Consider the following 57,671-nt stretch of genomic DNA (forward strand, 5'->3'; position numbering starts at 1 on the left):
CCGGTTTAGCCGCGACGGGGCAGGGACGCCCCGTCGCGGCGGCCCGCGGAGCAATGCCGGAGTGAGGGAACACCGAGCCTAGGCGAGGTGCCGACAGGCGGGGCAGAGCGTTTTGGTTACTTTTGCGCTTTTCAAAAGTGACCCGCTGTAAGAGCGGAACCATAGGCCGCCGTTACCTAAATAACGGACATGTACACCAATCACCCCTTGGAAGCCTCACTGATAATCTGCCGAATCGCCCCGACAAACGCCTCAGCCGGCTGCCCGCCACTCACCGCATATTGATCATTAAACACAATGGTCGGCACAGAACTCACCCCGCGAGACACCCACAACTGCTCCTGCTCACGAACCTCAGCCGCATATTCATCCGAAGCCAGAATCTCCTCAGCCCGCTGACGATCCAGCCCAACCCCTTCGGCAATCGTCGCTAAAGTCGCGTGATCAGACGGATTCTGCTGGTCAGTAAAGTACGCCTTGAACAGCGACTCCTTGAGGTTGTACTGCAACCCCTCAAGCCCGGCCCAATGCAACAGGCGATGCGCATCAAACGTGTTGTAGATCCGGCTCTGCCCATCGGTACGAAACGCAAACCCCAACTCCGCCCCCATATCACGAATCCGCGCCCGGTTAGCCTGGGATTGCTCCGCAGTGGAGCCGTATTTCTCAGTGATGTGCTCAGTAATGTTCTGACCTTCAGGCCCCATATTCGGGTTCAACTCAAAAGGCTGGAAATGAATCTCGGCCTGCACCTCCGGCCCCAACTGATCCAGAGCCTCGGTCAAGCCGCGCAGGCCGATGATGCACCAGGGGCAGGACACGTCGCTGACGAAATCGATTTTCAGGGGAGTACTCATGACTAGGCAACCTCGCTGGCTTTAAACGCCGGAAAGGCACCACGATACACCCCGCCAAGCCCTTACAAAACCTTGGAAGGCGCCACTGGGTCGATCTGCGCCCAATGCGCCGCATCCTCGCGATGGGCTTGCAGGTACGGCAACACCGCCGCCAGCAACGGCGCCTTGAACGCCTCCTGGAAACGATGGGCCAGGCCCGGAATCAGCCGCAACTGGCTGCCCTGGATATGCGCCGCCAGGTGCACGCCGTGCATCACCGGCAACAGCGGGTCGGCAGTGCCATGCACCACCAGCGTTGGCACACGCAGTTGATTGAGCAACGGCACCCGGCTCGGCTCGGCAAGGATCGCCATGATCTGGCGCTTTACCCCATCCGGGTTGAACGCCCGGTCGTAAGACTGCGCCGCCTGTTGCAGCAGCACCTTGCGATCATCCTTCACGTAGGGGCTGCCCAGCGCCGCCAGCAGGTCGGCCTGTTGCTCCAGGGCCACTTCACGATTGGGCGCGCTGCGCCGTGACAACAGTTGCACCAGCGCTGCACTCGGTGCCGGCAGGCCTTCGGCGCCGGAGCTGGTCATGATCAGGGTCAGGCTTTCCACCCGTTGCGGCGCCATGGCCGCCAGGTGCTGGGCGATCATCCCGCCCATGCTCGCGCCCAGCACGTGGAATTGCTGGATGTGCAAACCATCCATCAGCCCCAGAGCGTCGTCGGCCATGTCCGTCAGGGTGTAGGGCGCCGCCACCGGCAGACCGAGTTTGTAGCGCAGCACCTCGAAGGTCAGGTTGGCGCTGGCAGGCGCCTGGCGCCAGGTCGACAGGCCGACATCGCGGTTGTCATAACGAATCACCCGAAAGCCTTGCTGGCACAGGGCGACGACCACTTCGTCGGGCCAGTGAATCAACTGCCCGCCCAGGCCCATCACCAGCAGCAAGGCCGGATCGGACTCACGACCGATACTCTGGTAGGCGATGCTCACCTGGGCCAGGTCGACCGTTTGAGTCGGGACATTGACATCACATCGAGAAGCCGCAAAAGACGGCAGGCCGAATAATAAAGCGGCCATTAAAAACAAAACGCGCATGAAAAACACCGAAACGCAGAACCCCAGTAGAGCGCGAGTCTGATGAAGTTTGTTCAAGCGCGCTGCCACAGTTCAGTGACAGTTTGATGAATGTCGCCAGGCGGTCGCGGTATCCATCTAGCCCACGCCGCTCTGCCGTATCTCATTCAATAGCCCGATTCCCGAGCCGTATCGGGGCCTTGAGAGAGACAGACATGAGCGATACCCCCGACAACCTGCCGGATGTGAAGATCACCCCGTTTGATATCACGGCGCGAACGCTGGCCCGCCCGGTGGACGAAACCCTGCTGTGGGACGCCACTCGCCGGGGCCAGCAAAGCCAGCAGTTACTGCACACCCTCATCGCCCTGGCGCCTCGTGCGGCCACCGCCATCCGCGAGCTGTTGCGGCACGCCTGGAATCTGGACGGTGATCAGGTCGGCGTCATTTTCCCCCCCACCCAACAGCGCAGCACTCGCCAGTGCAGCCTGAGCCAGGCCTGCGGGTTTGTCCTGCAAAACCCGCAACTGTCCCCGGCGCAATTTCCAGCCTGCCGGATCAGCCGAATGCCTGCGCAACACCGGTTCGCATCGCTGTCGGCCATCGAGCTGTTTGAACGCTGCAAGGCGCTGGCACTCAAGCCCTTTATGCAACAACGCTGGGATGCCTATTGGCAGGCTCGCGCGCCCGGCAGCGGGGTCTCGCGCCATGAGCGCGCGGCCCAGTTGTATGGCCAGCACCTAGAAGCGGCGACCCATCACATCGAGGCTGTCGACGGCCTGGCGCCGCCGCTGCTCAACGCTGTGCAAACCCTCATGGACCCTACAGCCCCCGTCGGCACGTTGATCGACGGGCGCCGGATCCACACCGAACAGGTGGCCCTCAAACACCCCGGCCAGGTGCCGATAGCATTACCGGGCGCCTGGATCATTACCCTCGACGGCGAGGACCCGGTTCCCCAGTTACTCTACCTGCCGGCCTGGCAGCCAGCGGTCCAACTGTTCCATCGACGCACTCACCTGGAGCGTTGGCTGATCGATAACCAGCAAGCCGTGTTCCAGGTCGACAGGGCCTTGCCACGCGCGATGATCGACTACATCGCCACCCGCCAACCATTGCAAACGGGCATCGCCCAACGCCTGTCCGACCTCGCCAACCACCAGTTCTTAAGCGTGCTGAGCCACCTCTCCCACCACCACGACATCAGCGAACACGCGATCCACACCCTGGACAATGCACTCGCGTTCGATGAGCAGCTCAGCCGCGTCCCATTGTTGGCCGCGCCTCCCGAGGTGAGCGAACAACCGCCTGATATGGACGCCCTCAAGACCACCGCGCAATTTGGCTGGCTGTACGCCGACATTCCTCCCGCCACGCGCCAGGCCATGATCGACCACCAGCACCAAGCCATCGAAACGCTGCTGGGTGAGGATTACCAGGGTGACCACCGCCACCCACCGCTGGTGCAATTGACGCAGCACCTGAAACAGCTCCACAACGCCCAATCCGCGGCCAGCGATGCTGCCGTGGCGCTGCTTGCGCGCCGGGTCTACGACACCGCCAGCCTGGACACCCACTACACGGCACTCTACCGCGCACGAAACGCCGGGCTGCGGGCCGAAGCCTTGCTCCAGCGCAGCCTTGGGCAACTCGGCGACGACGAACTGAACGGCCTCCTGGCCCTGCTGGAGGACCCGGAACTGGAGGACCGCACGGCAGATGTGGGCGCAGCCCGGCTGACGCTGGCGGTCAGGCGACACAATGGCAGCAGCACCCTGATTACCGAAAAGGTCCTCAAGGGCCCCGTGCTGATCGCCCGCCGCGCAGCCCTGCGGGGGGCGGGCACCGATGCCGACAGCCTGTTGCTCTACTGGCCCGGACGGGGCGGTGCCCTGCAGCGTTTCGACTCGCGCCGGGCCCTGGAGCAGTACCTGTTCGGCATCCAGGCTGGCGACCCTCACCTGGCGCTGCGCCTGGACGAGGTGACCTCGGACCCGTTCGAGTACAGCCTGCAAAGCCAACAGACCGACTTCGAAGAACAGGCCGCGCGAATCCGCGCCGAACAGGCCGATGCACAATCACGGGACGGCGCGTTGCAAAGGCTGCGCCTGGAGGTCGCCGGCCAATTGTGCGTGCCCGAGCATCAAGCCCGCGATGCAGCGTTCGAGCAGATCATCGAGCAAAACAACAGCAGCCATCTGGCCGAGCATTTACCCCAGTGGCTACAGACCCTGAACGACCCACAGCGCACACTGTTCAAATACTTGGTGCAGGCCTACCTGCCCGCGGCGCAGCGCGCCCAGGCACTGCTCGAGCGCTCGCTGCCCCAGCGCGAGGCCTTCGCCCGACAGCAAATAGAAGCCCGCCTGCGCCGGGATTTCTCACTCAAAAAGAACTTCACGGTCGTGCTCGACCTGCCTGACTCAGTCAGGGCCATTCGCGACGTCATTCCCGGGGCCGCACCGGGAACGCCCGTCAGGATGCTCAACGTCCCCAGCGCGATACGCAGCAAGCTCTCCCTTGAAACCCTCGCACTGTCGAACATCGGCGATTCCATGGGCGCACGCCTGAGCTTTATGCGCCTGGAGGTCACGGCCGACGATCAGCGCGAGTACGACGCACTGAAAAACGGAATCACCGGCGCCTATCTGGCCCGAGTGGTTTCCGAGCTGGACCTGGCGCAACAGTATGAGATCCAGATTCTCCGGGCGTTCAACGGTAGCCCCGAGCAGTCCCGGTTCGATCGCGAATATCAGCGTGAATGCCTGATCGAACCACTGCGCCTCACCCTGCAACTGCACGCCACCCGCGCCCATCTGCAAGGCCATATCAATGACAACGAACTGCACACCCTGAAGGTGGCCATTGACGCCGATACCCCACAGGCCTGGGAGGTCGATCGCAAACAGATCGTCCTGCTCCCCGCCGGGCTCGCGGTGGGCGGCGCCGACACCAATCAACGCCCGACGGCCTTGGTCGGCGTCACCTTTATCCAGGAGAAAAACAGCGGTGTGACCCTGGTGTATCTGCCGGATGCCCCCGACCACCGCAACCTGCTCCGGGCCGACAGCCTCGACCAGGCACGTGCCCTGCTGTTTGCGCTGTGTGCCCAGGACAGCGGCGTGGACTACCTGGCAGGCCGTACCTTGAAAGGCGATGTGATTGCCCATGCCGCACGCATCCGGAAGGCCTATCAAAGCCGGTACGACGGGCTGATCGGCGTGGGCTCGCCCTGGCCGTCCACGACCTCACTGGCAGCGCACGAGCTTGACTCCCGGATGGCTCGGCTGATCGAGGCCCATCGCAACACCTCCCGCTCCAACTTCGACCTGGCCGTAGAGCGCTACGCCCTGCAAAACCGCATGCTGTTCCATTGGATCAAAGTCGCCCTCAATTGCCTGCCGTTCGTGGGCACGGCCATTTCCCTGTATGACGCACGCGCCAACCTGCACGCTGCCGTGAAAGCCTTCCTGCGGGGGGACATCGGGCAGGGTATCGATGACCTGGCCTCAGCGTTTGAGGCACTGTTATTCGCCACCATGGATGCTGCGCAGATAGCCGGCGCTTCGACACAGGTGGGCAAAGCCGCGCGTGGGTTGATGCGCCGGCACCAGCTGTCGAGGAGGCTGGACAAGGGCGCGTTCTGGCGCTCTGGCGGGCCCGCAAAAAAACCATCCCGGCGTTCGGACTTCGAGGGCTATGCCTATGACCAACCGCTGTCCCTCGAAGGCCTGCACGCACCGACGTCCGGAAAGTATCGCCAGGTCTATCGGCATGCACGTGGTGAGTTCATTGTCCGCCAGGGGCAGATCCTTGAGGTCACCTTTGACAGCACCTACGACACCTGGCGCCTGAAGGGCAACCGCAACCGCCTTTACAGACAACCGATCGCCCTGGATGAAGCCAGTGAGTGGCAATCCCACGGCATTCTTTATGGGCGCCTCGTCGCCGGCGGTTTGCCCGGTGGCAGCCGCCGCATCCCCCGACGCCGGGCCGGCGCACCGCCCGCCGCGGTGGAAGCACAACTGCCCCAGGAGATGACACGTACCCTGTCACGGCGTCAGATCCAGCTCAACGAAATCGCCGTCGCCCTGGACGACCTGCTCCGCCAGAGCAAAGCCAGCAATACTGAACTCAGCCGTTACACCGACGCCTGGTCAAGCCACACACCGGCAGAGCGCTTCCCCCTCAGTCAAGATATCGACGTACAGTTATTCGCCGATATCGAGCTGGCCAAGCAGACTTATCAACTGGCAGACAACGCGACCCAACTTCCGGGCGGCGGCCTGTTGGCCACCCTCAACCGTGACAAAAATACCGCAGCCCTGGTGATCACCGAACGAGCGTTGCAGCGCGCCCAGTTGGCCGGCCATCGATTGAGCCACCTCACCCGGCACCTCGACGACCTGAACAGGCAGATCAATCGCGACCACCCCGGCACCGAACATTCGAGGCTGGCCCGTGAGATCACCGAAAGCCGGGGCAAGATTCTTGCCGAGTACACCATCATCGAAGCCAGCATCAATGACATACGCCTCTGGCGCCCGCGTGTCGCGCCCACCCCCCTGCCCGCCGGTTCGGTGGAGGCGGCGAACGTCATCATGGAAAACTTCTCCGAACTGCGCTTGCTGATCACCCGCACCAGCCTGCATCTGCAAAGCGCCAGGTACCTGGATGTACCCCATACCCTCAGTTGGTTTTACCTGCACGAACAGGTAGGCGAGCTGCATGTAAAACTCAACAATACCTTGGTCACCCATATGGAACTGCCTCGACGCGGTATCAGTCGCGTCGAGCGTAACCGCGTCCTGAATTATTGCAGCGCGACTTACGAGGAAGCCCGTCAAAACTTCAACAGCTGGAGCATCAATTACCCCGAGCTTTTTGATCCACACCAGGTGCAACCGCTGCGGGACAATCTCGAAACCCTCAGTGCCCGGGCACTCAAGGCCCGGCGCAAGACCAGCACGGAACAGGCCGCTGACCGGCCCCACAAGACGTTCAACAGCGAAGGCGACGAACTGTTGGTGGGCACTGAAGAGGTACGCCCAGACGTGTCGCAACGGCGCTACATTCGCCTCGTCGGTGAGGGGCGTAGGGAAACCTGGGATCAGGTCGGGCAAAGCCAGAAATACCGCCGGGTCGATGCCCCCGGCCCGTCCAGGCCGGCGCCCCCCGCTGCGCCCGCCAATGTGGCCGTGGTCCTGGAGGAAGCCCGGGGCCGGCTCGGCGACCTGCCGGCGTATGAAGCCAAGGTCCATAGCTACAGGAACATGGAACCGGTCAACCTGGAACACATGATGGCCAGCGAAGCGGACGGCCTGGTACAGCGTGCCAGGCATCTGGAAAACCTGGGTTCCCGGGACCCGCTCATCGCGAAACTGCGCGAGCAAGCCATGGGATTGCAAACCCGTGGCCGGGACCTGCGCACCGAACGGTCCCTCACCAGCCAGCAACCCACCGAAGGCTATCTGGACGACCTCAAGACCGTAGGCAAAATAGACATCCAGAAGCTGGGAAGCCGTGAGTCCCGGCCCAACCGCCTGGACGGTGGCGCAGATTTCCTGCAGGAATATGTGATCAACGACCTGACAAAAAATCCGCCCGTCCCTTTGTGGTACGCACACTTTCACTATGATGCCCGGGCATCGGCCTTTGACAGTTTTATCAAGGCGCACCTGAAGCTCGGCCGCCAGCGCAAGAAGGGCCTGCAATGGCAGTTGTCACAGCAGGAACAGGGGGCGCTGTGGAGCAACCTCAGGATCTGGCGCGGCGATATCGGCAAAGCCTTTGCGGTGAAGCATTTCGAAGCGCTCTAAACGACACAGGAATACCACTTAACGCGCTGCGTACTCGGGTGTACTGGCCGCCAAAGAGGAGCACTCCGCTCCTCTTTGGCGAGGAACACTCACCATGACTGATGGACACCAGACACCCCGGGCCTGGTCACGCGCCTGCTCAGGGAGCAATTGGACCTGGAATGGCAAAAACAACAGGCCGCCCATACACCGATCTGGCGCGGCGATATCAGCCGGTCGCTGTTCCTCAAACACTTCTCCCAGCTCTGAACCAACGGACATCACGCCACCGATCCTGGCGGCGTGATCGCCTCAGCGCGGTCGACAGCCAGGGCAACATGAGACAAACTCACCCGATCCGAATTTGTCACAAGTTATGCTCATGGAGAATCCGTGCTCGAAATCCGTCATCTCAAGACCCTGCACGCCCTGCGCGAAGCCGACAGCCTGGTGGAAGCCGCCGAGCGCCTGCACCTGACCCAATCCGCGCTCTCGCACCAGTTCAAGGAGCTGGAAGAACGCCTGGGCATGCAGCTGTTCGTGCGCAAGACCAAGCCGCTGCGCTTCACCAGCGCCGGCCTGCGCCTGCTGCAACTGGCGGACGCCACCCTGCCGCTGCTGCGCGGCGCCGAACGTGACATCGCACGCCTGGCGGGCGGCACCGCCGGGCGCTTGCACATGGCTATCGAGTGCCACAGTTGCTTCCAGTGGCTGATGCCCACCATCGACCAGTTCCGCGATGCGTGGCCGGAAGTCGAGCTAGACCTGGCCTCCGGTTTCGCCTTCGCACCGTTGCCGGCCCTGGCCCGGGGCGACCTGGACCTGGTAGTGACCTCCGACCCGCTGGAGCTGCCGGGCATCACCTATGTGCCGCTGTTCACCTACGAGGCCATGCTGGCGGTGGCCAACCAGCACCCGCTGGCGAACAAGCCGTACATCGTGCCCGAAGACCTGATCAGCGAAACCCTGATCACCTACCCGGTGGAGCGGGATCGCCTGGACATCTTCACCCGCTTCCTGGAACCCGCCGACGTTGAGCCGGCCCAGGTGCGCACCTCGGAACTGACGGTGATGATGATGCAGTTGGTGGCCAGCGGTCGCGGCGTGTGTGGCATGCCTCATTGGGCGCTGCATGAATACAGCTCACGGGGTTACGTGAAGGCCAAGCGGCTGGGGGAGAAAGGCCTGTTTGCCACGCTGTACGCCGGCATCCGCGCCGACATGCTGGACGCGCCGTACATGCGCGACTTTTTGCTGACGGCCAAGGACACCTCGTTTTCGACCCTGGATGGGGTCAGCGCCGTACGCTGATGAACAGCGGGTACCTGTGGCGAGGGAGCTTGCTGTGGCGAGGGAGCTTGCTCCCGCTGGGGCGCGAAGCGGCCCCGAGATTTTTGGGTCTGCTGCGCAGCCCAGCGGGAGCAAGCTCCCTCGCCACAGCAAGCTCCCTCATCACAGCAAGCCCCCTCACCACAGCAAGCCTCCTCACCACAAGTCAGGCAGTGATCAGCGAGGCGCGATAGAACGGCAGGATCAAGTCCCGGGTCAGGGGCGCCAGGTGCAAGTCGCCGTCACCGGCCGGGTCGATCCAGCGCACTTCTTCAATCTCGGCGGCCGGTGTCACCGGCACGTCAATGTGTACCTGGAACAACTCGGCCTGCACCACAAACCCTGGCTCATTCGCCGCCGGGGCCGAGAATTGGCCCAGGTACACCGCCGCTGCCGGGTCAATGCGCAGGCCCAACTCTTCGTGCAGCTCACGGGCCAGGGCCTCGGCAGGTTGCTCGCCGGCATCGATCTTGCCGCCTGGCTGCATGAAGGCCTGGGTGCCGCGCTTGCGCACCAGCAGGGTCTGGCCGTCGCTGCCGATCAGCAGGGCGGCGGCGATGCGAATGGTGGAGGTCATAAAGGGTCGCCTTGAATGCAAAGGCGCAAGGATCCCATGAACCGGCCTCAACCCAAAAGTACCGTCTCTTCCGGCGCCTTGATGAACACGCTGTACCTGGCCCCTTCCATCGTCTCGAACGCGATCAGCTTGTCCACCAGCGGCAGGTTCAACACCTTGCCGGCGTTGAGCAGCAACATGCCGTTGTCGGCATTGAGGTTGCGCGCCAACACCATGCCTTCGGCCAGTTCGCGGGTGGTCAGGACTTTCACCGTCGGGTCGCCCAGGGTCACGTCGCTGAGGAACGCCGCGCAGGCGTGGACGAAGTCTTCCACCATGTCCGGGTCGTAAAGGCGCCCGGCGTATTTGCGGATATAGAGCAGCGCTTCGTCACTGTTCATTTGCCGCTCCAGGATCAGGCCGCGCTGCAGTTCGATGAAGTCCACCGCCAGCTTCAACAGGCGCGCGCCGAACGGAATCGCCTCGCCCTTGAGATGGTCGGGAAAGCCGGTGCCGTCCCAGCGTTCCTGGTGATGGCGGATCAGGCGCGCGGCATCTTTCATCGGCTCCAGGGTCATCAGCAACGATTCGCTCTGGGTTGGATACGCCCGGTAGCGTTCGCGGTCGGTGCTGTGCAGCAGGTCAGCGGGCGACACCATCATGCTGTCGCTCCAGCTCAGCTTGCCGATGTTGTAGAGGGCGGCGGCCATGGTCAGGTCCCGGGCGCTGGCTTCATCCATGGGCTGGAACTTGCAGTACACGCGGATCAGTTCGATCAATTGGCGGTTGGTCTGTTTTTCCTTGGGCAACCGCAGGTTGGCCAGCAGCGAAAACACCTCGGTGCCGGTCACGTAGCTGCGCTTGAGCTCGTCGTAGGCCAGGTCGAGCATGTCGGCGGTCTGCTGCAACTCGGAGGTGCGCGCCACTACGCGTTTTTCCAGGGTCGCATTGAGGGCTTTCAGCTGGTCGTTCTGCTCGCGGGTCAGCTGTTCAAGGCGCAGCCGTTCGCGCTCGGAATGCTGATGCTCCAGGGACTGACGCAAGGTCAGGAGCATTTCCTCATCGTTCCAGGGTTTGCTGATGTAGCGGTGGATCTGCCCTTCGTTGATCGCCTTGATCATCATGCTCATGTCGGCGTAGCCGGTCAGCAGGATGCGCGTGGTGGCCGGGTACAGCCGGTGGGTTTCGGCCAGGAGCATCGCGCCGTCCATGGCCGGCATGCGGGCGTCGGTCATGACCAGGTCGATGGGCCGGGCGGCCATGATCTGCAGGGCCTGGGCGCCGCTGCCGGCCAGCAACACCTCATAGGGTTGGCCCCGCAGCAAACGGCGCAGGCTGTTGAGGATCGACTCTTCGTCATCGACCAGCAAAATCGTGGGGGTGTAGGGGGCAGTCGTAGCAAGTTGCTCATCCATGGCGACACCTCCTCTCAATGACACAAAATTGCACCATTGCGCCCCCGTCGTGATCAATCGCTGTACTTGCAGGTGCATTGAGCGCTAGATGAATGCGGGGGTAACTGGCGTTGATTTGACGCCAACCGGCCGACTTATTCAAGGGAGCCAACTATGCTTGTGGCAAGAAGCCCATGACCGCCCCTGTTTACCGATGTACTTAAGGTAAGGAAGCCACATGCGCCAGAATATGCAGTTGAGCGCGACCCGGAACCGCTCGTGAACCCGCGCTCCGCAAGGGCCAATCGGCGGATCCTGATCGTCGACGACACCGCGTCGATCCACGAAGATTTCCGCAAGATCCTCGAAGCCGACCCCAACGGCGGCCAGTCCCTGGACAGCATTGAAGAGACCCTGTTCGGCACCGCCCCGGCCCTGCGCCAGACATTCCTGCTGGACTCGGCCTACCAGGGCCAGGAAGCGCTGGCGCTGGTGACCAAGGCCCTGGCCGCCAACACGCCCTACGCCCTGGTATTTATCGACATGCGCATGCCCCCGGGCTGGGACGGCCTGGAGACCATCGAGCAGCTATGGGCCATCGACCCCCACCTGCAAATCGCCTTGTGCACGGCCTACTCCGACTATTCCTTCGAAGCCATCGAAGCGCGCCTGAAATACGACGACCAACTGCTGATCCTGAAAAAGCCCTTCGACAACCTGGAAATCCGCCAGATGGCCAGCGCCCTGACCTGGAAATGGCAGCTGGCACAAGATGCCGCGCTCAAGCTGATGGGCCTGGAGCGCACGGTGGAGGAACGGGTGCAGGAACTGCTCAAGGTCTCGCACCTGCTGCAATACGACGCCCTCACCGAGCTGCCCAACAGCACCCTGCTGGGAGACCGCCTGACCCAGGCCATCGCTGTGTGCCGGCGTCATGACACCCAGTTGGCCGTGATGTTTATCGGCCTCGACCGCTTCAAGCGCATCAACAATGCCCTGGGCCATCCGGTGGGCGATGAAGTGCTCAAACAAGTCAGCCAAAGCCTGGTGGCGACGGTGCGCGAGTCGGACTCGGTGTTTCGCTACGGCTCCGACGAGTTCGTACTGATCCTCAACGACGTTCATCATCCCCAGCAAACCCAGCACATTGCCGAAAAAGTCCTAAAGGCCGTCAGCCACACCCGCTACGTCGCCGGCCACGACCTGAGCGTTACCGCCAGCCTGGGTATCAGCATCTACCCCGACGACAGCCAAAGCGCCGTGGAATTGATCAAGAAAGCCGAAACCGCCATGCACGCCGCCAAGGACCATGGCCCGAATGACTTCAGCTTTTTCATCGATGACATGAACCTGCGCGCCCAGGAACAACAAAGCCTGGAGACCGCGATTCGGCTGGCCCTGCAGCGCAATGAGTTTGTCTTGCACTACCAGCCCAAACTGGATTTGAACACCGGGCAGATCGTCGGCGCGGAAGCCCTGATTCGCTGGCACCAGCCCGATCATGGCTGGGTCTACCCCTCGGCTTTTATCCCGGTGGCCGAAGACAGCGGCCTGATCGTGCCCCTGAGCCAATGGGTGCTGGGCCAGGCCTGCGAACAAGCGCAAGCCTGGCAGGCCGCCGGCCTGGACCCGATCTGCATTTCAGTGAACATCTCGGCCATCGACTTTCGCCAGCGGGATTTTGTCCCCAACCTGGCGGCCATCCTCGAACGCACCAGCCTGGCCCCAGGCTTGCTGGAGCTTGAGATTACCGAAAGCGTGCTGATGCAAAACGTCGAGGACACCCTGACCACCCTGCGGGCCATCAAGACCATGGGTGTGCGCCTGGCAGTGGATGATTTCGGCACCGGCTACTCCAGCCTCAGCTACCTGCGGCGGTTTCCCATTGATGTGCTGAAAATCGACCAGTCGTTCATTCGCGGCTTGAGTAAAAACCCTCAGGACGCGCAACTGATCAGCGCAATCATCAGCCTGGGTAAGAGCCTGGACCTGAACATCATTGCCGAAGGCGTGGAAACAGTTGAGCAGCTGGATTTCCTCAAGGCCCACCAGTGTGAAGAAGGCCAGGGCTACCTGTTCAGCAAGGCCGTGGCCGCCGATGAATTTGCCCTGTTGATGCAAGCCGGGCGGCGCCCCCTGATGCCTGGCCAATAACCTTCTGCCCCAAGGAATAATCGCTTGAGCGACGCCATGCCACGCTACGTTCACCGCTCTTCACGGGCGCCCGGGCTTGTCATCATGCTGTGGCTGGCGACCTGCCTGCCGGTGATGGCTGCGCCGCTGGATGAACCGCTCAAACCTCTGCCGCCGATACCGCAACTGGATCCGGCAACAGTGGAGTTGGGGCGCCAGTTGTTCAATGAGACACAACTGTCGGTCAATAACACCAAGTCCTGCGCCAGTTGCCATGACCTGCAAAACGGCGGTGCCGACAACCGGGCCTTCTCCCTGGGTTTCGACGGCAAGCCGGTGACGCTCAATACCCCCACCGTGTTCAACGCCAGCCTGAACTTCAAACAGTTCTGGAACGCCCGGGTCGACACACTGCAGGCACAGGTCGAACAGGTGGTCACCAGCCCCATGGAGATGGGCAACGACTGGAAAACCGTGATCCGGAGCCTGTCGGCACTGCCCCACTACCAGGCCACGTTCCGGCAGATCTACCCCGACGGCATCACGCCCGCCAACGTGCAAAATGCCCTGGCCACCTATGAGCGCACCCTGCTCACCCCCAACTCACGCTTCGACCAATACCTGCAAGGCGACACCGACATCCTCACCCTCCAGGAAAAATACGGCTATCAGCGCTTCAAGGAATACGGCTGCATTGCCTGCCATCAGGGCACCAATATCGGCGGCAACATGTACCAGAAGTTCGGCGTGATGGGCGATTACTTCAAGGCCCGCGGCAACCCCACCGAAGCCGACCTGGGGCGCTACCTCGTGACCAGGGACGAGGAAGACCGCAACGTGTTCAAGGTGCCCAGCCTGCGCAATGTGGCAGTCACCGCGCCGTACTTTCACGACGCCTCGGCCAAGACCCTCGAAGACGCCGTCGACGTGATGTTCAAGTACCAGCTGGGGCGCGTTCCCTCGACTGAAGACAAGACCCTGATCGTGCTGTTCCTGAAGACCCTGACCGGCGAATGGGCAGGCAAGCCCCTATGAAGCTCTCACGCCGCGCCACCCAGTTCATGCTCAGCGCCATGACCCTGATACTCGCCTCGATCCTGGTATTCCTGTACCTCAAGTCGTCGAGTGACCAGACCACCTACACCGAGTCCCGCGACCTGATCCGCCAGATCAAGCAATTGAACGCACAGTGGGACAGTGAAGTGCTCAAGGCCAGGATTGCCCTGACCCACAACTACGACCCGCTGGTCGCGCCCCTCAGCGAGATGAACAGCCTGTGGTCCCGTCTTGAACGCCGCGAGTCGCAAAACCCTCACGAAGAGCCGGCCCTCTGGCAAGCCAGCCAGGAAGCCTATCGCCAGGCGATTCAGGAAAAGGCCCGGCTGGTGGACCGGTTCAAGTCCCACAATGCGGTACTGCGCAACTCCCTGGCCTTCCTGCCCAACGCCGAAGACGACATACAGGCGCAGTTCCTGGCGCTCACCGACGCCGACAAACTGCTGCAGCAAAGCATCGCCACCGACACCTACGACCTGCTGCTCAGCAGCCTCGAATTCGCCCAGGTGACCAGCGACGACAAGGCCGCTGACATTCTGGTGGGCCTGAATAAACTGGCGATCAACAAGCTGAGCCTGCCCGAGTCGTTCCAGGTGCCGGTGGAGATTCTCAGCAATCACATCTCGCTGATCCTGCGGGAACAGCCGGTGGTCAACGACCTGCTCGAACGCATCGCCGCCGTGCCGCTGGCCGAACGCCTGGACGACCTGACCAACCAGCTCAACCAGGACCAGTCGGCGGCCGACCTGCTCGACCAGAAATACCATCGCTACCTGCTGGTGTTTTCGACCTTGCTGGTGGCGCTGCTGCTGTACCTGGCGATCCGCCTGTTGCGCAGTTTCGCCGAGATCAACCGGGTCAACCGGGCCTTGCATGTGGTCAACGAAAGCCTTGAGCAGCGCGTTGAAGAACGCACCCGGGAACTCAAGGATGCCCAGGGCGAACTCATGGACAGCGCCCGCCAGGCCGGCATGGCGGAGATCGCGACCAACGTGCTGCACAACGTCGGCAACGTGCTCAACAGCGTGAACATTTCCGCCGAGCTGGTGGCGCGCAAGCTGCGCACCAGCAAGGCTCTGGGGCTGGGCAAGGCCATGCAGTTATTCAATGAACATCGCCATGACCTGGGCACCTTCCTCACCGAGGATGAAAAGGGCAAGTTGCTGCCCGGTTACCTGAACCAACTGGTCGAGGCCATCGCCACTGAACAGCAGGGCCTCACCGAGGAACTGGCGCAACTGAGCAAAAGCGTCGACCACATCAAGGATATTGTGTCCACCCAACAGTCCTACGCCGGCGCATCCACCCTGCTGGAGCCGGTGCATATCAGCGCCTTGATGGAAGATGCCCTGCGCATGAACTCCGGGGCCCTGAGCCGCCACCATGTGACGGTGGTCAAGGACTACCACGAGGTACCCGAGATCATGGCCGACAAGCATCGATTGCTGCTGATCCTGGTCAACCTGATCAGCAACGCCAAGTACGCCATGTCCAACCTCACCGACCGTACCCGGCAAATGACCCTGACGGTACTGCCGCTGGATGACGGCACCTTGCAGATCAGCGTCAAGGACGAGGGCGAAGGCATACCGGCAGAAAACATGACAAGAATCTTCACCCACGGTTTTACCACCCGCAAGGAAGGCCACGGCTTTGGCCTTCACAGCTGCGCCCTGGCCGCCCTGGAAATGAAGGGCCGCCTGAGCGCCCACAGCGATGGCCCGGGCAAAGGCGCGTTGTTCACCCTGCACATCCCCCTTGATCCCGCACGGAACTGAGCATGAACAAACCACCGAACCGGCGAATTTTATTGATCGATGACACCCCGTCGATTCACCAGGACTTTCGCAAAATCCTGATGCCGCCCGTGGACGCGAACCTGGAACTGGATGAGATGGAAACCGCGCTGTTCGGCGACAGCGCCAAACCCCAGGCCCAGGCCTTCGAGCTGAATTCGGCCTACGGTGGCCAGGAAGGGCTGGAGCTGCTGTGCCAGGCCATGCAGCAACAGCGCCCCTACGCCCTGGCCTTTGTTGACATGCGCATGCCCCAGGGTTGGGATGGCGCGCAAACCATCGAAGAACTCTGGAAAGTCGACCCGCACTTGCAAGTGGTGGTGTGCACCGCCTACTCCGATTACTCCTGGGAAGAACTGCTGTTTCGCCTGCAGGCCCACGACCGGCTGCTGATCCTGAAAAAGCCCTTCGACAACATCGAAGTCCAACAGATGGCCAACACCCTGGCCGCCAAATGGGACATGGCCCGGCGCGCGTCCCTGCAAACCAGTCATCTGGAGCTCCTGGTGGAACAGCGCACCGAGGCATTGACCTTGACCAGCCAGGCGCTGCAACTGGAGATCGATGAGCGCAAGCAACTGGAAAGCCAATTGGTGCAGTCGGAAAAACTCGCGTCCCTGGGCCAACTCGCGGCGGGCGTGGCCCATGAAATCAACAACCCGGTGGGATTCATCTCCTCCAACCTGAGCACCCTGGACGGCTACTTCAAACAGTTGCAGCAGATGCTCGACGCCTATCGGCAGGCCGAAGAAGCCCTCGCGCCCGGCGAATGCCTGACGCAATTGCAAAGCCTGCGCAAGGCCATGGACCTGGCGTTTCTCAAGGAAGACATCCCGATCCTGATCCACGAATCCAAGGACGGCATTGGTCGCGTGGCCCGCATCGTCAAGGACCTGAAGGATTTCTCGCGGGTCGACAACGACGAGCAATGGCAGTGGGCAAACCTGCAACAGGGCATCGACTCGACCCTGAACATCGTCGCCAGCGAACTCAAGTACAAGGCCGACGTGGTCAAGCACTTCCAGGTGCTGCCGGACATTGAATGCCTGGCCTCGCAGCTCAATCAGGTGGTGATGAACCTGGTGATCAACGCCGCCCAGGCCATGGGCCCGGAGCGCGGCACCATCACCCTCAGCAACGGCGTGGAGGGCGACAAGGTGTGGCTGGAAGTGGCGGACACCGGCTGCGGGATCGCGCCGCAGAGTGTGCAGAAAATCTTTGATCCGTTCTTCACCACCAAGCCGGTGGGCGAAGGCACGGGCCTGGGCCTGTCACTGTCGTACGGGATTGTGAAGAAGCATCACGGGACGATTTCCGTGAGCAGCGAAGTGGGCAAGGGCACCACGTTTCGAGTGGTGTTGCCGATCCGCCAGACGGCAGATCCCCTGTAGAGGCAGGCCTCTACAGGGGACAGGCTCAGGCTTGGGCGTTCTTCGGGCTCGAACCGAACGACGCAAACCGCTTGTTGAAGCCGGCGATGCGGCCTTCGGACTGGGTCTTGCGCTGCTGGCCGGTATACACCGGGTGCGAGGCGCTGGACACGTCGAGCAGCACGTAAGGGTAGGTGTTGCCGTCGCTGTGCTTTTGCGTGCGGTCGGTATCCACGGTGGAACCGATCAGGAAGAACACATCGGCGGCGGTGTCGTGGAACAACACGGTGCGGTAGTCGGGGTGGATACCAGGTTTCATAAGGCCTCCGGGGCGTCTGGGTGATCAATTAGTGTTATACAGTAACACGAATCATGCACCCAAACGAGAACCGATTGCAATAAGAATAGACCTCGACCTTCTATGCAGCTTCCTGGAAGTCCATCTCCGGTGGCTGCTGCGAAAAGCCCCGGGTCAGGAAACCCAGGTACACCAGGCCAATCGCCAACCAGCTCAGGCCCAGGTAAATCGCCAGGTGATCGAGGCTGACCATCAACCACACATCCGCCAGCAGGCCGATGGTCGGGAACACCAGGAACAGCACCAGCTCCCGCAGCCCGCGCTGCTTGGCGCCGATCCAGTAGTGAAAGATCACCGACAGGTTCACCAGGCTGAAGGCCAGGAACGCGCCGAAGTTGATGAACGAAGTGGAGGTGGTGACGTCCAGCTTCAGGGCCAGCAAAGCGACTACCGCGCACAGCAGGATACTGTTGACCGGCGTGCCGAAGCGCGCATGCAAGGTGCCGAAGAACGACTTGGGCAACACCCCGTCGCGCCCCATCGCAAACAGCAAGCGCGAACCGCTGGCCTGGGCCGAGAGCCCCGAGGCGAACTGGCCGACGATCAGGCCGATCAGGAAGATCGACACAAACAGGTCGCCGCCAATGTTGCGGGCAATCTCATAGGCGGCGGAGTCCACGTCGGTGAACTCGAACGATGGATGGGCGATCTGCACGAAGTACGACACACCGACGAAGATCAACCCGCCGATCAGGGTGATCAACATGATCGCCCGGGGAATGGTGCGGCGTGGGTCGCGGGTTTCCTCGGTCAGGGTGCTGACGGCGTCAAAGCCCAGGAACGAGTAACAGGCGATCGCCGCGCCGCTCATGATCAGCGGCATTTGCATCTGGCCGTTGAAGAACGGGGTGATGGTCCACAGCGGCTTGCTGGCGTCACCGCCGATGTAGTGGATGCACAGCGCGACAAACGCCACCAGCACCAGGAACTGCACCAGCATCAGCAAGGCGTTGATGCCGTTGGCGAGTTTCAAGCCGATGATATTGATCACGCTGGTGACCCCGATAAACGCCAGGACCCAGACCCATTGCGGCACCGACGGGAAGGCCGAATGCAGGTAGGCCGCACCGATCAGCCAGATGGCCATGGGCAGGAACAGGTAGTCGAGCAACACCGCCCAACCGGCGATAAACCCCAGCTTGGGGCTGATGGCCTTGCGCACATAGCTGTAGGCGGAACCGGCCACCGGGAAGGCCGAGGCCATGCGGCCGTAGCTCATGGCGGTAAAGAACATCGCCACCAGGGCGGCCAGGTAAGCGGCCGGGACCATGCCGGCGGTGGATTGCGCCAGGATACCGAAGGTACCCAGGACAATGATCGGTGTCATATAGGCGATGCCAAACAGCACCACCGACCCTAACGACAGGGTGCGTTGCAAACGAGCCATGAGCGATTCTCCGCGCAATTATTAGAGTTATGGCAGAACTGAAGTCGGTGCAGCACGAGCAATAATTTTTATGGTTGAAGCAGTTTTTTGAATGGGTAAAAATTTTGTGGTGATTACAGCTTTTGTGGCGAGGGAGCTGCTGTGGCGAGGGAGCTTGCTCCCGCTGGGGCGCGAAGCGGCCCTAAGATTTTGGGGCCGCTGCGCAGACCAGCGGGAGCAAGCTCCCTCGCCACAGCAGCTCCCTCACCACAACAGCATCCTTGCCACAAGATCGGTCTCAGGCTTTGGGGATCAACAACTCCCGCACACCGTCTGCGCGCTCAATCACCTCCCCCGGCAATTTCAAACGCTGGTCGTCCAGGTAGCGATAGTCCTGTCGCGCCGCCGCCAGTTGCCCAAGATCCAGTTCAACGCTGAACTGCCCTTCGTCGCGCCCGGCTTCAAACAGCAAGGTGCCCAACGGGTCCACCAGCGCACTGCCACCGGCGAACATCAGGCCGTCGTCGCCCTCTTCTACCCGGTTGACCATCAGCGCAAACGCCTGGTTTTCCTGGGCGCGGGCCATGATCGCGGTGCGGTGGGTGGGGCCGTACGGGTCCATGTTGCCGTTGGTGACGATCAACACTTCAGCGCCCAACTGCGCCAGGGCGCGGGCGGTTTCCGGGAATTCGATGTCGTAGCAGATCAGCAGGCCCACGCGCACGCCGTTCCACACGCAGGTGGCGTAGCGGTCGCCCGGGGCGAACACGCCGCGGTCCGAGGCCCACAGGTGGGTCTTGCGATAACGCAGGGCGATGCCGTCCGGGGTGATCAGCAAGGTGGTGTTATAAAATCGGCCCGCGTCGTTCTCGGCCATGCCGATCACCACGGCGATGTTGCGCGCTCGCGCAGCCTGGATAATCGCCTGGACGGTCGGGCCGTCCACCGGCTCGGCGACGTCCGCCACGGTAGCGGCGGAGGGGAAGCCCATCAGGTGGGTTTCCGGAAAGACGACCAGTTGGGTATCCGCCGCACACGCAGCAATCGCCGCCAAAGCGCGCTCAAGGTTGTAAGCTGTGCCGTTATCGCGGCCGGCCAGCTGGGCAAATTCGACCTTCATGGTGTGTCCTGTTGTTTTATCTGTGGCGCAGTATGCGCAGGCCGCAACCACTCGGGAAATCACGCAGCCGGGTTAACCCTATGGGGGTAGATGCATGACATTGTCGCTGGAAGACATCGCCTGGCACCGTTCGGTGGGGCAAATGATAGACGCCTTGGACCAGCCCAATTTCTGGACGCAATTGGTGCGGTTGCTGGACCAGTACGTGCCGTTCGACAGTTGGGTGGTGTTGCTGTTCAGCAGCGAACACAAGCCTTTGGTGTTCGCCGAATGCCCGGGCCAGGACGGCGAGCCCGACCATCTGTTCCAGGATTACCTCAACGGCCTGTACCTGCTCGACCCCTTCTACATCGCCAGCCGCGAACACTCGCGCACCGGGCTGTTCCGCCTGGCCGAAGTGGCGCCGGAGCATTTCGAGCTGACCGAGTATTACCAGCGCTACTTCCGGCTGAACGTGGTGGCCGATGAAATCCAGTTCAATTGCCAGCAGCCCGACGGGCGAACCTTATGCCTGTCCCTGGGCTCCAGGCAGCGTTTTGAGCCGCAGCAGATTGCCCTGCTGTCGCTGATCCAGCCGTGGGTATTGAGCTTGCTGCGCCAGCGCCTGCCCCATGAACTCAACCAGGTGAGCGCCCCGCAGGCACCGATTCAGAACGATGACTGGGGCGCACAGTTAACCGCACGCGAGCTGGATGTGGGGCGCTTGATGCTCAGTGGCTGTTCCAGCAAGGAAATTGCACGCAAGCTGGAAATCTCGGTGGAGACCGTGAAGGTTCACAAAAAGCACATGTACAGCAAGCTGGGAATCAAATCCCAGTCGGAGCTGTTCTCGATTTTCCTGCAGGCTCAGACGAGCTGAATCGGCCCCAGGAGCTCAACCAGTCCAGGAGTTTGATTACAACTTCCTTGACGAACGCCGGTGTGGCTTCATTTTTGGCGACGGCCTCGGCATAGCCTTTGAAGATTGACATCAGGCTCCCCTGGGCGGCGCCACGGATCGACGTTTCCAGGCCGTCGTTCAGGGTTTTCTCCAGCCCGGTTTTTGCACCGGCCATCATGCCGACGGCGCTGCCATCCGACTTTTCTACACCCAGGGCCATGTTGCTGAGGCCGGGGAACATCCATGTTTTGTTGCCGACGGCACCGGCGATGTTCTGCGTCATGTTCTTCCGAGCATCCTCAGGTCTCACCTCGGCGCCCGAGTGCGGCGCATCGGCCTCCTGACGTTCGGCGCCCTTCTGGCTCAGCAGAAACCTGACGACAGGGTTGTCGTACACCGCCTCTGCATGACGCTCACGCCGCTCCTGCGTCGGGTCATCCGCTTGGGGTGTTACTTCGTGCTGCGGTGTCAGATCGTTCGCGCTCACTCGATCGTTTTTTGAAAGCGCCGTTTGTTGAGGCAGAGACGGTGACAAATAGCGATCAGGGGCAATTGAGGCACTGACAGTCATAACAATTCACTCATGGCAGAAGTTGACATACGGGATTCGCGTCCTGCGTCCATAGTGGCAATCGCCCGCAGAAGAGTTCCCACAAACAGGCAGCACAGTGGCCAATAAATGCGCACCAGAGCGGTCAATCCTTGTCCGGGCTTTGAGGACAGGCGCAGAATGGCGGATCGACCTGTAGAGTTGAACCTGAGGAAAAACCGTATGAGCCTGTCGTTACTAAGCCGTTACGCGTTCTTTGCCGTCTGCGTCATTTTCACCCTCGCCAGCATGCCGTTTATCGAACACGAGTGGGTGTGGCCGATTGCCGTGGTGACCGGCATCCTTAGCCTGATCGGCATTTTCGACCTGCTGCAAAGCCCTCACGCGGTACGCCGCAACTACCCGATCCTGGGCAATATCCGTTACCTGGTGGAGGCCATCCGCCCGGAAGTCCGCCAGTACCTGCTGGAGTCCGACAGCGACGCCCTGCCCTTCTCCCGCGCCCAGCGCTCGCTGGTCTATTCGCGCGCCAAGAATGAAAGCGCCGACAAACCCTTCGGCACCCTGATCGACGTGTACCAGTCGGGCTTTGAGTTTATCGGCCACTCCATGCGCCCCGCGCCGTTGAGCGACCCCAGCGCGTTTCGCGTGATCGTCGGCGGCCCGCAGTGCAAGCAACCGTACTCGGCCTCGGTGTTCAACATCTCGGCCATGAGCTTCGGCTCGTTGAGCGCCAACGCGATTCGCGCCCTCAACCAGGGTGCCAAGCTGGGCAACTTCGCCCACGACACCGGCGAAGGCAGCATCAGCCCCTACCACCGGGAAAACGGCGGCGACCTGACCTGGGAACTGGGCAGCGGCTACTTCGGCTGCCGCACCAGCACCGGCCTGTTCGACCCGGAACGCTTCGCCGCACAGGCGCAGAACCCGCAAGTGCGGATGATCGAAATCAAGATGAGCCAGGGCGCCAAGCCGGGCCATGGCGGGATCCTGCCCAAGCACAAAGTCACCCAGGAAATCGCGGATACCCGCGGCATCATGATGGGCGAAGACTGCATCTCGCCGTCGCGCCACAGCGCGTTTTCCACCCCCATCGAAATGATGCAGTTCATCGCCCAATTGCGTGAACTGTCGGGCGGCAAGCCGGTGGGCTTCAAGTTCTGCCTGGGCCACCCGTGGGAATTCATGGGCATCGCCAAGGCCATGCTCGAAACCGGCATCCTCCCGGACTTTATCGTGGTGGACGGCAAGGAAGGCGGCACCGGCGCGGCGCCCGTGGAGTTCACCGACCACATCGGCGTGCCCCTGCGTGAAGGCCTGTTGTTCGTGCACAACACCCTGGTGGGCCTGAACCTGCGGGACAAGATCAAGCTCGGCGCCAGCGGCAAGATCGTCAGCGCGTTCGACATCGCCAGCGTCCTGGCCATCGGCGCCGACTGGGCCAACTCGGCGCGGGGCTTCATGTTCGCCATCGGCTGCATCCAGTCGCAAAGCTGCCACACCAACAAATGCCCCACCGGCGTGGCCACCCAGGACCCGTTGCGCCAACGCGCGCTGGTGGTGCCGGACAAGGCCCAGCGGGTGTTCAACTTCCACCGCAACACCCTGAAGGCCCTGGCCGAAATGCTCGCCGCGGCCGGCCTCGATCACCCCTCGCAACTGTCGGCCAAGCACCTGGTGCGGCGCATGTCGGCCACCGAGATCAAGCTGTTCTCGCAGCTGCATGTGTTCCTCAAGCCTGGGGAACTGCTGACCGGCGAGGTGAATGGCGAGTTCTATTCGCGCATGTGGCAGATGGCGCGGGCGGACAGTTTTGAGCCCAATGAAATTGCGGCGGCTTAAGAGCCGCTTGGAGGCATGTGTTTCATGACGATATAACCATCGTCATGGAACATATAAATCGAATAAAACCGAGTGTCGACTACAGGCGAAATATCACTTTGCACGATGGCCGCTACAGGGTGGGTTTTATCTTGCCATCCCACATTGGGAATTCCGGCACGAATCATCGAATAGGGCAGCAACAGAAAGTTCGCCGATAACACATACGACATGACGGGAGTTACCGAGAGCGCTCCTTGCGCAGCGGGTAGCCAGAGTTCACTTTCATCAATCGAAAAATAGAAACTCTTTATATTTTTGAGCTGCGCATGCGCATTAATACTGGCGACCACGCTATTGACCAGACTGATATCCAGTTCTTTTTTTGCGCTCAACACTCGCCCATAACTATAGGAAAAATTCATTGCAAAAATGAGTGGCAATACAAGAACCCACATAAAGTAGCGAGGCAACTTTCTCAACAACCAATAAACCAACAACAATATAAACGTAAATAAAGGCCCAACCGCCAACATCAACCTTGAGTCGCTTTGCTCAAAGCTGAACAGCACCATAACACCCGGGATACAGGTGACCAACAACAACGGCACCGACAAATAAATCCCTCCCACAAGGCCTTTTACCCCTACGCCATCTCTGTATTTCAACACCGACAAACCGCCTCCTATATATCCCATGCCCGCCAGCACCATCATCAAGATGAAAAACCACCGGCTATCACCCGTGTACAGCGGGCTCAATGACGCCTCGATATGTTGAAAGCGGGTCAGCACCCGAGAAATCCAACTTGAATCAAAAGCGACTACACCCTGCCTGCTTCGGGACAGGAAGGGTGACACCACTCCCATATAAACAACCAGGGCAACTACCACTTGGGCACACTTGACAAAAACAAACAAACCCAGTTCGGAAAGTGTTTTTCTATTGACAAGGCCTTTATACAGTTCAATAGCGCATAGTGCGAAAAACACATTCATCAACGGCTGATAAATAGCCAGAGCGATCCATACCAGCAGCGCCGGAACCGTCCAATTCACCCATCGATATGGCGAGTTGAAGGTCACTGAGAATATCAAGGCGGCGATCCCTAACGTCGCTACCGGCCCGTCATAGTGATAGGTGAGGTTAGACAAAAAGAAAGGATTAAAAAATAAAGGAAGCACTACAACCGCACAGAAAAAATTGGCACGTTGAAAATAGTGCAGCATCAAACTCTGCAGCGCGAATGCCATGATGGCTGTCGCTATCAGCAGAGCCAGAGGAAAGGAGTCGGGTATGCCCCCTGTAAACGATAGAAAATTGTAAAAAAAAGGCATCAAAAACCGCCCTTCCTTGATCCAGTCCACGTCACCGTCTACTGCACGATAGATGTCATCCACGTAGGGGTAATCCGCCAGGATCAGTGGAAATACATACACGATGGAAACGATCAAAAAAAACGCAAGCGCCTCTCTTTTTGACCAGTCGCGGAAAAACATCCGAGACGCTTCCGTCGTGTCAATACTCATTCTTCACACCCTCTGTTTTTCAGCGCTTGCTCATCCACGCTGTCATTGCGGGGGCAAATAGCGAATAGTTGAACCCTTGCAATTCCCGCGCTAAAACCCTGCAGCAGGCGCCAACTGTCGGGCAACTTGAAGTGCAACGTATCAGCCTCCACATCACCCACCAGCCAGACCCGCCCCGACACGGGTGCGAGTGACGCAACGCCGTCCAGATAAACCTGTTCCGCCTTATCGTTAACAAGCGTCCATGTTTGATACCCATCAGGGCGTGCCGATGTGCCGTCGCTGTTCAACGGTGTGTAATACAGGGGGACGGTCTCATTTTTCAGGTAATAGAGCATTGGCAAATACATGAAACTATCCAGCACCAATACGCTATCGCCTGCTCGCAAAGAGACGCTGATATAGCCTGCCACTCGGTCAAACTGACTGAATTCAAATACATCTTGCGGTTGTTTGGCGTAGATGATTCCCAAGCCACCGGCTTGCAGAATCGTCACGCCGGTCAACAAGCCAAACCCCACTATTTTGCTGCGTGCCCATAGCTGGCTTGCCGCCACCGCAACGATCATCGGGAAGGCCAGTGAACAAAACAAAAAATAGTGCGGAACAAACAATGGGTAAAAGCAGGAAACCAGCACCACCACCACTGGCGGCGCCCAGGCATAAATAACCAGCAACGCATGCCATCGCCGGGCACTGTCGTCCCTCACGACAATCATCACCGACACCATGAGCAACACAACCGGCACGCCATAGAATGCCCACACCGGCATCGCCAGGCCGTCACTGAAGTTTAGAAACTGCCAGAAAACGCTGACCACGTCCTTGATACTTGGCTGCTGGATCCAGTTAAACCCTGAGTACTTTATTTGATGCCAAAGATGAGGAACCCACGGTATGAACATCACCACAATAGCGACGTTGGCACCCCACCAGGCGGGTAGCCTCAAAACGTTTTGCCCACCGCTGCGCGCCTTCGACAACCACAACAGGTACAGCCAGTGTGAGATGACGCATACACCTGTGAAGTAATGGGTATAGAACCCAGCAACCATCAGCAGACAATAGAGAAACAAAGGCCGTCGGTTGCCGGGGTTTTCCAGCCAATAGACCAGTGCAATTGTTGCCCCGAGCATCAATGCACCGTGCAACGCGTACATGCGAACTTCCTGACTGTAACGGACCGCAAAGGGCGACAGCGCCAGCAGAAAACCACCGACAATCACCGTGGGCCAGCGACTGATCCGGCTCATTAACCACATCCCCAATACCACGGTTACCATACCGAACAAGGCACTCAGTGCCCGGGCGGCCAGCACGCTATCGCCCATGACCTGCATCCACCCGTGCAGCAGCCAATAATAGAGCGGCGGATGCACATCCCGGGTCGTATGGAACATAATTTCGGTAGGGGATTTAACGCTCAACAAAATACTGAAAGCCTCGTCACTCCAGCCCCCGGCCGTATCGATATGGTGAAATCGAGCCCACCCGCCGACGATCAGGATCAACCCGTAAGCCAATACTCTCGCCCGTTCGCTAGCCACAGAGCTCATGCTTTCTCCATGGAGGCCGGTTGATTCTGTACTTCACCGGCAACTATTTTGCTGGCGATCACATACCTGGGCCGGTGCTTGGACTCCATATAAATCCGCCCCACATACTCGCCCAGGATCCCGATCCCGATCAGTTGCACCCCACCCAAAAACAGGATCGCCGTCATCAATGAGGGATACCCGGGTACTTCGTTACCCCAGAAAATCTTGTCCAGCACCATGTAGCCCGCATACAGCAACGCCAGCAATGAGATACAGCAGCCGATGTAACTCCACAGGCGCAACGGCAAGGTGCTGAACGACGTAATGCCCTCCAGCGCCAGGTTCCACAATTTCCAGGCGCTGAACTTGCCTTTGCCGGCACTGCGCCTGGCCCGGTCATACTCAACGATCACCGTGTTAAAACCGGCCCAGGACAACACGCCCTTCATAAACAGCTGCTGTTCCGGAAGGGTCTTGAGCACGTCCACCACCTTGCGGTCCAGCAGGCGAAAGTCGCCGACGTTTTCCTCGATATGCGGGTTGGCGATGTGGTTGAGCAGGCGATAAAACAACGAGGCACTCTGGCGTTTGAAGTAGCTGTCGCTCGAACGGTCCCGCCGCTTGGCCAGCACCACCTGCGCGCCGTGTTGCCATTCGAGGATCAGACGCGGGATCACCGCCACCGGATCCTGCAGGTCCACGTCCATGGGAATCACCGCCTCGCCGCTGGCATATTCGAGCCCGGCAAAGAGCGCCGGCTCCTTGCCGAAATTGCGCGAAAAGTTGATCAGTACCACATGGCGGTCTGCCAGGGCGATGGCCCGGGCATACTCGGCAGTGCGGTCGCTGCTGCCATCGTTGATAAACACGATCTCGACGCAGTGAGCCTGCAACCCGGGCTCCTCGCGCACTGCCCGGTAAAACCGGCCGAGCGCCTGTTCCTCATTGAACACCGGCACGATCAGAGAGAGTTTCATGAGCCACCCCCACGAAACACCACACACTTGGAAAACAGAAAGCCACAGAACAGGCTCAACAACGAAAAGCTCACCAGCGTCACCAGGCCAGGCAGGCGCCACAGGTCCGCCAGCCAGCCCACGGCCAGACTCAGAGCGCCCATGAACCCCATGAACAGCAGATAACGCCCCAGCGTGGCCTCGGCGACGAAGGTGTACATTGCGTTGGCGTAGAAAGAAAAAGAGGCCGCCGCGCAGAAAGCCAGCAAGTTGCTCAGCGCCTGGTTGAGTTCAAAGAAGCTGCGAAACACAAAAAACAGCTGCCAATGAATCAGGGTATTGGCGATACCCACCAAGGTGTAGGTGGAAAATCCCTTCCAGACTCTGTGCATGCCAGTGCCACCCGTGATGGTGGTGTTCAGCAAGCCACGTGTTGTACACGGCGTCTACTGTCAGAAATAACAGGTAGTACCCACTTTACGACGCACGGTAGGGTTGTCTGCCCGCCTTAAACACGTTGAACTGTGCAGCCTTCCTCCCGCCCGCCGGGCAGCGAGTCGTGCAAAGGACTGACCCCATGTTGAAAGTAATCGCCGAAGACTTCATCAAACCCGAACACCTCGACACCGTGCGCCCGTGGTACGCCGAACTGGTGGAGAAAACTCGCCAGGAACCGCTGTGTATCGCCTACGATCTGTTCATCGACCAGAAAGACCCGGGGCACTTCATCTTTGTCGAGCAATGGCCCGACCAGGCCGCGCTGGATACGCACTGCCAGACGGAACACTTCACCCGGCTGGTGCCGCAGATCAACGAATACCAGGCCAAACACTGCCGGGTGTTGTTGATGGATGCGTTCTGAAAACCTGACCCTTTCCCGCTGAACCGGACCACCGAACGGCATCGCAGAAACAAGGAGCTTCACCATGCCGTTACTGGATTTCACCGCCCTCGCTGCACAACTGCCTGACACCTGGAAATCTACCCGCCTGGGCCAGGTCGGCCCGGCGCGGATCAAGGTGTTGCGCATGGACGCGCAGGCCTACGAAGAAGAAACCCACGACTACAACGAAGGCCTGCTGGTGATCGACGGGCATTTGCGCCTGTCCATCGGTGAGGAGGCTATCGACGTGGGCGCCGGCCAGATGTACCTGGTGGAAGCCGGCATCGCCCACGCTGTGCTCGCTGGCAGCCATGGCACCCTGGTGATCATCGATGTTTAATCAACATCAGTGAGACATTCTGTAAATACCCCGCCTTTGCAATTGCTTACAAATACCGCCAACCTGCGCCCCGCCCGACGTACGGCTCGACAAAAGCCGTCGTCCACTTGTCATTACTAAACCCTTTGTTCAAGAGCCCGCTGCCATGCTGAACGGACGCGACCCGCGCATCGATTTTTTTCGGGGCCTGGCGTTGATCTTCATTTTCTGGGATCACGTGCCCCACAACCCTCTCGGCCAGATCACCCTGCGCAACTTCGGTTTCAGTGACGCGGCGGAAGTCTTCGTGTTCCTGGCCGGTTATGCGGCGGTGCTGGCCTACGGCAAGATCCTGCAGCGCGACGGCTACCTGATTGCCTGTGTAAAGATCTGGCGGCGCACCTGGGTGCTGTACGTGGTGCACATCTTTTTACTGGCGATGCTGATGGGCATCGTGTTCTTCGCCAACAGCCATGTGGAAACCCGCGACCTGGTCGAAGAGATGGGCCTGACGCATTTCGTCACCCACCCCCAGCAAGCCTTGGTGGATGAACTGCTGTTGCGCTTCAAACCCAACCTGATGGACCCGTTGCCACTGTATATCGTGCTGCTGGGCTGCCTGCCGCTGGTGCTGCCGTTGCTGCTGCGCAAGACCTGGGCGGTGGTGGCGGTTTCGCTGGCGGTGTACCTGCTGGCCCCGCACCTGGGCTGGAACCTGGCAGCGATTGCCGACGGTGTGTGGTACTTCAACCCGGTGACCTGGCAGTTACTGTTTGTGCTGGGCGGTGCGGCGGCGATTCATGCGCAGCAGCCACGACCGGCGCAAACCCGTGGGCTGCTGCGCCAGCCGTTGTTCGTCGCGGCGGCGGTGTATGCGCTGGTGGCGGGCGTCATTACGATCTCGTGGCGCTGGCCCGAAATCCACGACGCGGTGATGCCGTCGGTGCTCAGTGACCTGCTCTACCCCATCAGCAAGACCGACCTGTCGCCAGTGCGTTTGCTGCATTTCCTGGCCCTGGCCTACGTCACCGCCAAGCTGCTGCCCGGCCATGGCTGGACGCAAAACTGGCTGGCGCAACAAACCTGTCGCATGGGCCGCTACTCCCTGGAAGTGTTCTGCCTGGGGGTGCTGCTGGCGCCGTTGGCGGACATGGTCAATGCGATCACCGGCGATGCCTTCGCCATGCAAATCTTCACCGCCATGGTGGGTGCCGGGTTGATGGCGCTGCTGGGGGCCTGGCTGGACTTGAACAAGCGGCTCACCCAACCGACGCGCGTCGCCACCGCGTGAAAAACAAAAAGCCCCGAAAGGGGCTTTTTGTTGAGCGCAGAAACATCAGCTCGCCGTGTGCACCGTAGCCTGGGTCGGCTGCAACTTGAACACATAGAACAACACCGTCAGCAGCACCAGGAACGCCGGGCCGACATACAGCGCCACGCGGGTGTCCGGGAAGTACGCCATCAGGCCCACCACCAGCAGCAGGAACGCCAGCGCCAGGTAGGAACTGACCGGGTACAGCCACATGCGGTATTTGAGGGCTTTTTGCTCGGCCGGGCTCAGGCTCTTACGGAACTTGAGCTGGGCCAGCAGGATCATCAGCCAGGTCCAGATCGCACCGAAAGTGGCGATGGAGGTCACCCACACAAAGACTTTTTCCGGGACCATGTAGTTGAGCAGCACGCCCAGCAACAACACGAAGATCGACAGCAAGAGCGCCTTGCGCGGCACGCCGTTGCTCGACGTGGTGCCGAACGTGGCCGGGGCCTGGCCGTTCTGCGCCAGGCTGTAGAGCATGCGCCCGGTGCTGAAGATGCCGCCGTTGCACGACGACAATGCCGCGGTGATCACCACGAAGTTGATGATGCCGGCGGCGGTCTTGATGCCGAGGCGCTCGAAGGTCATCACGAACGGGCTGCCCTGGGTGCCGATTTCGTTCCACGGGTAGATCGACAGGATCACGAACAACGCGCCGACGTAGAACAGCAGGATGCGCCAGAATACCGAGCCGATGGCGCTCGGGATGGTCTTCTGCGGGTTCTTCGCTTCACCGGCGGTCAGGCCGATCATCTCCACGCCCAGGTAGGCGAACATCACCATTTGCAGGGACATCAACACGCCCGTCACGCCGTTGGGCAGGAAACCGCCGTGGGCCCACAGGTTGGAAATCCCCAGCGCCACGCCGTCGTTGCCGAAACCGAACGCGATGATGCCGACGCCGCCGATCACCATCGCGATGATGGTGACGATCTTGATCAGCGCGAACCAGAACTCGAACTCACCGAACGCCTTGACCGCGATCAGGTTGATGGTGCCCATGCTGACCAGCGCCGCGAGGGCCCAGATCCAGCGGGGCACATCGGGGAACCACACGCCCATGTACACCGCGACCGCGGTGATTTCCGCGACGCAGGTCACCAGCCACAGGAACCAGTAGTTCCAGCCGGTGAGGAAGCCCGCCAGCGGGCCGAGATAGTCTTGTGCGTAACGACTGAAGGAACCGGCGACCGGATTGTGTACGGCCATCTCGCCGAGGGCGCGCATGATCACCAGGATCGCCAGGCCGCCGATGATGTAAGACAGCATGATTGCCGGGCCGGCCATTTCAATGGCCTTGGCCGAGCCCAGGAACAGACCGACACCGATACAGGCGCCGAGGGCCATCAAGCGAATATGCCGTTCGCCGAGTTCGCGTTTCAGCGGACCGCCCTGAGCGGCCTCGCCATGGGGCAGGTGATTGCCAGCTGGCATAGGGATACAACCTCGTCTTGTTATTGGATATGAGCCACCGAGTCCGGGGCGTCGCGGCGGGTGGCCGGGGCGTCCTGATAGCGGGCCTGCCTTTTGGGCAAGACCGTCTGGCCGGGCCAGATCAGCGGGGGTGCAGTATAAAAAGCAAAACCCAGGGGTTTTCACTCTATAAACGACAAGATTCAGCGGGAACTCGCGGTAAAAGCCCCTTTGACGGAGGAGCATTACCTGTTCCGCGTAGGAATCATCGCCAACAAACGGCGGCGAGTATTGCACGGTAATGGTGCAGCGTCATGCCCCTACCTTTGGCGGATTTACTGGTGGGGGAGGCTCTAGGGCGGTGTTTTCTGCCTGACTCAATCCATTGTGGCGAGGGAGCTTGCTCCCGCTGGGCTGCGCAGCAGCCCCAAAACCTGCGCATGCGGTTTTACAGTCAAACCGAGGTGGATTCTTTGGGAGTGCTTCGCACTCCAGCGGGAGCAAGCTCCCTCGCCACAGCAAGCTCCCTCTCCACAGCAAGCTCCCCCACCACAGCAAGCTCCCTCTCCACAGCAAGCTCCCCCACCACAGCAAGCTCCCTCCCCACAGCAAGCTCCCCACCACAGCAAGCCCCCTCCCCACAGTGAGGGACCATGCATGGAAATACGTACTCAACAATTCCGGGATCAGGGCCCCTGTCAGGCTGCTAGCGTCAATTCATCTGGAGCAACAAGGAATGCAATGGAATGCCTACACGCCCTCAATCCCATCGCCTGAGAACCGGTAGATTCAGCGAGCCCGGCAGGGCTTATCTGGTCACAGCCGTCGTCCACAATCGCCAACCACTCTTTACCAACTTTCATCTGGGTCGCCTGCTGGTAACCGAATTCAGGCGTGCCCATGAGCAAAAATGGGGGGTTTCCATAGCCTGGGTCATCATGCCGGACCACTTTCATTGGCTGGTCCAGCTTGAGCAACGCAGCCTGCCCCAGCTGATGCAAGCGGTGAAATCCCGCAGCACGCACACGATCAACCGGGCAAGGAACAGCACAGGAGCCTTTTGGCAGAACGGCTATCACGACCGGGGGATTCGGGACGGTGAAGATTTGCGTCATTTGGCCCGGTACATCATCGCCAATCCCATCAGAGCGGGACTGGTAGAACGCGCCGGCGACTACCCGCTGTGGGACGCCTGCTGGCTATAGGCAGGAACAGCACCTCGCTGGTTAAGGAGCTTGTTGTGGCGAGGGAGCTTGCTGTGGCGAGGGAGCTTGCTCCCGCTGGGCTGCGCAGCAGCCCCAAGACCTGGGCATGCGGTTTTGCAGTCAAACCGAGGTGGGTTCTTTGGGAGTGCTTCGCACTCCAGCGGGAGCAAGCTCCCTCGCCACAGCAAGCTCCCTCGCCACAGCAAGCTCCCTCGCCACAGCAAGCTCCCTCTCCACAGCAAGCTCCCTCACCACAGCAAGCCCCCTCTCCACAGCAAGCTCCCCCACCACAGCAAGCTCCCTCTCCACAGCAAGCCCCGTCCCCACAACAAGCTCTCTCACCACAAACAACCCCACCCTCACAAATCCCCCCCACTCGCCCACCACCGTCTAAGCTTCAACCAAGTCCGATCAATCTACGTAAATGGATCAATCGACTATGGGCGCTTTATGGCAGAACGCTTCGACCAAGGCTGCGGTATCCACCGATAGCCCGGATGAACAGCCATTGCCACAAAGCCCTCCTCCCCGCAGGCGACTGTGGTGGCGCCTGTTCTGGCTGGTGCTGCTGATTGCGCTGATCGCCCTGGGCTTTGCCGCGATGCGGGAAATGCACACCTCGCGCCTGCAGGCCAAAACCTTCTCCGACCTCGCCTCAACCCTCACCTATCAAATGCATCCCGGCCCCAGCGATGCGCGGGTTTATCCCGGCGCCGGGCCCTTCGACAAGCGCCTCGGCTACAGCGCCCTGGGTGAATTCCTGCCGCGCCTGATCAAGCGCGATTACCTGATCCAGGCACAGGCACGCTTCTCCCCCGACCTGATGAGCTACGCCCAACGTGGCCTGTTCGTGCCCTACCCGGAAAAAATCCAGGCCGGCCTGACCATCACCGATTGCCGCGCCGCACCGCTGTACCAGTTCACTTATCCCCAGCAGTTCTACCCAAGCTTCACGGCGATCCCGCCGGTGGTGGTCAACAGCCTGCTGTTTATCGAAGACCGCGACCTGCTCGACCCCAAGCAACCACAACTCAACCCGGCGGTGGATTGGCCGCGTTTCGCCAAGGCCGCCTGGTCCCAGGTGGCGAAGCTCCTGCACCTGCCCGGCCAAACCGCCGGCGGCAGCACCCTGGCGACTCAGCTGGAGAAATACCGCCACTCCCCCGACGGCCTGACCCTGTCCGGCGGCGAGAAAATCCGCCAGATGATTTCCGCCAGCGTGCGGGCGTATCAGGACGGCCCGCAAACCCTCACGGCTCGCCAGGACATCGTGCGCGATTACCTCAACAGCGTGCCCCTGTCAGCCGTGCCCGGCCACGGCGAAGTGCACGGCATGGCCGAAGGTTTGCGCGTGTGGTACGGCGCCGACTTCAACCAGACCAACGTCCTGCTCAACGGCAACGACCCCAAACAGCTGCCGCAAAAAGGCCTGGCCCTGCGGGAGGTGCTGTCGCTGATGATCGCCCAGCGCCGGCCCTCTCACTATTTGTCCAAGGGCCACAAGGAACTGGCCGACCTCACCGACAGCCACATCCGCCTGCTCGCCCAGAACAACGTGATCGACCCGGCGCTGGCCAAGGCCGCCCTCGCCAGCCACGTTACCTACCGTGACTGGCAGCAGCAGCCAACGATCCAGCCGATCGAAAGCAACAAGGGCATCACCGTCGCCCGTACTCGCCTGGCCGCCCTGCTCAACCAGCCGTTGTACGACCTTGACCGCCTTGACCTCGCCGCCACCAGCACGTTGCAAGCCGACCTGCAAAGCCAGGCCAGCGCTTACCTCAAGCACCTCGCCGACCCGGCCTTCGCCACGCAGATCGGCCTGATCGGCCCCACGCTGCTGACACCCGCCAGCACCGCCCAGGTTCGCTACAGCTTCAACCTTTACGAGATGACACCCGACGGCGCGCGGGTGCGGGTGCAGACCGACAGCACCGACCAACCCTTCGACATCAACGAAGGCAGCAAGCTGGAACTGGGCTCCACCGCCAAGCTGCGGGTGATGACCACCTACCTGCAAATCGTCAGCGAGCTGCACGATAAATACGGTGCAATGCCGGCGGCCGAGCTGCGCAAAGTCCCGGTGGACGACCAGGACCGCATCACCCGCTGGGCCCTCGATTACCTGATCCAGAACAGCGACCGCAAACTGCCGGCCATGCTCGACGCAGCCCTCAATCGGCAGTACTCGGCCAACACCAGCGAAGGCTTTTTTACCGGTGGCGGCATGCACCACTTCCACAACTTCCGCATTCAGGACAACGGCCGTACACCCACGTTGATCGAAGCGCTGCGCGAGTCGATCAACCTGCCGTTCATCCGTCTGATGCGCGACCTGGTGCGCTACAGCACCTACCAGGGCCCGAACAACAGCGCCGAGTTGCTCAAGGACGACAACGACCCGCGCCGCCAGGAATACCTGGCGCAGTTCGCCGACCGCGAAGGCACCACCTTCCTGCTCAAGTTCTGGAAGAAATACCGCAACAAGAACACCCAGGCCCGCCTCGACACCTTTCTCGACAGCATGCACCCCACCGCCATACGCCTGGCCGCCGTGCACCGCTACCTGCTGCCCAACGCCAGCCAGGCGAGTTTCAACAGCTTTATCCGCTCGCACCTGAGCAGCGTGAAAAGCACTGAAAAACTCACCGACGAACGCCTCGACAAGCTCTACCAGAACTACGGCCCCGGCGCCTACGACCTGCCCGACCAGGGCTATATCGCCAAGGTCCACCCACTGGATTTGTGGCTGATGGGCTACCTGCTGAACAACCCCGACGCCACCTTCACCCAGGCCACCGCCGCCAGCGAACATGAGCGCCAGGAGGTTTACAGCTGGCTGTTCAAGAGCCGCCACAAGAGCGCCCGGGACAGCCGCATCCGCACCATGCTGGAGATCGAAGCGTTCCTCGATATTCACCAGCGCTGGCAAAAAGTCGGCTACCCGTTCGACCACCTGGTGCCATCGCTGGCCACCGCCATCGGCAGTTCCGGCGACCGTCCCGCCGCGCTGGCGGAGCTGGTGGGCATCATCCTCAACGACGGCGTACGCGAACCCACGCTGCGCATCGACAGCCTGCGCTTTGCCGCCGACACGCCCTATGAAACCCGCCTGATCAACGACCCCAATCGCGGCAAGCGGGTGATGCCGTCCGAAGTGGCCACGGCCCTGCGGGGAGCCCTTTCGCAAGTGGTGGACGCCGGTACCGCACGCCGCGTGTCCGGCAGTTTCAACCTGGCCGACGGCACACCGCTGGCCATGGGCGGCAAGACCGGCACCGGCGACAACCGCATCGAAGCCATCGGCGCCGGCGGGCGGGTTCTCAGCTCCAAGGCGATCAACCGCACGGCAACATTCGTGTTCTATATCGGCGACCATCACTTCGGTGCGCTCACCGCGTTCGTGCCCGGCGCGTCGGCCCAGGGGTTCAAGTTCACCTCGGCGTTGCCGGTGCAGGTGCTCAAGGGCATGGCGCCGATTCTTACCCCGTATTTGCAGCCCGGGGACAGCACCTTGTGCCAGACTCCGCCCGCCACCGCCGCACGTTGAAAAAGGTGACAGGTATGCGCTTTATCCACGCATTTTTCCGCTGAAAAAGCCGCCTGTTCCAGCCGGTATTCGAACTTATCGGCGGCCCCGGGCCTGAATAGACTGAGCCGTTACTCTTGCTCTGATTCAGGTCTATCCCATGTCCGATCTACCCGGTGCCGATTTTCAAGGCACCCACTATTTACTGATCAAAAACACCCTGCCACCGTGGATCAAAGGCGCAGCCCTTGACCGGGTGCGTGCGTTGAAAACCGCCCGCCCGCTCAACGTTGCGCCCACACCCGCGCTCAAAACCGCCATCGCCGAACACTGGCAAAACCAAAGCGCCGTGGACCAGAAATTTCGTGACCTCAACGACGTCCAGGCGTTCGCCGAGCCCCTGCTTAAAAGCGCCCTGGCCCACTACGGCGAGATCGACGTGCGCAACACCTTCCTGCGCCTGTATAGCAAGGCCGAACTGGCCTGGTGGGTGCACGACAGCAGCAACGCGGTGGTCAGCCGCACCGTCTCGCTGCTGGATGCCGCGCTGCATAACTTTGCCGCCAGCGACAGCTTTGTCGACTACGCCTTTCTGTCCGCTGAAGACGCCCGCGGCCAGCGCGACGTGTTGAACCTGCGCCACCGTACCAGCGGCGCCTCACTCACGGCCGACACCTTCAAAACCCTTTGCCGCCAACTGAACATCGGCGCGCATTATCAGGCGCGACTGCAGGAGGCCCTGGGGTTCAACAATGCCGCCCTGGCCCGCACCGTGCGCGATGCAACCATCCGCAGTCAGAAAAGCGCCCTGACGGTTGCCGCCCATCTGGCGCTGATCCATGGCCACATGAGGCCTGATGCCCACCAGGCGACGCTCAAACTGGTCGCCGGCCAGTCGGACGCACATCTGGATGGCCGTCCTCTGGGGGCCTACACCGTACATTTGATGAACAGCGCCCTGAGTGGCATCGTGCTGTTCTGCGCCACCCCCGGCACCGAGATGCCCGTGGGCCGGCTGATCGTCTACGTCCCCGAAGACCCCGAGCACCCGCTCAAGGAATACCCCTCGCCGATTGCCTTCGTCCAGGAACTCACCCGGCAACTGCGGGACAGCCCCCGCTACCAGCGGTTTTTCAGCCAGTTTGTCGCCCAGGGCGAGCGCGGTCACTTCTTTGCCAACCTCAACGCGCGCCTGAGCACAGTCCGCTGGCACCAGAAAGCCCCGACCGACCCAGGCCCCACCTGGAAAGACACTCCGGTGAGCAACCCAAACCTGCAATTTCGTCTGCAGCACATCGCCGACGATTACCAGAACCGCTCCAGCAACCCCGGCGAAAATGACCTGTGGCACTACCGGTTCCGCATCACCCTGAACAAGGTCCTGAATGACGCCCGGGAAATCGCCGTGTCCACGGCCCTGGCCGACCGGCACGCACGCTGGGCATGGTGGGACAACCTGGAAAAAATCCTCTCCGACCTGCTCAACGCTGCCTTGCTGGTGGCCACGCCGTTTGTGCCGGTGCTGGGAGAACTGATGCTGGTCTACAGCGCTTATCAGATCGCCGACGAGGTGTTTACGGGCATCGTCGACTGGGCCGAAGGTCAACGGTTAGAGGCGTTCGAACACTTGATGGATGTGGTCGACAGCGTCCTGCAATTTGCCGCATTCGGCGCGGCGAGCACCCTGGGCCAGGCGGCGCGCCTGAAGCTGTCTTCCTTTGTCGAAGGGCTCAAGCCGGTGACCACCGCCGACGGTCACACCCGCCTGTGGAACCCCGACCTGACGCCCTACACCTTGAAAAATATCGCGCTGGCAGCGGACGCAAAACCTGATGCCCGGGGCCTGTACTCCCATCAAGACCAACTGATCCTGCCACTGGACAACCAGCACGTAGAGGTTCGCCAGACCGACGACAACGGCCAACACCGCATCCGGCACCCTCGACGCCCGGACGCCTACCACCCCAAGGTGTCGTTTAACGGTCATGGCGCCTTCGTGCACGAAGCGGAACAGCCCCGTCGTTGGGACAGCACCCTCCTGATGCGCCGCCTCGGGCCTCGCACCCAGGCCTTCAGTGACCTTGAATTGCAACAGGTACGGCGCATCAGCGCCACCGATGAAGACCAGTTACGTGGCCTGTATGTGTATAACCGTCCGCCACCGCCATTGCTGGAGACAACCCTCAAACGCCACGAGGCCTACCACACCGCCAAAACCGCCGCCGGCACCTTGCGCACCGGCACGCCGCTGCCCGATGACCCGTCCTCGGCATGGTTTGAACAGACCGTCACCGAGCTGCAGGGCTGGCCCGAAAATGCCGCGTTGCAGGTGTTCGCCCGCACCGATCTTGCCGGGGGTTCTCGTACCTACACCAAGCCCGACGCCACCCCTTCCGCCACCCTGAAAATCAGCCTGGGGCAGGTGATGTCCGGCCAACTGCCGGAACGGGTGCTGGGGTTTCTCGACGAAGAGGCCATCCGCACACTGCTGGGTCGCGACGTGCCCCGGGCCGAACGGGTACAAGCGCTGCGCGATCAACTGGCCGACTACGTGCAGACCCAGACCGACGACATCGGGCAGTACGTGCACCAGATCAACCAGCAATCCGCTGACCCGCAGGTGCGCCTGCTGCAACGCCAACTGCCCGGCCTCGACCCGACGCTGGCCCGCACCGTGCTCGACACCGCCACCCACACCGAGCGCCAGACCCTGAGTGAACAGCACGTGCCTTTGCGGCTGCTCAACCAGGCTGAGGAATTGAACTTCGTCCAGCACGCCAACCAGGCCTACGCCGGGCTATATCCGTCCTGGCCGCTGACACCAGACACCGAACGCATGGTGCTCAACACCCTGAAACTGCACAGCGATGCCTTTGCAGACCTGCACCTGGAAGTCCGCGAGCAAACCCCGGACGGCCCGTTGCGCTGTGAAGCCGGCCCGGCCGATGCGGCGCAGCAACGAATCCTGGTGCGCAAAAACAACCACGGCTACGAGCTGTTCGACCAGGCCCACCAGCGCCTGCACACCCTGGACACCCTCTACGAATCGCTGCTGCACGCCGTCACCGTACCGGGCCAAAAACCCGGCCAGGGTGCCGAATTGAAACGCTGGCTGATGGACAAGTTGCACACCCTGGACGAGCGCCGCCGAGTACTCGCGCAACCGCCAATACGCACCACGGCCGACACACAGACCAGCCGTTTACTGCGAGGGCCTGTCGCCAGCCGGCAGGCGGGTACGCCGCAACCGGCGTCAACACCGCACACCCGGGAAGTCCTGCAACTGCTGTTTCCCTCGTTGAGCGAACAACGCGTCGAACAGTTCATCGACAACGTCGACGCCCGGCAGATGCGTAGCGTGCTCAACCTGTTGACCACCGAGAAACAACAGTTGTACCACCGCCTGGAAGTGTGGAAACGCACGGCCACCGCCCACCCGAAAGACAGTCGCGCGTTTCGCCAGGAACGGGCCGCGCGGCACTTGCTCGCAGACAAGCTGTATCGCTGCTGGGAAGACCGCATGGCTGTGCACACCGACCCTTGGGGCAACGTCCAGAGCGGCGCGGAACTGGACCTGCGGGGCCTGCTGCTGCCGGATATGCTGCCGGAGCTCACCACCGGCTTTGAGCACGTCACCAGCCTGACCATTGCCGATAACCGCTTCGGCGTGCTCCACGAACATTTCCTCAAGGGTTTCCCATCCCTGCGCGCGCTGGACCTGGGCTACAACGACCTGTCGAGGCTGCCCCAGGCCATTGGCGAAATGCGCTTTTTGCGCTACCTCAACCTGCGGGACAACCGCATCATGTTGCCTCCTTCGGAACGTCAGCGCCTGTCCCACCTGCGTCGCCTGGAGCACCTGCAACTGCAAAACAACCCCTTGGGCACCCCGCCGGACATCTCGCACCTGCCCAACCTGCGCGATCTGCTGCTGAGTCACACACAGATCACCCTGTGGCCTGCGGGCCTGTTTTCCCACCCGCGCAACCGCAGCTTCCTGCTCGACCTGCGAGGCAACGCCATCGAACAAGTGCCCGAGTGTGCGCGCGGCACACCCCAGGCAGAAACCGTCGCCCGCACCCGCCTGGACCGCAACACCCTCGACCTCGACCACCGCCAGCGCTATGAAAGCTACCGCGTAGCCGCCGGGCTCGACCCCAACCGCACCTACGAGCCCAAGGGCGACAGCAGCTACTGGCTGGAAGCAATGGACCCGCAACTGCACGAACACCGCAAGACCTTATGGAATGCCCTGGAACAGGAGCACGGCTCACAAGGGTTGTTTGAGGTGCTCAAGTCCCTGGAGCGGGAAGAGTCGGTACAGACCGACGAGGATCAACAGCGGCTGGCGGTCAACCGCCCCGAACTGACGCAGCGGGTGTGGCAACTGATCCTCGCCGCCAGTGTCGACAGCGACCTGCGCGACACCTTGTTCAAGCTGTCGAGTTTCCCGGGATTGTGCGCCGACGGCGGTGCGCAGATTTTCAATGACATGGGTATCGAAGTCCTCGCCACCGAGGCTCGGCGCTACTCGCTGACGGACGAAGAACGGGCTGGCAGGCTGGTGACCCTGGCCAAGGGCCGGGCGCACATGAAGCATCTGGGGGAAGTCATTCAAGAAGACATCGCCCAGCGTCTGCGGCCCGAGAACGAAGGCGGCCAAGGCCTGCGCCTGCGCTCCGACGTGCGCGACGGCGTGCCGGGAGAGGTCGATGAAGTTGAAGTCTACCTGGCCTACCAGACCTCCCTGGCGCAGAAGCTCGACTTGCCCTGGCTGTCGGACCACATGCTTTATCGCCTGACCGCCGATGTGCCGCAGGCGCGCATCGACGAGGCGTACCAGACCGTGCTGGAAATGGCCGAAGGTGATGGGTTGGTGAACCAGATGCTGCTTGAGCCCTACTGGGAACAGTACCTGCGCGACAGCCATGACGGTGAGTATCGGGACAACGAGCAACGCTGCACCGAGCAGTTTTTAAAGCTGGATGAACTGCAGGACACACAACACCAGTGGGCGCGCGCTCAGGACCCGGCGCAAAAAGAGTTGCTGAGCCAATCGCTCAAGCACCTCGCCGAAGCACTGGAGGTGCCTGACCGTGTGGTATTTTCCCGCCAGCCAATGTCCGACGACCTCTACAACAGGCTGCTCAACGATCTGGGCTACAAAGAGAAGGAATGGATGCGACGCCTGACGCGCGAAGCGCTGGCCAGGGCCACGGGGCTGAGCAACCGCGAGGCAGTGGCGTCCACCCGGCTCTGACCTGCTCCATGTGCCAAACCTGCTCCATGTGGCGAGGGGGCTTGTCCCCCGTTGGGTTGCGAAGCGGCCCCAAAAAACGGGAGTGCTGCGCACTCCAACGGGGGACAAGCCCCCTCACCACAAAAGCTCCCTCTCCACTTAGCGCCCTCACCACAAGGGCTGATCACCGTAATCAGTTATCAGGGCCGCAACGCATCAAACATCAACTGCACACTGCCGTAATACTCCCCCGCCAGATACCCGCCTTCCGGCTCCATGGCTGTGATCACCAGTGGCACCCGCAACCCCACCCGGGCCTGTTCCTCTGCCACCACCGTGGTCTCCGTCAAGCCAAGCTCCTGCCCGTTGAAGCTCACATTCAGTGCAATTGAATCGAACCCGTTGAACAATGAAGGCAGCGCCCCCAACCGCGCCGAGATGCCACCGGAAATATTCTTCACATCGAAGTTTTCCCGTAACGGCGCCAGGGTTCGGGTGACGGTATTCCAGTGCATGCGCTGATCGCGCTCAAGGAAGACCGGGTTTACCGGCAGCACATAAAAATCATTGCCGGGAATCTGGATCGACACCTCAAACGTATGCTCGTCGCGCACCGCCAGGACCTCGGTGCACACCAGCCCCAATGCCGCCAGCAGCATCCCGGCCACGAGCCACCTGAACATCCTAGTACTACTGCTCATCAGCCTTTGACCTCATGATTTTTTTGCCCGCTGCCTTCCACCAGGTTGAAGCGGTACACCCGGCCCGGCTCCTTGTCGAAGGTGAACGCCCGCCCCGGCAATACATGGTTCTTGGTCACCGGCCGGCACTCCTGAGGGTTGGCCACAGAACAATCCTTGAACTCATCCACCACCACCACGCTGTTGCCACGGTTGCTCAGCACATACCGGTTGGCACTGTCATCGATGCGCGAGTCAAAGCGGGTGTTTTGGGGACGCACGAAAAACACCGTGCCGTAGCCCGCCAGCACATTGACCCCGGCCGACAAGGACGCGCGGTAGGCATCGCGCTCCTCAGCGGAAACCGCAAATTCGTCCTCTTTTTCCGGGACCACCGGCACGAAGCGCACCCGGAAGTAACGCTCGTTGTCCCGCGCTCCCATAAACAACAGGCGGCTGCCCTGCATGCCGTTGGACGGCACGATCAGACGGGCCGGGCTGGCCATCAGACCGTCGCGGGCATTGCCGTCGGCCTGGCTTTTGAGGGGCACTTCTTCGGCGGCGCCATCGGCGTTGTAGAGGATTTCCATGATGTTGATCTTGACGAAGGCGGTGCTGTCGCCACCGTTGAACACCCGTTTCAAATAGGTGCTTTTATCGCCGTCCAGGTAGTCGTAGACCACCCCCACATTGATGTTCGGCCCGGCAACCGCCAGGGGCATGAACACACCAAAACCAATCGCTGCCAATAGAGTTTTCATAACCATTTACCTTGTTGAATTGAATGCTCGCCCTAGACTTCCGAATCCCAGATCAAAGTGGCGGTACCGGCGTAGCGATCTGGCGCGCCGGGCACAAACAGCGGGGCAACGTCGCTGGCGGGAATGTCGAAATGCAGAGTGCCGGGCCGGCGCTCCACGTAATGGATCGGCTTGAACAACCGGGTGGTGCTGCCATCCAGCAACAAGGGCTGCCGGTTGACCCGTTGACCCGTTTCATCACCAATCCCGCCGGGCAGGCTGACGGCAATGTTCAACGGCACCATTTCACCCGACGCGGCTTGCAGGCCGCACGTGTTGCCCATGGGGAACTGGCACTCCAACTGCATCTTGAAGCGTCCCGACGACCAGATATTGAAGGTCTGGTCACGGAACAGCCGCGTGGGCCGACGGCCCTGTTGCACCCAGGATTGCCAGCCGCCCTGGGGGATAAGCTCGATGCGGTCGCCACCGGGGGGAATCTCGACCTTGAAGATGTGATCGACATCCAGGGTGAAATTGAAGGTCAGTGTCTCGTCGTTGGGAATCATGAGGTCGCCAAAGTCGAAATCCTGATTCGGCCCGAGGGAAAAACTGACGGCGCCACGGTACTGCCCCGCCGCCATGCTCAGCGGGTTTGGGGTGCGCAGTTCGTAGGCGTATTCAAAGTTGGCGTAATAGAGACGGGGCACGTCCACGATCGCATCCAAACTGCACACACCCGCCCCTTCCGGAACGAGCCAGAACCACAGAGCGTAAGAGCTGCTTCCCGTAAACATTCCAGTACGCCCGCAAGGCGCCGGAGGATTGCCAAAGGTATAGGGCCCCCATGAACGTGTGCCTCCAACAATCGTGTCATAACGATTGCCGATCCCGGCAATACGCATCTGCACCGTTTCCCGCTCGCCCTTGTCTGACACCACCTCAAAACTGCGCCAGTCGGACGGCACCTTGAACATCACCCCTTGCCGTGTCTCGGCACCTACCAGAATCGGCGCGTTCGCGGTGAAGTTGATATCCCAGGTGCGGATACTGAGAATGCCCAACTGCTCACACCGCGCAGGGATGTGCCCCGGGCAAATACCACTTTGCGGGGTGGTGTTGGTGAACTTGTTCAAGGTCGGATTGGTCGGGTCCGGCCGAAATTCAGCGGTGATTTCCTGAACGGCGGCCTGGGCAAAAACGCTGGCCAGACTCAGGGCAACGCCTGTCAGTGCCTGGCGCAATCCGCGATACATGATTTTTTTCATTTCTAGACTTCCGAATCCCAAATTACAGTGGCGGTACCCGAGTAACGATCAGGCGCCCCCGGCAACAACATCGGTTCCATCGCGCTGGCCGGGATTTCAAAATGCAGGGCGCCAGGTCGACGCTCCACGTAGCGGGTCGGGCCGAACACTCGGGTGCCGCTGCCTTCGAGCAGCAACGGCTTGCGGTTAACCGCCTGGCCACTTTCATCGCCAATCCCGAACGGCAGGCTCACGGCAATGTTCAACGGCACCGTTTCCCCCGTCGCCGCCTGCAGGCCGCAGGTATTGCCCATGGGGAACTGGCATTGCAGTTCCATCTTGAAGCGCCCGGAAGACCAGATATTGAAGGTCTGGTCGCGGAACAGCCGCGTGGGCCGGCGCCCCTGGCTCAGCCATGCTTGCCAGCCGCCTTGGGGCACCAACTCGACCTTGTTACCGCCCGGCGGCAATTCGATCTTGAGCAGGTGCTGCACATCCAGGGTGAAATTCAGGGTCAGCTCGTTGTCGTTGGGTAGCATGACGTCGCCCAGGTCGAAGTCTTTTCCCGGGCCGACGGTGTACGTCAGGCTGCCTGTGTACTCTCCGGTGGACATCCCTAATGGGTTGGGCGTGACCAGCTCATAGGCAAAGCTCACCCTCTCATAACTCAACGAGGCAAGATTGAACCGCGCCTGCCGGGCACACACCGCCTCCACCGGCGTCAGCCAGAAATAGGTGAAGCTGAAATTCCCCCTCGAACCATTTGAGAGCAGCCGGCAGGGGGGCGCCGCACTTGTCGTCCAGTTTGACCCGGTCCACAACATGTCGTGAGCCTGAAAGTCCGACACGCCACCGCCAACAAGATTGACAACGTCGTCCGGCAAACGAACCGTTGAACCAAACCCGGAAATACGCACGCGAACGGTTTCAGTCGCACCGGTTTCGCTGCGCACGACGGTCAAATCACGCCACTGGGCCGGAACATTCAACATTGCTCCCTGCCGGGGTGACGGGTGAAAAGCAGCAATGGCAGCAGAAGACGTGAATACCAGCGACGGCGCCAAACTGAACATTCCCGCCAACTCGCACGCAAGAATGTTGACGGAGCAATAACCCGTTGAGGGCGTTTTGTTTTCAAAAATATTCAGATGAGGCTTGGCAGGGTCTGGCTTGAACTCAGCGCGGATCTCCATTACCGCCGCCGCGACCGGCAGTGCAAGGCCGCCCAGTACACTGCCCATAAGACAGAGAAATACCAGGTTCACCTCACCACATGGTTTGTTCATGGCAATCACTTAACCCGCCCTCGCTGTGTTCGGGGAGGTCTCGGCCAACGTGTCCGGCGTGCAACGCAAGTCCCCGATCATCAACACATTGTTTTCACTGCGGGCGTTGGCCGTGTCCAGGCGGAACTGGCACAGCAACTGGTTGCCATGGCGCACTTCCAGGGTCGGCGAGCCGGCGTTCATTTCCATGGAGAAAAACCCGTCCACCTCGCTCACCCCGCGGCTGGCGTGGTTGATGATGTGGTGGCCCTTGAGCGGCTGGCCCTGGGGGTCGATCAGCCGACCGAGCACCGTCAGGGTGCGCATCACGCTGACCTTACGGTAATCCACGCCGCCCTTGTTCATGTGGTAGGCAATGCGGGGCGGCTGGATGGTCGCCGCCGGCCCGTGGTTACCGTGGAAGTCGAAGCTCACCGAGCTGTTCTTGTAGGCCGTGAGCGGGATGAAGTTGCGGCCCGGCTTGAGCACGGTGTCGCCACCGGTGAGGTCGTCGGCGTGGAGGACGATGTCGTCGACGTCGGACTCGACATCAATGATCATCCCCGCGCCGCGCCCGTGGTGCTGGCTGGTAAGGACCATCTTTTGCCCGCCCACGGCGAACGTGTTGTCCAGATTGAGGCCACCGGTGAGGTTGCCGTTGAACGAGGAGCGCTGGAAAAACCCATCGCCGTACAGGCCGTCAGTCTGGAAGCTGGCCATGCCCGACAGCCCTGCGCCATACACATCGGCCAGGGCCGTGGCGGATACGCTTTGCAGGAAGTGGCCTTGCAGGTCGCGACGGTAGGTCAGCGAACCGTTGTTGTCGCGCCCCCCCTCGCGGGCGGTGCGGGTGCCGATACTGCCCGACCAGTGCTCCCCCGGCCCCCCGAGGGCCAGGCTCATGCTGAAGTCGATACCGCGATTGCGCTGGCTGCCACTGCTGAAACTGCCGGGGCGGTCAAACAGCGACAGGCGCCAGTTGGCATCGCTGCCAAACAAAAAGGTGCGCTGGTTCCACCCCAGGTCCACGCCGACGCCCTCGGTGTTACCCGTGCTGTGGGACACCCGGGTACTCAGGGAATTCTTGGCGTCAAGGCGATGGTTGAGGGACAGCGAGGAGTTGCTGGTCTGCCCGGTAAAGGTTCGGGCATGACGAATGCGGGTGCCGTCGGGCAGGGTGTCATAGCTGTCGCGGGTGTCCAGCCAACTGCGGGTGTGGTTGAACACGATGCTGCCGGAACGGTAAGCGTAGAGTCCGTTGAGGTCGACACCGGTGCCGTAGGTTTCGGTCTGGTAGATGTTGGCGTACAGGCTGGCGGTTTCGGCCAGGCTCCAGTCGATGGAGGTGCCCAGTTGCAGCGTGTCCTGCACCTGGCGCCCCGACAAGCCGAGAATCACCCGGGGATGGGCCAGGTAATTGATCGACGCACCGGCGGTCAGCTGGTCGCCGGACTGGCGTTCCCAGTTACTGAGCAAACCGCTTTCACGCCCGGCAAACAGGTTGTAGCGCCAGCGCTCATCGTGGTTGCGCCAGTTGTTGGGCTTGTACACCAGCTCCGAGGTGGTGCTGGTGACGATGCCATCCTCCAGCAGGCGCACTTCCACCTCGTAAATGCCGCCGGGCAAGGAGCGAGTGTCGAGGCTCTGCAAACCGGCCGCCACCTGTTGGGTATTGATCAGCAGCCCATTGCGCAAAATCTCCACCGCGCCCTGGCGGTTAGCGGTGACGTAGATCGGGTAGACGCTGGGCTTTGGGTTGTTGACCGCCAGGCTGTCGGAGCTGCCATACATCACGCCGATGGTGGTGTCGGGAGCAGAACCGAACGTACGGATCTGGCGGGTAAGGCCTTCGGAACTGGGGGTGAAATAGCCCAGGCGGAAAAAATTACCCTCCAGCTCACGCTGGGTGTAGAGCTCGTAAACAGAGTGGTACAGCTTGTTTTCGTCGGGGCCGCCGAGGCGCGAGAACTGCATGTTCAGCGCCTGGCTCCAGTTGCCCAGGCTGCTGCTGGCCTCCAGGCCATAACGCCCGCCCAACGCCTCGCCCTGGCCACCGTTGAGGTTCAACTGGTTACGTACGATCAGGCCATGGCTGCCATCGGCGGGCAAGTCGTAGTAGCGGCGAGCTTCAATTTCACGCTCGGCGCTTTCAGTGAGCAAAGAAACCAGCGAGTTTTCCAGGTTGTAGTGCACCGCCAGCAAGCCCTCCGGGCAGTTGCGCTCACAGGCACCCAGTGCCACACCCTGCTTGAGGTAAGCGTCCCAGGTATCGTGCTGGTGGGGTTTTAATGAACTTTCCTGATGGTCGGTAAAATTCAGCAAGGTCAGGCGATCGTCTCGAGACAGGACAACCATCGCCTCACCAATAAAATGTTGGTCCAGTTCCACCCGTACTGCCAGGGGCACGTCAAAGAAGTGTTCTTCAAAGTCTGCCGGCAAGCCTTTGGCTTGAGCCAACAAACTTCTGGGTGTTGTACCGCCGGGAGCGGCCCATGCACTTGCGCACATCAATAAGGCAAGCGCTGCCGCGATGGGAGTCATCGGGAACATGAAAGAAATACTCAACTTTCTAACGACCAGATCAATAAAGACCGATCGACCGGCAAGTGCCCTGTCGATCGGAAAAGGCTAAGAAGCAACGCGCTTTCTTAGTTACCCGTTATGGCGCCGGTGGTACCCGCGGAACACTGTCGAACACCACGACCATGCTGGTGGTGAACAGGCCGTTTTGGGTGTCTGCGGGTTTGGCAGGCGTGATCACCATGTCGGCCTGGGTGCCAGGAGTCGACGATGCATCATCGACCACTTGCTTCGACGTACCGTCCAGCGTAACGCCGTTGAAGGTGGTGGTCAGCGCGATTGCACTGCTGCCATTGGACAGCGATGCCGGGCCGCCTTCGATGTACGCCGCGATGTGGCCATCGGTGTTTTTCACATCGTAGACAGCGCGCAAGGTGTTCAAATTGCCCGTGATGGTGTTGTAGTCCATGGTTTCCGCGACACCGAAGCTCGGATCGCGAGGCTGGGCATGGAACTGCTTGGTGGGGATGTTTGCAGAGATGTTGATGGTGCTGGTGGCTTCGCCCGCAGCAAAGACACTGCCGACACCCAGCAGCGAGACGGCCAGGGAAGCGGCGATTACCGAAGTTTTGAACATGTCTAAGTACCTGTAGATTTCAGTTTGAGAGTGCGTGAACAGCCGAGGGGCTGGTTGAACGCCACAACAGTATCTACAAGAACTTGGAAAGATTAAGTCGGGCAACTCCGATAAACACGTAGCCAAATAATACAATTGGCCAGTTGAAAAAAACCGGAATACGAACAAAGCCCGTCATTGACCGTAAGAACTAGACTACATGACAGTTTTGTTAGTCATGGAATCACCTGTAAGCAAAATACTACAAGCCTCTCTAGTTTGCACAATACATAAATACATGAGCACTTTGGTTCTACTTACTTGCTCCCTGTATAGATCAGTTGGTGATTCTTTGACGGCCTTAGTTCCATTTTTTGCCATCCTGCCTTCGACCGCTCGTCAGGTGAGCTTGCCCGCCACAAAAGATATATCTTAAGTTATGTCTAACCAAACGAGAGAGCATTGACCATGAGAGACCCTCATTCCCACCGCCCCCACGGTGACGGCCGCGACGGCTTCGAAAAACGCCCGGGCCGCGAACGCGGCGGCCGCGGCCCACGGGTCTTCGCCCCCGGCGACCTGAAACTGCTGTTGCTGGCGTTGATCGCCGAACAGCCGTGCCACGGCTACGACCTGATCCGCCAGATCGAAGGCCTGTTCGACGGCGCCTACAGCCCCAGCCCCGGCGTGATCTACCCGACCCTGACGTTCCTTGAAGAAAGCGAACTGGTCACCGGCGACGCCGAGGGCGGAAAAAAACGCTACACAATCACCGACGCCGGACGTCTTTCCTTAAGTGAGCAAGCCATTGCCCTGGAAGGCGTACGCATGCGTATCGACGTGAGCAAGCGCTCCCTGCGCGGCCACGATCGCCCCGCCGAAATTCACGAGGCGGTGCACAACCTGCGCCATGCGCTGCAGTTGCACCACGGACGCTGGAGCCCGGAAGAAATCGTCCGGGTGGCCGCCCTGCTCAACACCACGGCCCAGGCCATCGTCGACGGCCCGGCTGTTCAACCCGTACCGGAGCAAGCCCAATGACTGAACCCAACAAACTCGAAATCCACCGCGTCATGCACGAGATCAAACGCCGCCGCCTGGAGGTGCTGAGGGTTAAGGACATCACCCCGCGCATGCGCCGCATCACTGTGGGCGGCCCCGAGTTGACGGGGTTTGTGAGCCTGGGCAGCGACGATCACATCAAGCTGCTGTTCCCGCAGAACGCCGCCGAAGTGGCGGCGCTGGAGAGCCCGACGTTCAGTATCAAGGATGCCGAGGACCTCGCCATGCGCGACTACACCCCGCGTCGCATCGACCTGGCGAACAACGAGCTGGACATCGACTTCGTGCTGCACGGCGACGGCCCTGCGTCCACCTGGGCCGATCAGGTTCAAGTCGGCCAGCGCCTGTACATCGGCGGGCCACGGGGCTCGTTGATCGTGCCGGATATCTTCGACAGCTACCTGCTGATCGGCGATGAAACCGCACTGCCCGCCATCGGCCGTCGTCTGGACGAATTGCCGGCCGGGCGCATGGTGTTGGCCGTGGTTGAAATCGCGAATGCGGCGGAACAGCAGACACTGAACAGTGCTGCCGATGTGGAAGTGATCTGGGTAATACGCGGCCAGGATGACTTGGTGGAAACAGTGCGTAACCTGGCCCTGCCGAGCGGTTCGCTGTACAGCTTCGTCGCCACCGAAGCCAAGCTGTCACGCCAGGTACGGCGGGTGCTGCTGGACACGCACCAGATCAATGAAGACGCGCTCAAGGCCGTGGGTTACTGGCGCGCCGACGGCAGCGACGAATAACCTGTGGCGAGGGAGCTTGCTCCCGTTGGGCTGCGCAGCAGCCCCAAAAGCTTAGGGCCGCTACGCGCCCCAACGGGAGCAAGCTCCCTCGCCACATTAACCGCGTGGTCTGGCTAGAAATTTATCCAGCCCCACCACGGCCAACGCCACCAGCACGAACCCCGCCAGAATCCCCCCGGCATTGATAAACACCTGTGGATAACCCAGCGTGTCCACATCAATGAACGGGTACTGATACAGCCCCCACACATACCCGCGCAACAACGCATAGGCGAAGTACACCAGCGGGTAAATCACCCACAGCCCGATGTGCCTGAGCCGCAGGCTGCCCTTGGGCACGCAGCACCACCAATACACCACGAACACCAGCGGCATCACGTCGTGCAGCAACTCGTCCGCCACAAACTGCACGCCCGCAGGCGCCCACATATGCCGCAGCAACAGGCTGTAGGCGAGGCTGACCACGACGATACTCACGGCAATCCCACTGCTCACCACGGGCCCGAGAAAAAACCGGCTCGCCGCGGTTTGGCGTTGCACCCAGGCATGGGTCAACACCACCGCCACCAGGGTGTTGGTGAGCACGGTGAAGAAGCTGAAAAAATTCACCAGGCCTGGCAACAGGCTGGCGCCATCGATCCAGCGGAAATAGAAAATGATGTACTGCTGCAGCGCCAGGCCAGCCCAACCGCCGAGGGCTGCCAGGCCGATAAGGTGACGTTTCACCTCAGTCCTCGACCGGCCGTTTGGTGCGCATCAACTTCACGTACAAGCCTTCGACCTTCTCCCGTGCCCACGGCGTCTTGCGCAGGAACGACAGGCTCGACTTGATGCTTGGGTCACTGGAAAAACAGCGGATGTTGATGCGCTCGGCCAGGCCTTCCCATTGGTAATGCGCCACCAGTGCGGTGAGGACCTGTTCCAGGGTGACGCCGTGCAGTGGGTCTTTGTTTGTCGCGGTCATGCCGGGCCTTTTGCAAAAAAGAAGAAAACGAAGCCGCGCACCTTAGCGGACGGGCCGGGCCGGTGGAAGCACCGCTTTAACTGTAGACGCATAAACCTGTAGGAGCCGGCTTGCCGGCGATGGCGGTCTGGAGCCCTGCAGCGCTCACGGGAACGCCATCGCCGGCAAGCCGGCTCCTACAGGGTTTTCGGGAAAGTTCCCCTTGGCAGGGAAAAAAGTGATGTTATATTGTAACGATAACTATCAAAGGGTATCGAATCCCTTACCGTCTTCAGCCTTCTCTTTTTTGCCGTTTGCCAAGGAACGACCGATGTCCCTCTCTTCTCTCTGGCGCCTCACCCCGCTGGCCGCCGCCCTGTTGATCACCTCCCAGGCCAACGCCCTGGAGCTGCAACCCCAAGTCATCACCGGCAACCCGTTGGGCAGCGAAACCCTCGCCTCGCCCACCACTGTGTTGGAAGGCGATGACCTGACCCTGCAACAAAAAGGCAGCCTGGGTGAAACCCTGAACAAGCAGCCCGGCGTGTCTTCGTCGTACTTCGGCCCGGGTGCCAGCCGGCCGATCATTCGTGGCCAGGATGGCGACCGCATTCGCCTCCTGCGCAACGGCGTCGGCGCGCTGGACGCTTCGTCGCTGTCCTATGACCACGCCGTGCCGCTGGACCCGGTCAACGTCGACCGCATCGAAATCGTGCGCGGCCCGGCCGCCCTGCTGTATGGCGGCAGCGCCATCGGCGGCGTGGTCAACACCTTCGACAACCGCATCCCCACCGAAGCCATCGAAGGCATCCACGGTGCCGGTGAATTGCGCTACGGCGGCGCCGACACCACCCGCAGCAGCGCCGGCAAACTGGAAGCCGGCAACGGCACCTTCGCCCTGCACCTGGACGCCAGCGCGCGGGAATTCAACGACCTGAAAATCCCCGGCTTTGCCCGCAGCCGCCACGCGCCGGAAAGCGAAGACGGTGAAGGCAAGAACGGCCGCCTGGGCAACAGCAACGGGCGTCAGGACGGCGGCGCGGTCGGCGGTTCCTACACCTGGGACGACGGTTACGCCGGGCTGTCCTACAGCAACTACGACAGCAACTACGGCTCCCCGGCCGAGCAGGACGTGCGCATCCGCATGAAGCAGGATCACTACGCCTTTGCGTCCGAGATCCGTAACCTGCAAGGCCCGTTCACCTCGGTCAAACTCGACGCCGGGTACACCGACTACAAGCACATGGAAATCGAAGGCGGCGAGACCGGCACCACCTTCAAGAACAAGGGCTACGAAGCCCGGGTTGAAGCACGGCACCTGCCAATCGGGCCGTTCAACGGCGTGGTGGGCGCGCAGGTCAGCCGCAATGAATTCTCGGCCCTGGGTGAAGAAGCCTTCGTGCCGCAGACCGACACCAATGCCGGCGCGCTGTTTATCCTCGAAGAAATGCAGGCCACCGAGCGCCTCAAGCTGAGCCTCGGCGGGCGCCTGGAACACACCAACGTCGACCCGGACGGCAAAGGCAACGAGCGCTTCGCCAATGCCAACAAGTCCGCCGACTTCACCGCCGGCAGCCTGTCGTCCGGCGCGGTGTATACGCTGACGCCGATCTGGTCCCTGGCCGCCACACTCGGCTACACCGAACGCGCCCCGACGTTCTACGAGCTGTATGCCAACGGCGCCCACGTTGCCACCGGCACCTACGAACTGGGGGACGCCAACCTGTCGAAGGAAAAAGCCGTGTCCAGCGACCTGGCACTGCGCTTTGACAATGGCACCCACAAGGGCAGCTTCGGGGTGTTCTACAGCCACTTCTCCAACTACATCGGCCTGCTGGGCAGCGGCCGTACCTTGAATGACGAAGGCGAGGAAGACGCCGGCGGCATCCCTGAGTACAAATACTCCGGCGTGCGCGCGCGTTTCGCAGGGTTTGAAGCCCAGGACCACATCAAGCTGGGAGAAGGCGCCTACGGCAAGTTCGCGCTGGAGCTGTCGGGTGATTACACCCGCGCTACCAACCTGGACACGGGTGAAGCGTTGCCACGGATTGCGCCGTTGCGTTTGAACAGCGGCTTGTTGTGGGAGCTGGATCGCTGGCAGGCGCGGATTGATGTGGAGCATGCGGCGGGCCAGGGCCGGGTGCCGGATAACGAAAGCGGCACCGACGGCTACACCACCTTGGGTGCCAGCGCCGGCTACCGCTTCAATGTCGGCGGCAGCCAGTGGCTGGCGTTTGTGAACGGTGAGAACCTGACGAACCAGACCGTGCGGTATGCCAGTTCGATCCTGCGGGACATTGCCCCGGCACCGGGGCGGAGTGTGCAGGTGGGTCTGCGTACCACCTTTTAAAAGCTGATTGAAACCTCTGTGGCGAGGGAGCTTGCTCCCGCTGGAGTGCGTAGCGCTCCCACTATTTTGGGGCCGCTGCGCAGCCCAGCGGGAGCAAGCTCCCTCGCCACAATAAGCACCTTTGCTACAGTCGCGGTGCTAACGCTTAGCTAGTACCGCGCATCCACCGGCTTGCCCCCCTTCGGCCAATCCTTCACCTTGTCCGGGAAATCCGGGCGAGGTTGTTGGGAGAAGTACGCCGCCACATCCACCGCCTCCTGATCCGACAAACCGCCCTGCCCCAACGGGAATTTTTCGTGGAAGCCGATCGGCATATTGCGTTTGACGAACGCCGCCGCCGTATACAACCGCGCCATCCCCGCCCCGATATTGAACGACTGCTCGCCCCACAACGGCGGGTACACCAACTCGCCATCCGCCCGCGTCAAACCCTGGCCATTGTCGCCATGGCACACCGCGCATTGCCTGGCGTACACCTGCTTGCCATTCTCCATGTCCGGCTTGATCGCCGGGTCGACCTTGCCTACTCCGCGCCCCGCCACTTTGTCTTCCGGTTTAGTGTTGTTTTTCATCCAGTCGAAATAAGCCACCATCGCCTGCATATCTGCCGATTCCGGGGGCAATGGCTTGCCGTTCATCGAGCGCCGGAAGCAGCCGTTGATCCGCTCTTCCAGGCTCACCACCTTGCCCGCACGCGGCGCATAGCTGGGAAAAAACGCCGAGACGCCCACAAACGGCGAACCATCCGCCACGGTACCTGCGTTGAGATGGCAACTGGTGCAGTTCAGCGAGTTGCCAACGTTAGTGGGCAGCAGCTCCTTGGTTTGCAGGTGCAAGCGCATGCCGCGTACCACCTGATCAGCATTCGGCGCCGCCAACAATTCAGCCAGGCGCGGGGTTTCAAACGCTGAAGAATCAGTGGTGACCGGGTTGAGCTGGCCGCGCATTTTTTTCACTTGGGCAGCCGTGATGGGCGTGCCTTCGTTGCCCCAACTGCTGCGCACAAAGCTGAGGATTTCAGCGATCTCCTGATCCGCCAGCCGGGCAAACCCCGGCATGGTGTAGACCCGTGGATGGGTCGCCGTCTCTGCGGTTTCCCAGCCGGTAAGGGTGATGTGCAGCAGTGAGGTCGGGTTGTTCGAAGCGACGCCTGGGTTCCCCGCCAGCCGTGGGAACAAGCCTTTCACCCCGCCCCCGTCGCTGCGGTGGCAGTCGCTGCAGAACTGCATATAACCCAGGCCGCCACGGCTGGTGAACAGGTCCTGCGGCGGCGCGGCGGGTTCGTGGGCCACGGCGGGCATCGGCAGGTCGTCCTTGCCCGGTGGCAGGGATTTCAAATAGGTCGCGATGGCCGTCAAGTCGGCATCGGTGAAGTGTTGAGTACTGTGGTGAATCACATCGGCCATGTTGCCTGAGACCGTGGCAAAGCGGTTCTGCCCGGTCTTGAGCAATTGCACGGTGTCGTCCACCGTCCACAGGTTGCGCAGGCTCAGGGCACGCCAGTGTTCGACGGTCTCCCCGGCCAGGTAATGCCGACCGCTGCGGCCGGCATCGCTCAAGGCTTTTTCCTGGAACGCGATGCCACGCGGGGTGTGGCAGGAGCCGCAGTGGCCAAGGCCCTGGACCAGATAGGCGCCACGGTTGAGCACTTCATCCTTTGCGGGGTCAGGCACGAACGCTTGCGTGTCGAGGAACGCAAAATTCCACAACGCCAGGCCCCAGCGCTGGTTGAACGGGAAGCCCATCTCGGCGTCCAGGTTGGGTTTGCTCACCGGCTCCACGCCCTGCATCAGGTAGGCGAACAAGGCACGCATGTTGTCTTCGCTCATCTTCGCGTAAGACGGATACGGCATCGCCGGGTACAGGTTCTGCCCCGCCGGCGTCACGCCTTCACGCATTACCCGGTCGAACTGTTCGAAGGTGTACTGGCCGATGCCGGTGTCGCGATCCGGGGTGATGTTGCTCGAATAAATCGTGCCCATCGGCGTGCTCAGCTCCAGCCCGCCCGCCATGGGCGCGCCTTGCTTGGCGGTGTGGCAGGCGATGCAGTCGCCCAGTTGGGCAACGTATTTGCCCTGTTCGATCAGCGTGGGGTCGGCTTGGTTGGCGTGCAGGGGTAGAGACAGACACAGCATCACCCCCACAAGGCCCAGACGTGACAGGGGAACAATCATCGCACTATTCCTTTAATAACCAGGGCCTGGGGTGGTCCCCTCGGCGCCGGTCTGCAATCGTTTTTATTGGGTCATCAGGCGGATAACCGGGGCATGGTCAGCCCCAGCTTCGTTGTAGCGGATTTTTTGCGGGCGGCCCTTGATGTGGATCAGGCGCGATGTTCTACAGTGGAACTCACGTTGGCTAATTAACGCGGGCATCGATGTCGGCGAGGAGAGCAAGGATGCGTTATTCACCCTTTGTCGCGCGCATTGGCGGCGAGTCCGTCAGTGCCTGGGATATTCACTACACCGCCGCCGAAGCCCAGCATCGCGGCGAAGACGTGATTGTGCTCAGTGTCGGCGACCCGGACTTCGCCACAGACAACGCGATATGCGAAACCGCTGTCGATGCCCTGCGCGCTGGCGACACCCACTACACCCATGTGCTCGGTCGCCCGAAACTGCGGGAGGCTATCGCCGCCAGGCAGAGCCTGCTGCAAGGGGTTGCGGTGCACGCCGACAATATTGCCCTGGTAGCCGGCGCGCAGAATGGCCTGTTTGCGGCCTGCCTGTGCCTGTTCAGCCACGGCGATGAAGTGCTGGTGCCAGCACCGATGTACCTGACCTACGAAGCCTGTGTCCATGCCTCGGGGGCACGCCTCACAACCGTCGAGCAACCGGCTGCCAACGGCTTTCGCCTGACCCGCACCGCGCTGCAAGCCGCCATTACCGACAAGACCCGGGGCATCGCCCTCGCCACACCGTGCAACCCCACCGGGAATGTCTACAGCCGCGAAGAGCTGGAAGCCGTTGCCGAAGTGGCACGCGCCTATGACCTGTGGGTGATTTGCGATGAGGTGTACGGCCAGCTCGTCTATGACGAGCAACACCTGAGCATCAGCTCATTGCCCGGCATGGCCGAACGTACGGTGGTGCTCAACAGCCTGTCGAAAAGCCACGCCATGACCGGCTGGCGGGTAGGCTGGGTGGTCGGCCCGCCGACGTTGATCAGCCATCTGGAGAACCTGCTGCTGTGCATGCTTTATGGCTTGCCGGGGTTTATCCAGGCGGCGGCCATCAAGGCACTGGAACTGGATGAAGCCGTGGTCGGCAATGCCCGCACGGTGTATCGGCGCCGGCGTGACCTGGTGGTAAACGAGTTGCGTGCAATCAGTGCGCTGGACTGTCGAGTCCCCCAGGCCGGTATGTTCATGCTCGTGGACGTGCGCCGTACAGGGCTTACGGGCCGGGACTTTGCCTGGCAACTGTATCGCCAGACCGGCGTATCGGTGCTGGACGCCCAGGCCTTTGGCCCCAGCGCCGAAGGGTTTGTAAGGGTGTCGTTTACCGTCGCCGATGACACGCTCAAGGAAGCTTGCCGGCGCATTGCCGGGTTCGTTGAAGGGCTTGGGGCCACTTTACGTGTTCGCCGATAACAGGCATAACACGCCCTTTGCCCCGTTCGAAGGACTGCCATGTCTCAAGGATTGACCTATCGCCAGGCCCACCTGGACGACCTGCACACCCTGTGCGTGCTCGGCCAGCCGCTGAACCGCCTGCACCACCAGGAACGGCCCGATATCTACCGTGACGCCACCGACCAGGTGGAGCGCGACCAGTCCCATTGGCGGCCCTGCCTCACCAGCCGGGTCCAGGCGGTGTTTCTGGCCGAGCGCCAGGGTGCGGGGGTCGGGTTTATCACCGCGCAGATCATCGAGACGGCCAGCCCGTTGCTGCAACCGCTGCGCGTCGCCCGGATCGGCTCGATCTGCGTGCTGGAGGCACAACGTGGCCAGGGCATTGGCCGCGAACTGATGACGCTCGCCGAACGCTGGGCGATCCGCCAGGGCGCCGGGGATCTGCGCCTGACCGTCTGGGCCTTCAACGAACCGGCCCAGCGGCTGTATGAAGAGTTGGGCTATGAAAAGCGCGCCTTCGAAATGGGCAAGCGCCTCGGTTAAATCGATGGACAAGC

General features: G+C 61.2%; 42 protein-coding genes. 19 read left to right on the plus strand and 23 right to left on the minus strand.

Annotated elements, in window-relative coordinates; genetic code table 11:
- Positions 1–200: 200 nt before the first annotated feature.
- Both HX875_RS00005 and HX875_RS00010 read right to left on the minus strand, forming a co-directional pair.
- Positions 201–857 (minus strand): DsbA family oxidoreductase, encoded by a 657-nt coding sequence (locus tag HX875_RS00005; protein ID WP_177040649.1) that lies wholly within the window; start codon positions 855–857, stop codon positions 201–203.
- A 62-nt stretch (positions 858–919) separates the two neighbouring features.
- Positions 920–1,939, minus strand: coding sequence for an alpha/beta fold hydrolase (locus tag HX875_RS00010; protein WP_177040651.1), 1,020 nt, complete (start codon positions 1,937–1,939; stop codon positions 920–922).
- 194 nt (positions 1,940–2,133) lie between these two features.
- Here HX875_RS00010 and HX875_RS00015 point away from each other — a divergent pair, with 194 nt between their 5' ends.
- A complete protein-coding gene (locus HX875_RS00015) occupies positions 2,134–7,737 on the plus strand; it encodes a dermonecrotic toxin domain-containing protein (RefSeq protein WP_177040653.1) in 5,604 nt (1,867 codons plus the stop codon).
- A gap of 372 nt (positions 7,738–8,109) precedes the next feature.
- A complete protein-coding gene (gene metR / locus HX875_RS00020) occupies positions 8,110–9,027 on the plus strand; it encodes a transcriptional regulator MetR (protein ID WP_017480097.1) in 918 nt (305 codons plus the stop codon).
- Positions 9,028–9,211: 184 nt separating this feature from the next.
- Here the strand turns inward: metR and HX875_RS00025 are convergent, their stop codons facing one another.
- Both HX875_RS00025 and HX875_RS00030 read right to left on the minus strand, forming a co-directional pair.
- Positions 9,212–9,622, minus strand: a complete 411-nt coding sequence (locus HX875_RS00025; protein ID WP_177040654.1) for an NUDIX hydrolase — start codon at positions 9,620–9,622, stop codon at positions 9,212–9,214.
- Between the two features lie 47 nt (positions 9,623–9,669).
- Positions 9,670–11,016, minus strand: coding sequence for an HD domain-containing phosphohydrolase (locus tag HX875_RS00030; RefSeq protein WP_177040656.1), 1,347 nt, complete (start codon positions 11,014–11,016; stop codon positions 9,670–9,672).
- 258 nt (positions 11,017–11,274) lie between these two features.
- Here HX875_RS00030 and HX875_RS00035 point away from each other — a divergent pair, with 258 nt between their 5' ends.
- The 4 genes from HX875_RS00035 (at position 11,275) to HX875_RS00050 (ending at position 17,371) form a co-directional block, all read left to right on the plus strand.
- On the plus strand, positions 11,275–13,149 hold the full coding sequence (locus tag HX875_RS00035; RefSeq protein ID WP_177040658.1) for a putative bifunctional diguanylate cyclase/phosphodiesterase: 1,875 nt from the start codon (positions 11,275–11,277) through the stop codon (positions 13,147–13,149).
- Positions 13,150–13,233: 84 nt separating this feature from the next.
- Positions 13,234–14,163 carry a cytochrome-c peroxidase gene (locus tag HX875_RS00040; protein WP_256348005.1) on the plus strand — a complete coding sequence of 310 codons (930 nt, stop codon included), beginning with the start codon at positions 13,234–13,236 and terminating at the stop codon, positions 14,161–14,163.
- Positions 14,160–15,962, plus strand: a complete 1,803-nt coding sequence (locus tag HX875_RS00045) for a DAHL domain-containing protein (protein WP_177040660.1) — start codon at positions 14,160–14,162, stop codon at positions 15,960–15,962. The genes HX875_RS00040 and HX875_RS00045 overlap by 4 nt, the downstream gene beginning before the upstream one ends.
- Before the next feature lie 2 nt (positions 15,963–15,964).
- The gene (locus HX875_RS00050) at positions 15,965–17,371 is read left to right on the plus strand and encodes an ATP-binding protein (protein ID WP_177040662.1); all 1,407 of its coding nucleotides are present in this window, start codon (positions 15,965–15,967) and stop codon (positions 17,369–17,371) included.
- A 25-nt stretch (positions 17,372–17,396) separates the two neighbouring features.
- Here the strand turns inward: HX875_RS00050 and HX875_RS00055 are convergent, their stop codons facing one another.
- The 3 genes from HX875_RS00055 to HX875_RS00065 form a co-directional block, all read right to left on the minus strand.
- Entirely contained in the window at positions 17,397–17,669 is a 273-nt protein-coding gene (locus tag HX875_RS00055; RefSeq protein WP_177040663.1) for a type B 50S ribosomal protein L31, read from the minus strand.
- 100 nt (positions 17,670–17,769) lie between these two features.
- The gene (locus tag HX875_RS00060; protein WP_177040665.1) at positions 17,770–19,095 is read right to left on the minus strand and encodes an APC family permease; all 1,326 of its coding nucleotides are present in this window, start codon (positions 19,093–19,095) and stop codon (positions 17,770–17,772) included.
- A gap of 277 nt (positions 19,096–19,372) precedes the next feature.
- Positions 19,373–20,194, minus strand: coding sequence for a carbon-nitrogen hydrolase family protein (locus tag HX875_RS00065; RefSeq protein ID WP_177040667.1), 822 nt, complete (start codon positions 20,192–20,194; stop codon positions 19,373–19,375).
- A gap of 94 nt (positions 20,195–20,288) precedes the next feature.
- On the opposite strand from HX875_RS00065, the gene HX875_RS00070 reads away from it, so the two are divergent.
- On the plus strand, positions 20,289–21,053 hold the full coding sequence (locus HX875_RS00070) for a helix-turn-helix transcriptional regulator (RefSeq protein ID WP_177040669.1): 765 nt from the start codon (positions 20,289–20,291) through the stop codon (positions 21,051–21,053).
- Here the strand turns inward: HX875_RS00070 and HX875_RS00075 are convergent.
- Positions 21,001–21,645, minus strand: coding sequence for a hypothetical protein (locus tag HX875_RS00075; RefSeq protein ID WP_177040671.1), 645 nt, complete (start codon positions 21,643–21,645; stop codon positions 21,001–21,003). The two genes, HX875_RS00070 and HX875_RS00075, sit on opposite strands and share 53 nt — an antisense overlap.
- Positions 21,646–21,846: 201 nt before the next feature.
- Here HX875_RS00075 and HX875_RS00080 point away from each other — a divergent pair, with 201 nt between their 5' ends.
- A complete protein-coding gene (locus HX875_RS00080; protein WP_177040673.1) occupies positions 21,847–23,466 on the plus strand; it encodes an FMN-binding glutamate synthase family protein in 1,620 nt (539 codons plus the stop codon).
- Here the strand turns inward: HX875_RS00080 and HX875_RS00085 are convergent.
- From HX875_RS00085 to HX875_RS00100, 4 genes are read right to left on the minus strand one after another with little or no spacing between them, the layout of a single operon-like run.
- Positions 23,463–24,974 (minus strand): glucosyltransferase domain-containing protein, encoded by a 1,512-nt coding sequence (locus HX875_RS00085; protein ID WP_177040675.1) that lies wholly within the window; start codon positions 24,972–24,974, stop codon positions 23,463–23,465. The genes HX875_RS00080 and HX875_RS00085 overlap by 4 nt on opposite strands.
- Complete coding sequence (locus HX875_RS00090; protein WP_177040677.1) at positions 24,971–26,530, minus strand: glycosyltransferase family 39 protein; 1,560 nt, start codon at positions 26,528–26,530, stop codon at positions 24,971–24,973. The genes HX875_RS00085 and HX875_RS00090 overlap by 4 nt, the downstream gene beginning before the upstream one ends.
- Positions 26,527–27,489, minus strand: coding sequence for a glycosyltransferase family 2 protein (locus HX875_RS00095; protein ID WP_177040679.1), 963 nt, complete (start codon positions 27,487–27,489; stop codon positions 26,527–26,529). The genes HX875_RS00090 and HX875_RS00095 overlap by 4 nt, the downstream gene beginning before the upstream one ends.
- On the minus strand, positions 27,486–27,860 hold the full coding sequence (locus HX875_RS00100) for a GtrA family protein (RefSeq protein ID WP_177040681.1): 375 nt from the start codon (positions 27,858–27,860) through the stop codon (positions 27,486–27,488). The genes HX875_RS00095 and HX875_RS00100 overlap by 4 nt, the downstream gene beginning before the upstream one ends.
- 185 nt (positions 27,861–28,045) lie before the next feature.
- Between HX875_RS00100 and HX875_RS00105 the strand changes: the two genes are divergently transcribed.
- From HX875_RS00105 to HX875_RS00115, 3 genes are all read left to right on the plus strand, one after another.
- Complete coding sequence (locus HX875_RS00105; protein ID WP_177040683.1) at positions 28,046–28,330, plus strand: putative quinol monooxygenase; 285 nt, start codon at positions 28,046–28,048, stop codon at positions 28,328–28,330.
- Positions 28,331–28,394: 64 nt separating this feature from the next.
- On the plus strand, positions 28,395–28,691 hold the full coding sequence (locus HX875_RS00110; protein WP_177040685.1) for a cupin domain-containing protein: 297 nt from the start codon (positions 28,395–28,397) through the stop codon (positions 28,689–28,691).
- Positions 28,692–28,836: 145 nt separating this feature from the next.
- Positions 28,837–29,961: an OpgC family protein gene (locus HX875_RS00115; protein WP_177040687.1), complete on the plus strand. Its 1,125-nt coding sequence runs from the start codon at positions 28,837–28,839 to the stop codon at positions 29,959–29,961.
- Positions 29,962–30,006: 45 nt separating this feature from the next.
- Here HX875_RS00115 and HX875_RS00120 read toward each other — a convergent pair whose 3' ends face one another.
- Entirely contained in the window at positions 30,007–31,419 is a 1,413-nt protein-coding gene (locus tag HX875_RS00120) for an amino acid permease (protein WP_177040689.1), read from the minus strand.
- Positions 31,420–32,144: 725 nt separating this feature from the next.
- On the opposite strand from HX875_RS00120, the gene HX875_RS00125 reads away from it, so the two are divergent.
- The gene (locus HX875_RS00125) at positions 32,145–32,603 is read left to right on the plus strand and encodes an REP-associated tyrosine transposase (RefSeq protein ID WP_177040691.1); all 459 of its coding nucleotides are present in this window, start codon (positions 32,145–32,147) and stop codon (positions 32,601–32,603) included.
- A 120-nt stretch (positions 32,604–32,723) separates the two neighbouring features.
- Here the strand turns inward: HX875_RS00125 and HX875_RS00130 are convergent, their stop codons facing one another.
- Positions 32,724–32,960, minus strand: coding sequence for a hypothetical protein (locus tag HX875_RS00130; protein ID WP_177040647.1), 237 nt, complete (start codon positions 32,958–32,960; stop codon positions 32,724–32,726).
- Positions 32,961–33,042: 82 nt separating this feature from the next.
- On the opposite strand from HX875_RS00130, the gene HX875_RS00135 reads away from it, so the two are divergent.
- Together HX875_RS00135 and HX875_RS00140 are read left to right on the plus strand one after the other, a co-directional pair.
- Positions 33,043–36,153: a transglycosylase domain-containing protein gene (locus HX875_RS00135; protein ID WP_177040693.1), complete on the plus strand. Its 3,111-nt coding sequence runs from the start codon at positions 33,043–33,045 to the stop codon at positions 36,151–36,153.
- A gap of 139 nt (positions 36,154–36,292) precedes the next feature.
- Positions 36,293–41,392, plus strand: a complete 5,100-nt coding sequence (locus HX875_RS00140) for a dermonecrotic toxin domain-containing protein (RefSeq protein WP_177040696.1) — start codon at positions 36,293–36,295, stop codon at positions 41,390–41,392.
- 179 nt (positions 41,393–41,571) lie between these two features.
- Here the strand turns inward: HX875_RS00140 and HX875_RS00145 are convergent, their stop codons facing one another.
- From HX875_RS00145 to HX875_RS00170, 6 genes are all read right to left on the minus strand, one after another.
- A complete protein-coding gene (locus HX875_RS00145) occupies positions 41,572–42,054 on the minus strand; it encodes a CS1 type fimbrial major subunit (protein WP_256348002.1) in 483 nt (160 codons plus the stop codon).
- Between the two features lie 17 nt (positions 42,055–42,071).
- Positions 42,072–42,812, minus strand: coding sequence for a molecular chaperone (locus HX875_RS00150; protein ID WP_177040698.1), 741 nt, complete (start codon positions 42,810–42,812; stop codon positions 42,072–42,074).
- Between the two features lie 32 nt (positions 42,813–42,844).
- A complete protein-coding gene (locus HX875_RS00155; protein ID WP_256348003.1) occupies positions 42,845–44,059 on the minus strand; it encodes a hypothetical protein in 1,215 nt (404 codons plus the stop codon).
- 2 nt (positions 44,060–44,061) lie between these two features.
- Entirely contained in the window at positions 44,062–45,324 is a 1,263-nt protein-coding gene (locus tag HX875_RS00160; protein ID WP_256348006.1) for a hypothetical protein, read from the minus strand.
- A gap of 9 nt (positions 45,325–45,333) precedes the next feature.
- Positions 45,334–47,853 (minus strand): TcfC E-set like domain-containing protein, encoded by a 2,520-nt coding sequence (locus HX875_RS00165; RefSeq protein ID WP_177040700.1) that lies wholly within the window; start codon positions 47,851–47,853, stop codon positions 45,334–45,336.
- A 109-nt stretch (positions 47,854–47,962) separates the two neighbouring features.
- The gene (locus HX875_RS00170; protein WP_177040702.1) at positions 47,963–48,460 is read right to left on the minus strand and encodes a CS1 type fimbrial major subunit; all 498 of its coding nucleotides are present in this window, start codon (positions 48,458–48,460) and stop codon (positions 47,963–47,965) included.
- A gap of 447 nt (positions 48,461–48,907) precedes the next feature.
- Here HX875_RS00170 and HX875_RS00175 point away from each other — a divergent pair, with 447 nt between their 5' ends.
- Together HX875_RS00175 and HX875_RS00180 are read left to right on the plus strand one after the other, a co-directional pair.
- A complete protein-coding gene (locus tag HX875_RS00175; protein ID WP_177040704.1) occupies positions 48,908–49,480 on the plus strand; it encodes a PadR family transcriptional regulator in 573 nt (190 codons plus the stop codon).
- The gene (locus tag HX875_RS00180; protein ID WP_177040706.1) at positions 49,477–50,247 is read left to right on the plus strand and encodes a siderophore-interacting protein; all 771 of its coding nucleotides are present in this window, start codon (positions 49,477–49,479) and stop codon (positions 50,245–50,247) included. Before HX875_RS00175 ends, HX875_RS00180 begins: the two co-directional genes overlap by 4 nt.
- Before the next feature lie 96 nt (positions 50,248–50,343).
- On the opposite strand, the gene HX875_RS00185 is transcribed toward HX875_RS00180, so the two are convergent.
- Both HX875_RS00185 and HX875_RS00190 read right to left on the minus strand, forming a co-directional pair.
- Positions 50,344–50,973 (minus strand): Pr6Pr family membrane protein, encoded by a 630-nt coding sequence (locus HX875_RS00185; RefSeq protein ID WP_177040707.1) that lies wholly within the window; start codon positions 50,971–50,973, stop codon positions 50,344–50,346.
- Between the two features lies 1 nt (position 50,974).
- Positions 50,975–51,211, minus strand: coding sequence for a VF530 family DNA-binding protein (locus HX875_RS00190; RefSeq protein WP_003216406.1), 237 nt, complete (start codon positions 51,209–51,211; stop codon positions 50,975–50,977).
- A gap of 310 nt (positions 51,212–51,521) precedes the next feature.
- Between HX875_RS00190 and HX875_RS00195 the strand changes: the two genes are divergently transcribed.
- Positions 51,522–53,540: a TonB-dependent receptor gene (locus HX875_RS00195; RefSeq protein WP_177040709.1), complete on the plus strand. Its 2,019-nt coding sequence runs from the start codon at positions 51,522–51,524 to the stop codon at positions 53,538–53,540.
- Positions 53,541–53,689: 149 nt separating this feature from the next.
- Here the strand turns inward: HX875_RS00195 and HX875_RS00200 are convergent, their stop codons facing one another.
- Positions 53,690–55,714, minus strand: coding sequence for a c-type cytochrome (locus HX875_RS00200; RefSeq protein ID WP_177040711.1), 2,025 nt, complete (start codon positions 55,712–55,714; stop codon positions 53,690–53,692).
- 224 nt (positions 55,715–55,938) lie between these two features.
- Here HX875_RS00200 and HX875_RS00205 point away from each other — a divergent pair, with 224 nt between their 5' ends.
- Positions 55,939–57,132, plus strand: coding sequence for a pyridoxal phosphate-dependent aminotransferase (locus HX875_RS00205; protein WP_177040713.1), 1,194 nt, complete (start codon positions 55,939–55,941; stop codon positions 57,130–57,132).
- 39 nt (positions 57,133–57,171) lie between these two features.
- Positions 57,172–57,657 carry a GNAT family N-acetyltransferase gene (locus tag HX875_RS00210; RefSeq protein WP_177040715.1) on the plus strand — a complete coding sequence of 162 codons (486 nt, stop codon included), beginning with the start codon at positions 57,172–57,174 and terminating at the stop codon, positions 57,655–57,657.
- The last annotated feature ends 14 nt before the right edge of the window (positions 57,658–57,671 follow it).

Origin of the sequence: Pseudomonas yamanorum (genome assembly GCF_013386765.1) — a bacterium.
Lineage (GTDB): Bacteria > Pseudomonadota > Gammaproteobacteria > Pseudomonadales > Pseudomonadaceae > Aquipseudomonas > Aquipseudomonas yamanorum_A.

Coding starts and splice junctions, on each gene's coding strand:
- HX875_RS00005 (WP_177040649.1), bottom strand. CDS start 857: ATGAGTACTCCCCTGAAAATCGATTTCGTCAGCGACGTGTCCTGCCCC.
- HX875_RS00010 (WP_177040651.1), bottom strand. CDS start 1,939: ATGCGCGTTTTGTTTTTAATGGCCGCTTTATTATTCGGCCTGCCGTCT.
- HX875_RS00015 (WP_177040653.1), top strand. CDS start 2,134: ATGAGCGATACCCCCGACAACCTGCCGGATGTGAAGATCACCCCGTTT.
- HX875_RS00025 (WP_177040654.1), bottom strand. CDS start 9,622: ATGACCTCCACCATTCGCATCGCCGCCGCCCTGCTGATCGGCAGCGAC.
- HX875_RS00030 (WP_177040656.1), bottom strand. CDS start 11,016: ATGGATGAGCAACTTGCTACGACTGCCCCCTACACCCCCACGATTTTG.
- HX875_RS00040 (WP_256348005.1), top strand. CDS start 13,234: ATGCTGTGGCTGGCGACCTGCCTGCCGGTGATGGCTGCGCCGCTGGAT.
- HX875_RS00045 (WP_177040660.1), top strand. CDS start 14,160: ATGAAGCTCTCACGCCGCGCCACCCAGTTCATGCTCAGCGCCATGACC.
- HX875_RS00050 (WP_177040662.1), top strand. CDS start 15,965: ATGAACAAACCACCGAACCGGCGAATTTTATTGATCGATGACACCCCG.
- HX875_RS00055 (WP_177040663.1), bottom strand. CDS start 17,669: ATGAAACCTGGTATCCACCCCGACTACCGCACCGTGTTGTTCCACGAC.
- HX875_RS00060 (WP_177040665.1), bottom strand. CDS start 19,095: ATGGCTCGTTTGCAACGCACCCTGTCGTTAGGGTCGGTGGTGCTGTTT.
- HX875_RS00065 (WP_177040667.1), bottom strand. CDS start 20,194: ATGAAGGTCGAATTTGCCCAGCTGGCCGGCCGCGATAACGGCACAGCT.
- HX875_RS00070 (WP_177040669.1), top strand. CDS start 20,289: ATGACATTGTCGCTGGAAGACATCGCCTGGCACCGTTCGGTGGGGCAA.
- HX875_RS00075 (WP_177040671.1), bottom strand. CDS start 21,645: ATGACTGTCAGTGCCTCAATTGCCCCTGATCGCTATTTGTCACCGTCT.
- HX875_RS00080 (WP_177040673.1), top strand. CDS start 21,847: ATGAGCCTGTCGTTACTAAGCCGTTACGCGTTCTTTGCCGTCTGCGTC.
- HX875_RS00085 (WP_177040675.1), bottom strand. CDS start 24,974: ATGAGTATTGACACGACGGAAGCGTCTCGGATGTTTTTCCGCGACTGG.
- HX875_RS00090 (WP_177040677.1), bottom strand. CDS start 26,530: ATGAGCTCTGTGGCTAGCGAACGGGCGAGAGTATTGGCTTACGGGTTG.
- HX875_RS00095 (WP_177040679.1), bottom strand. CDS start 27,489: ATGAAACTCTCTCTGATCGTGCCGGTGTTCAATGAGGAACAGGCGCTC.
- HX875_RS00100 (WP_177040681.1), bottom strand. CDS start 27,860: ATGCACAGAGTCTGGAAGGGATTTTCCACCTACACCTTGGTGGGTATC.
- HX875_RS00105 (WP_177040683.1), top strand. CDS start 28,046: ATGTTGAAAGTAATCGCCGAAGACTTCATCAAACCCGAACACCTCGAC.
- HX875_RS00110 (WP_177040685.1), top strand. CDS start 28,395: ATGCCGTTACTGGATTTCACCGCCCTCGCTGCACAACTGCCTGACACC.
- HX875_RS00115 (WP_177040687.1), top strand. CDS start 28,837: ATGCTGAACGGACGCGACCCGCGCATCGATTTTTTTCGGGGCCTGGCG.
- HX875_RS00120 (WP_177040689.1), bottom strand. CDS start 31,419: ATGCCAGCTGGCAATCACCTGCCCCATGGCGAGGCCGCTCAGGGCGGT.
- HX875_RS00125 (WP_177040691.1), top strand. CDS start 32,145: ATGCCTACACGCCCTCAATCCCATCGCCTGAGAACCGGTAGATTCAGC.
- HX875_RS00135 (WP_177040693.1), top strand. CDS start 33,043: ATGGGCGCTTTATGGCAGAACGCTTCGACCAAGGCTGCGGTATCCACC.
- HX875_RS00140 (WP_177040696.1), top strand. CDS start 36,293: ATGTCCGATCTACCCGGTGCCGATTTTCAAGGCACCCACTATTTACTG.
- HX875_RS00145 (WP_256348002.1), bottom strand. CDS start 42,054: ATGTTCAGGTGGCTCGTGGCCGGGATGCTGCTGGCGGCATTGGGGCTG.
- HX875_RS00150 (WP_177040698.1), bottom strand. CDS start 42,812: ATGAAAACTCTATTGGCAGCGATTGGTTTTGGTGTGTTCATGCCCCTG.
- HX875_RS00155 (WP_256348003.1), bottom strand. CDS start 44,059: ATGAAAAAAATCATGTATCGCGGATTGCGCCAGGCACTGACAGGCGTT.
- HX875_RS00160 (WP_256348006.1), bottom strand. CDS start 45,324: ATGAACAAACCATGTGGTGAGGTGAACCTGGTATTTCTCTGTCTTATG.
- HX875_RS00165 (WP_177040700.1), bottom strand. CDS start 47,853: ATGTTCCCGATGACTCCCATCGCGGCAGCGCTTGCCTTATTGATGTGC.
- HX875_RS00170 (WP_177040702.1), bottom strand. CDS start 48,460: ATGTTCAAAACTTCGGTAATCGCCGCTTCCCTGGCCGTCTCGCTGCTG.
- HX875_RS00175 (WP_177040704.1), top strand. CDS start 48,908: ATGAGAGACCCTCATTCCCACCGCCCCCACGGTGACGGCCGCGACGGC.
- HX875_RS00180 (WP_177040706.1), top strand. CDS start 49,477: ATGACTGAACCCAACAAACTCGAAATCCACCGCGTCATGCACGAGATC.
- HX875_RS00190 (WP_003216406.1), bottom strand. CDS start 51,211: ATGACCGCGACAAACAAAGACCCACTGCACGGCGTCACCCTGGAACAG.
- HX875_RS00195 (WP_177040709.1), top strand. CDS start 51,522: ATGTCCCTCTCTTCTCTCTGGCGCCTCACCCCGCTGGCCGCCGCCCTG.
- HX875_RS00200 (WP_177040711.1), bottom strand. CDS start 55,714: ATGATTGTTCCCCTGTCACGTCTGGGCCTTGTGGGGGTGATGCTGTGT.
- HX875_RS00205 (WP_177040713.1), top strand. CDS start 55,939: ATGCGTTATTCACCCTTTGTCGCGCGCATTGGCGGCGAGTCCGTCAGT.
- HX875_RS00210 (WP_177040715.1), top strand. CDS start 57,172: ATGTCTCAAGGATTGACCTATCGCCAGGCCCACCTGGACGACCTGCAC.